The 57,671-nt window shown below is 68.4% G+C and carries 49 protein-coding genes (2 of these 49 running past the window's edge); 24 read left to right on the forward strand and 25 right to left on the reverse strand.

Annotated features, from left to right (window positions below):
- From ACFY3V_RS33080 to ACFY3V_RS33105, 6 genes are all read right to left on the reverse strand, one after another.
- Positions 1-65, reverse strand: the start of a protein-coding gene (locus ACFY3V_RS33080) for an SLATT domain-containing protein (RefSeq protein WP_389778971.1). Its footprint begins 463 nt before the window's first position; only the first 65 of its 528 coding nucleotides appear in the window; it begins with the start codon at positions 63-65; its stop codon lies beyond the left edge, outside the window.
- Positions 52-1,413 carry an RNA-directed DNA polymerase gene (locus tag ACFY3V_RS33085; protein WP_389778973.1) on the reverse strand — a complete coding sequence of 454 codons (1,362 nt, stop codon included), beginning with the start codon at positions 1,411-1,413 and terminating at the stop codon, positions 52-54. Before ACFY3V_RS33085 ends, ACFY3V_RS33080 begins: the two co-directional genes overlap by 14 nt.
- A gap of 619 nt (positions 1,414-2,032) precedes the next feature.
- Positions 2,033-2,209 (reverse strand): hypothetical protein, encoded by a 177-nt coding sequence (locus ACFY3V_RS33090; protein ID WP_389778975.1) that lies wholly within the window; start codon positions 2,207-2,209, stop codon positions 2,033-2,035.
- Between the two features lie 334 nt (positions 2,210-2,543).
- On the reverse strand, positions 2,544-2,756 hold the full coding sequence (locus tag ACFY3V_RS33095; RefSeq protein ID WP_389778977.1) for a hypothetical protein: 213 nt from the start codon (positions 2,754-2,756) through the stop codon (positions 2,544-2,546).
- The gene (locus ACFY3V_RS33100; protein WP_389778979.1) at positions 2,753-3,007 is read right to left on the reverse strand and encodes a hypothetical protein; all 255 of its coding nucleotides are present in this window, start codon (positions 3,005-3,007) and stop codon (positions 2,753-2,755) included. Before ACFY3V_RS33100 ends, ACFY3V_RS33095 begins: the two co-directional genes overlap by 4 nt.
- A complete protein-coding gene (locus ACFY3V_RS33105; RefSeq protein WP_389778981.1) occupies positions 3,004-3,375 on the reverse strand; it encodes a hypothetical protein in 372 nt (123 codons plus the stop codon). Before ACFY3V_RS33105 ends, ACFY3V_RS33100 begins: the two co-directional genes overlap by 4 nt.
- Before the next feature lie 92 nt (positions 3,376-3,467).
- On the opposite strand from ACFY3V_RS33105, the gene ACFY3V_RS33110 reads away from it, so the two are divergent.
- Together ACFY3V_RS33110 and ACFY3V_RS33115 are read left to right on the forward strand one after the other, a co-directional pair.
- The gene (locus ACFY3V_RS33110) at positions 3,468-4,238 is read left to right on the forward strand and encodes a GntR family transcriptional regulator (RefSeq protein ID WP_389778983.1); all 771 of its coding nucleotides are present in this window, start codon (positions 3,468-3,470) and stop codon (positions 4,236-4,238) included.
- 613 nt (positions 4,239-4,851) lie between these two features.
- Complete coding sequence (locus ACFY3V_RS33115; protein WP_389778985.1) at positions 4,852-5,049, forward strand: hypothetical protein; 198 nt, start codon at positions 4,852-4,854, stop codon at positions 5,047-5,049.
- A gap of 157 nt (positions 5,050-5,206) precedes the next feature.
- Here the strand turns inward: ACFY3V_RS33115 and ACFY3V_RS33120 are convergent, their stop codons facing one another.
- Positions 5,207-11,869 carry a LamG-like jellyroll fold domain-containing protein gene (locus ACFY3V_RS33120; protein ID WP_389778987.1) on the reverse strand — a complete coding sequence of 2,221 codons (6,663 nt, stop codon included), beginning with the start codon at positions 11,867-11,869 and terminating at the stop codon, positions 5,207-5,209.
- Positions 11,870-12,753: 884 nt separating this feature from the next.
- Here ACFY3V_RS33120 and ACFY3V_RS33125 point away from each other — a divergent pair.
- On the forward strand, positions 12,754-13,137 hold the full coding sequence (locus tag ACFY3V_RS33125) for a hypothetical protein (protein WP_389778989.1): 384 nt from the start codon (positions 12,754-12,756) through the stop codon (positions 13,135-13,137).
- Between the two features lie 417 nt (positions 13,138-13,554).
- Here the strand turns inward: ACFY3V_RS33125 and ACFY3V_RS33130 are convergent, their stop codons facing one another.
- The 4 genes from ACFY3V_RS33130 to aceE form a co-directional block, all read right to left on the reverse strand.
- Complete coding sequence (locus tag ACFY3V_RS33130; RefSeq protein ID WP_362903569.1) at positions 13,555-14,148, reverse strand: hypothetical protein; 594 nt, start codon at positions 14,146-14,148, stop codon at positions 13,555-13,557.
- A gap of 434 nt (positions 14,149-14,582) precedes the next feature.
- Positions 14,583-15,788, reverse strand: coding sequence for a barstar family protein (locus tag ACFY3V_RS33135; protein WP_389778992.1), 1,206 nt, complete (start codon positions 15,786-15,788; stop codon positions 14,583-14,585).
- 453 nt (positions 15,789-16,241) lie between these two features.
- Entirely contained in the window at positions 16,242-16,421 is a 180-nt protein-coding gene (locus tag ACFY3V_RS33140) for a hypothetical protein (RefSeq protein WP_362903580.1), read from the reverse strand.
- A gap of 413 nt (positions 16,422-16,834) precedes the next feature.
- A complete protein-coding gene (aceE, locus tag ACFY3V_RS33145) occupies positions 16,835-19,294 on the reverse strand; it encodes a pyruvate dehydrogenase (acetyl-transferring), homodimeric type (protein WP_389778994.1) in 2,460 nt (819 codons plus the stop codon).
- A gap of 60 nt (positions 19,295-19,354) precedes the next feature.
- Here aceE and ACFY3V_RS33150 point away from each other — a divergent pair, with 60 nt between their 5' ends.
- Both ACFY3V_RS33150 and ACFY3V_RS33155 read left to right on the forward strand, forming a co-directional pair.
- A complete protein-coding gene (locus ACFY3V_RS33150) occupies positions 19,355-19,966 on the forward strand; it encodes a GntR family transcriptional regulator (RefSeq protein WP_389778996.1) in 612 nt (203 codons plus the stop codon).
- Between the two features lie 508 nt (positions 19,967-20,474).
- Positions 20,475-20,954 carry a hypothetical protein gene (locus tag ACFY3V_RS33155; RefSeq protein ID WP_389778998.1) on the forward strand — a complete coding sequence of 160 codons (480 nt, stop codon included), beginning with the start codon at positions 20,475-20,477 and terminating at the stop codon, positions 20,952-20,954.
- Positions 20,955-21,418: 464 nt separating this feature from the next.
- Here the strand turns inward: ACFY3V_RS33155 and ACFY3V_RS33160 are convergent, their stop codons facing one another.
- On the reverse strand, positions 21,419-22,195 hold the full coding sequence (locus ACFY3V_RS33160; protein ID WP_389779000.1) for a MerR family transcriptional regulator: 777 nt from the start codon (positions 22,193-22,195) through the stop codon (positions 21,419-21,421).
- A gap of 311 nt (positions 22,196-22,506) precedes the next feature.
- Positions 22,507-24,801, reverse strand: a complete 2,295-nt coding sequence (locus ACFY3V_RS33165; protein ID WP_389779002.1) for an MMPL family transporter — start codon at positions 24,799-24,801, stop codon at positions 22,507-22,509.
- 52 nt (positions 24,802-24,853) lie between these two features.
- Between ACFY3V_RS33165 and ACFY3V_RS33170 the strand changes: the two genes are divergently transcribed.
- Positions 24,854-25,105, forward strand: a complete 252-nt coding sequence (locus ACFY3V_RS33170) for a hypothetical protein (protein ID WP_362903592.1) — start codon at positions 24,854-24,856, stop codon at positions 25,103-25,105.
- A gap of 214 nt (positions 25,106-25,319) precedes the next feature.
- On the opposite strand, the gene ACFY3V_RS33175 is transcribed toward ACFY3V_RS33170, so the two are convergent.
- Positions 25,320-26,309, reverse strand: a complete 990-nt coding sequence (locus tag ACFY3V_RS33175) for an NAD-dependent epimerase/dehydratase family protein (protein WP_389779004.1) — start codon at positions 26,307-26,309, stop codon at positions 25,320-25,322.
- A 442-nt stretch (positions 26,310-26,751) separates the two neighbouring features.
- On the opposite strand from ACFY3V_RS33175, the gene ACFY3V_RS33180 reads away from it, so the two are divergent.
- The 3 genes from ACFY3V_RS33180 to ACFY3V_RS33190 all read left to right on the forward strand — a co-directional run bounded on the left by ACFY3V_RS33180 (position 26,752) and on the right by ACFY3V_RS33190 (position 29,814).
- Complete coding sequence (locus ACFY3V_RS33180; protein ID WP_362903596.1) at positions 26,752-27,366, forward strand: TetR/AcrR family transcriptional regulator; 615 nt, start codon at positions 26,752-26,754, stop codon at positions 27,364-27,366.
- A 208-nt stretch (positions 27,367-27,574) separates the two neighbouring features.
- On the forward strand, positions 27,575-28,435 hold the full coding sequence (locus ACFY3V_RS33185; RefSeq protein ID WP_389779007.1) for an alpha-amylase family glycosyl hydrolase: 861 nt from the start codon (positions 27,575-27,577) through the stop codon (positions 28,433-28,435).
- Between the two features lie 38 nt (positions 28,436-28,473).
- Positions 28,474-29,814, forward strand: a complete 1,341-nt coding sequence (locus ACFY3V_RS33190; protein WP_389779009.1) for a flavin-containing monooxygenase — start codon at positions 28,474-28,476, stop codon at positions 29,812-29,814.
- 231 nt (positions 29,815-30,045) lie between these two features.
- On the opposite strand, the gene trpS is transcribed toward ACFY3V_RS33190, so the two are convergent.
- The 3 genes from trpS to ACFY3V_RS33205 all read right to left on the reverse strand — a co-directional run bounded on the left by trpS (position 30,046) and on the right by ACFY3V_RS33205 (position 32,512).
- Positions 30,046-31,026, reverse strand: a complete 981-nt coding sequence (trpS, locus tag ACFY3V_RS33195; RefSeq protein ID WP_389779011.1) for a tryptophan--tRNA ligase — start codon at positions 31,024-31,026, stop codon at positions 30,046-30,048.
- A gap of 356 nt (positions 31,027-31,382) precedes the next feature.
- On the reverse strand, positions 31,383-31,883 hold the full coding sequence (locus ACFY3V_RS33200) for a GtrA family protein (RefSeq protein ID WP_362903604.1): 501 nt from the start codon (positions 31,881-31,883) through the stop codon (positions 31,383-31,385).
- Positions 31,884-32,095: 212 nt separating this feature from the next.
- Positions 32,096-32,512 carry a DoxX family protein gene (locus ACFY3V_RS33205; protein ID WP_389779014.1) on the reverse strand — a complete coding sequence of 139 codons (417 nt, stop codon included), beginning with the start codon at positions 32,510-32,512 and terminating at the stop codon, positions 32,096-32,098.
- Between the two features lie 139 nt (positions 32,513-32,651).
- On the opposite strand from ACFY3V_RS33205, the gene ACFY3V_RS33210 reads away from it, so the two are divergent.
- Positions 32,652-33,227, forward strand: a complete 576-nt coding sequence (locus ACFY3V_RS33210; protein ID WP_389779016.1) for a TetR/AcrR family transcriptional regulator — start codon at positions 32,652-32,654, stop codon at positions 33,225-33,227.
- Between the two features lie 203 nt (positions 33,228-33,430).
- Here the strand turns inward: ACFY3V_RS33210 and ACFY3V_RS33215 are convergent, their stop codons facing one another.
- The gene (locus ACFY3V_RS33215) at positions 33,431-33,847 is read right to left on the reverse strand and encodes a glutaredoxin family protein (protein WP_389779018.1); all 417 of its coding nucleotides are present in this window, start codon (positions 33,845-33,847) and stop codon (positions 33,431-33,433) included.
- Between the two features lie 261 nt (positions 33,848-34,108).
- Entirely contained in the window at positions 34,109-34,741 is a 633-nt protein-coding gene (locus ACFY3V_RS33220) for a TetR/AcrR family transcriptional regulator (RefSeq protein ID WP_389779020.1), read from the reverse strand.
- A 62-nt stretch (positions 34,742-34,803) separates the two neighbouring features.
- On the opposite strand from ACFY3V_RS33220, the gene ACFY3V_RS33225 reads away from it, so the two are divergent.
- From ACFY3V_RS33225 to ACFY3V_RS33250, 6 genes are all read left to right on the forward strand, one after another.
- Positions 34,804-35,733: an NAD(P)H-binding protein gene (locus ACFY3V_RS33225; protein WP_389779022.1), complete on the forward strand. Its 930-nt coding sequence runs from the start codon at positions 34,804-34,806 to the stop codon at positions 35,731-35,733.
- 116 nt (positions 35,734-35,849) lie between these two features.
- A complete protein-coding gene (locus ACFY3V_RS33230) occupies positions 35,850-36,752 on the forward strand; it encodes an aminoglycoside phosphotransferase family protein (protein WP_389779024.1) in 903 nt (300 codons plus the stop codon).
- A 208-nt stretch (positions 36,753-36,960) separates the two neighbouring features.
- Positions 36,961-37,764, forward strand: coding sequence for a hypothetical protein (locus tag ACFY3V_RS33235; protein ID WP_389779026.1), 804 nt, complete (start codon positions 36,961-36,963; stop codon positions 37,762-37,764).
- A 165-nt stretch (positions 37,765-37,929) separates the two neighbouring features.
- Positions 37,930-38,220, forward strand: coding sequence for a hypothetical protein (locus ACFY3V_RS33240; protein WP_389779028.1), 291 nt, complete (start codon positions 37,930-37,932; stop codon positions 38,218-38,220).
- A 278-nt stretch (positions 38,221-38,498) separates the two neighbouring features.
- Positions 38,499-39,818 (forward strand): glutaminase, encoded by a 1,320-nt coding sequence (locus tag ACFY3V_RS33245; RefSeq protein WP_362903622.1) that lies wholly within the window; start codon positions 38,499-38,501, stop codon positions 39,816-39,818.
- 17 nt (positions 39,819-39,835) lie between these two features.
- Positions 39,836-40,021: a hypothetical protein gene (locus ACFY3V_RS33250; RefSeq protein WP_389779031.1), complete on the forward strand. Its 186-nt coding sequence runs from the start codon at positions 39,836-39,838 to the stop codon at positions 40,019-40,021.
- Here ACFY3V_RS33250 and ACFY3V_RS33255 read toward each other — a convergent pair.
- Positions 40,016-40,489 (reverse strand): NUDIX hydrolase, encoded by a 474-nt coding sequence (locus ACFY3V_RS33255; RefSeq protein WP_389779033.1) that lies wholly within the window; start codon positions 40,487-40,489, stop codon positions 40,016-40,018. The genes ACFY3V_RS33250 and ACFY3V_RS33255 overlap by 6 nt on opposite strands.
- 139 nt (positions 40,490-40,628) lie before the next feature.
- Here ACFY3V_RS33255 and ACFY3V_RS33260 point away from each other — a divergent pair, with 139 nt between their 5' ends.
- Positions 40,629-41,624, forward strand: coding sequence for a MerR family transcriptional regulator (locus ACFY3V_RS33260; RefSeq protein ID WP_362903626.1), 996 nt, complete (start codon positions 40,629-40,631; stop codon positions 41,622-41,624).
- 204 nt (positions 41,625-41,828) lie between these two features.
- On the opposite strand, the gene ACFY3V_RS33265 is transcribed toward ACFY3V_RS33260, so the two are convergent.
- A complete protein-coding gene (locus ACFY3V_RS33265) occupies positions 41,829-43,121 on the reverse strand; it encodes an alpha/beta hydrolase family protein (protein WP_389779035.1) in 1,293 nt (430 codons plus the stop codon).
- A gap of 161 nt (positions 43,122-43,282) precedes the next feature.
- Here ACFY3V_RS33265 and ACFY3V_RS33270 point away from each other — a divergent pair, with 161 nt between their 5' ends.
- Positions 43,283-44,494 (forward strand): sensor histidine kinase, encoded by a 1,212-nt coding sequence (locus ACFY3V_RS33270; RefSeq protein ID WP_389779037.1) that lies wholly within the window; start codon positions 43,283-43,285, stop codon positions 44,492-44,494.
- The gene (locus tag ACFY3V_RS33275; protein ID WP_389779040.1) at positions 44,491-45,189 is read left to right on the forward strand and encodes a response regulator; all 699 of its coding nucleotides are present in this window, start codon (positions 44,491-44,493) and stop codon (positions 45,187-45,189) included. The genes ACFY3V_RS33270 and ACFY3V_RS33275 overlap by 4 nt, the downstream gene beginning before the upstream one ends.
- Before the next feature lie 122 nt (positions 45,190-45,311).
- Here ACFY3V_RS33275 and ACFY3V_RS33280 read toward each other — a convergent pair whose 3' ends face one another.
- Together ACFY3V_RS33280 and ACFY3V_RS33285 are read right to left on the reverse strand one after the other, a co-directional pair.
- Positions 45,312-46,265, reverse strand: coding sequence for a zinc-binding dehydrogenase (locus tag ACFY3V_RS33280; RefSeq protein WP_389779042.1), 954 nt, complete (start codon positions 46,263-46,265; stop codon positions 45,312-45,314).
- A 211-nt stretch (positions 46,266-46,476) separates the two neighbouring features.
- Positions 46,477-47,049 (reverse strand): dihydrofolate reductase family protein, encoded by a 573-nt coding sequence (locus ACFY3V_RS33285; RefSeq protein WP_389779044.1) that lies wholly within the window; start codon positions 47,047-47,049, stop codon positions 46,477-46,479.
- Between the two features lie 72 nt (positions 47,050-47,121).
- Between ACFY3V_RS33285 and ACFY3V_RS33290 the strand changes: the two genes are divergently transcribed.
- A complete protein-coding gene (locus ACFY3V_RS33290) occupies positions 47,122-47,694 on the forward strand; it encodes a TetR/AcrR family transcriptional regulator (RefSeq protein ID WP_389779046.1) in 573 nt (190 codons plus the stop codon).
- Between the two features lie 230 nt (positions 47,695-47,924).
- Here the strand turns inward: ACFY3V_RS33290 and ACFY3V_RS33295 are convergent, their stop codons facing one another.
- Together ACFY3V_RS33295 and ACFY3V_RS33300 are read right to left on the reverse strand one after the other, a co-directional pair.
- Positions 47,925-48,833: a CU044_5270 family protein gene (locus tag ACFY3V_RS33295; protein ID WP_362903646.1), complete on the reverse strand. Its 909-nt coding sequence runs from the start codon at positions 48,831-48,833 to the stop codon at positions 47,925-47,927.
- Between the two features lie 14 nt (positions 48,834-48,847).
- Positions 48,848-49,435 (reverse strand): RNA polymerase sigma factor, encoded by a 588-nt coding sequence (locus ACFY3V_RS33300; RefSeq protein WP_389779049.1) that lies wholly within the window; start codon positions 49,433-49,435, stop codon positions 48,848-48,850.
- A gap of 291 nt (positions 49,436-49,726) precedes the next feature.
- Here ACFY3V_RS33300 and ACFY3V_RS33305 point away from each other — a divergent pair, with 291 nt between their 5' ends.
- The 4 genes from ACFY3V_RS33305 to ACFY3V_RS33320 all read left to right on the forward strand — a co-directional run.
- Complete coding sequence (locus ACFY3V_RS33305) at positions 49,727-51,058, forward strand: AAA family ATPase (RefSeq protein WP_389779051.1); 1,332 nt, start codon at positions 49,727-49,729, stop codon at positions 51,056-51,058.
- A complete protein-coding gene (locus ACFY3V_RS33310) occupies positions 51,055-52,263 on the forward strand; it encodes a tetratricopeptide repeat protein (RefSeq protein WP_389779053.1) in 1,209 nt (402 codons plus the stop codon). Before ACFY3V_RS33305 ends, ACFY3V_RS33310 begins: the two co-directional genes overlap by 4 nt.
- Before the next feature lie 164 nt (positions 52,264-52,427).
- Positions 52,428-53,567, forward strand: coding sequence for an NAD(P)/FAD-dependent oxidoreductase (locus tag ACFY3V_RS33315; RefSeq protein WP_389779055.1), 1,140 nt, complete (start codon positions 52,428-52,430; stop codon positions 53,565-53,567).
- Positions 53,568-53,781: 214 nt separating this feature from the next.
- Positions 53,782-57,671, forward strand: partial view of a hypothetical protein gene (locus tag ACFY3V_RS33320; RefSeq protein WP_389779057.1) — the 5' portion only. 25 nt of this gene lie beyond the right edge of the window; 3,890 of the gene's 3,915 nt are visible here — the first part of the coding sequence; the start codon lies at positions 53,782-53,784; its stop codon lies off the right edge, out of view.

The raw sequence follows: 57,671 nt of genomic DNA on the forward strand, positions 1-57,671 counted from the left end.
GCATCTTCGTATAGCCTGTCCAGTTCTACCAGGTAAGGACGAAGCCCATCCTCAGGTGAAATCATATTTTCTCCCAGTCGTTGGAACGGGAATCTTATGCGGCTGCTGCTTCAAATATTCGACAGTAAGCCTTAGCTCGGGATCGGATTCCGCTATAACAGACAGCCACTGATTAGAGCATTGCCCCGCTTCATAACAAGCGATCAGTAAGGCTCGGCGCACCCTATGGTTCTGCTCCTGCTGGAATTCCTGCTTAATTCGTGATGCGCCACCCCGAAGACCATAGAGCCCGAGGTAGCGAGCAGCAAACTCGCGCACGAAGCTTTCCTTGTTCCGATCTAGCAGTAGATCCCACGCTGCCTTAACGCCTGGTTTGGACTGTACGGCATTCTGAATCATATATATCAGTAGGTGTTGTTCGGCGTACGGATATAAAAAGAGCTTACTGTTAGTGAGCAGATCTACAACTGCATCACCAATCTCAGGGTTCTCTTTATGGAAGAGACTAAGGTATGCCAACGCCTCGCGAGCTAGGTGAGGCACCTCTCCCATATTTGCCAGAAACCATTTAACTGCGTAGTCGTCCTTAATGAGCTTGAACTTGCCGAGGCTAAACTTGAGATCTCTAACTCTCACTGGCTCTTGCGTGACGACTTTGTCAAAGAAGGCGCGTAGTTCGTCCGCTGCCTCGTCGTCGGCAACGCTTATGCCATAGCTGATGGCATCCTTCTCGCTATCTTCGAACTCATTAGGGACATCACGGCTTTTAATAATTTTTGTCTTGTTGCCCGCCAAGTTAAGGTGTCGATATCGCAGCAGCTTATTTGCCTCTACGATTATCTCGCGAAGTGCAATCCAGTCATTAGCGAAAATATACATGTCATCCGAGTATCGGAAATGGCGATACCCTCTTCGTGCAAGTTCCATATCAAGGGGGATGAGGTATAGATTCGCCAGGATTCCTGAAGAGTCAGGGCCTTGTGGTAGGCCCCATGCATGACTCAAGCCATTGAAAGCTCGCAAGAAAGTTTCGAGTACCTCGATTGACCATGCTGGAACATTAAGTCCACTTAGATCCTCTATTAATTGATCGACCTCAATGTGCTCATAAAAGGCAGCGACATCAGTGCGAGCCAACAGAAGAGAGGGTTTCTTTTGGTGTAGAGATTTAGCAACTCTTTGCATCGTGATCCACATCTTGCCGGGGCCGACTAGACGCTGCTGTTTTTTCCACCATCTGTAGCTATAGACCCCGCGCGGGATTGCAGATTCGATACTATTTGCTGCAGCAAAAACCGCTGCGTCATAAACAAGGCGATGCTCTGGGCGTAATCGAGCAAGAGGGCGAACAGATATTTCATCCTTAGGGAGATCTACAATCTCCACATGAGCGGGAGCGTAGTCGTTACTCATTACCTTGCGAGCCAAGTTCTCCCTATATGAAGACCAGCGAGCCCGCAGATCTGCATGAGCTATCGGGTCTGGTATATCAAGATCCCCGCTCGCGCTTCCCAGGTGCTTTAGGGCAAGATCGAGGTACTCTAGAATGGAGTCGCCCGCACTCTGGTCCACAAGGTCCGCCGAAGATAGAAGTTGATCCGTTCCTAAAGAAGGTCATTTTAGCGGACACTCTGAGGGTTCACTTCCAAAGTGACCGTTCCGATTTTTGACAGCGAAGCCTGACAGATGGTGCTCTCAAGGAGTGGGCTCGCCGTATCTCTGATCAAGGAAGGGCCTTCTGTGGCCTGGCATACGAAGGTGGCCAAGTTGAACGACCCAAGCCCAACCTCGGGAGCCGTATTTCGTTTCCGCAGGTGCGCGCCGTCTCTTTGTCGTCGCATGAGACGCATCAGAACGCTTGAGGTCGTGCCGATCGCTCACTTCGGAACTCGCCGTTGATCGCTGGGGCGATCGACTGCCGCGAACCGACTTCGTCGGTCCTTGCCATCGGATGACGGGGTGGGCCGCCTGCCAGGAGGCTGTTACGGCAGAGAAGTAAGGGTCCCTCAGCCGGATAGAGGCTTCTTCTGTATCAAGTGTCGTCGGCGTCCGGGAAGCGCTTCCGCAGCGCCTTCATGGCCTTCGCCGGATCTCGGCCGATCTCCTGCATCAACTCCTCGATGGCCGCATCGGCCCGTCTGGCTTTGCGGAGACGTAAGCGGATCTTCGTTCGGCGGAAGCACAAGCAGAGGCGGTCTAAGACGGACATGCGAGGAAGCATCTGGTCTCCGATGAGCGACAGAAGCCCTCGCCTCATAAGGGGAGGGCGAGGGCGGGACGGGTAACGCGCCCGTCGGTGTGCGGGTGGGCCCTCGCCTGATTGGGGAAGGAGGGCGAGGGCCCGGGGTCCGGCGGTGCGAGGGGGTGCGCTGCCTGCCGGACGAGGTGGGTGGTCCCGCCCCATGCCGTCCCACTCTTCGGGATGGCTCTCCCCTCCAGGTCGGAGCGGGACCACGGACCCCACGAGTGAGCGCCTGCGCACACTCGCCCGCGGGGGTCTGGCCCGGCTGCCGCCGCCTCAATAAGCACCGGCAGCCGGGGGATCATGGAAGCTTGCTGTCCCTTCGGCGAGTGCTCACGGAGGTCTTATGGCGGGGTGCGTGCCTCTTGCTTGGGCTGGCCGTGCAGGCGACTCGATCGAGCTTCGGATCCAGGCGCCAGTTCAGATAGACGATCCCGTCCAGCGCGGACTTCCGCTCAAGGTCGTAGCCGCAGTGGTCGCAGACCGCGTGAGGCGTACCGAAATCGGAGCTCATGCCGAGGTTCCCCGAAGGATCTCCTGCCTGGCGAGCTCGGTTGCCAGCTCTCGCGCGGTCTCGGCCTCCACGGTGCGCCGGAACGGGGAGTCGGGGACGGCTTGCTCCTCTGTCAGCTCTTGGTGGTGGGTGCCTCTCCAGTAGCCGGCGGGACTGTGCCAGAAGCTCCAGGCCGGAAAGGCTTCGGTGAGGATCTTCAGCCACTCGGCGTCGTCGATCGGCAGACTCGGGTCAGGCAGCACGAGGGTCATACGGGTGCCACCTGTCGGACGTACAGCTCAGCCCACGACATGTGGTCATCTCGGGTACTGCGAGATCCGTACCGGTCAGCGAGCGCGGACACCAACTGCCATACGTTCGAGTGTCTGGGGGTACCCGGCTTTGGCGTATTCGGGTCACGAACCTCGAAGCGGATGCAGTTCGGGGCGATGGTCGTGACGAGGCGGATGGCGCTGCCCTGTTCGGTGCGGGTGAGGGAGTCGGAGACCATGGCGCGCACCACCTGTTCGGCGTCATCGATGCGGTCAGGCTGGTGCTGCTTGGCGATGGTGCGAGCGTGCTGTACGGCTGCGTCGACGCTGCCGGGCAACGGCGCGTAATCCTGTGAGTAGGTCGACATGATCACCACCAGGAGAAGAGCGATCCGGCTATCCGGCTCGCTAGTCGGATGTCCAGCTTGCAAGCCGGATATCCGGATGTCAACCTGGTGAAGTGGATCAGCCCAGGTACCTTCAGCTCGTCGCGCTCATACGGCGGCAAATCGTCACCGGCGAACTACCTGCCGGAACCCGCCTGCCCGCACGCCAGGACCTGGCCGCCGAACACGGCGTAGCCGAAGGCGTCATCCGTGAGGCGATCCGCCAGCTCGCCCAGGAAGGGCATGTCATCTCCCGCCCCGGTGCGGGCACCTTCGTGAGGGAGCGGCCACCGGTCCGGAGGATTCCCCGCTCCTGGCACCGAGAGCGGAAGGCCGGCTCACCGTTCGCCGCGAGCATGCTTGAGCAGGCGATGGCCGGAAGCTGGGAGTACGAGTCCGCCACGGTGCGCGCGTCGCCGGAAGTGCGTGCCCGGCTCGCTCTCGACGAGCCCGAGGATGACCGCGATGACGTCATGCACACCCGGTACGTCTTCCGGGCCGCTGGTCAGGTCTGGATGCTGTCGGATTCCTACGAGCCGTTGCAGTTGACCAGAGGCACGATCGTGGCGATGCCGGAAGACGGACCGTTGGCCGGCCACGGGGTGACGCACCGGATGGCCGAGATCGGTGTGATCGTCGATGACTGGGTTGAGGACGTCAGCGCACGCGCCGCTCTTCCAGGAGAGGCCAAGCGCCTCGGCATCTCGCCGGGGTCCATCGTGCTGACGATCCAGCGGACCTATCTCGCCGATGGACGGCCGGTCGAGGTCGCCGACATCGTGGTCCCGGCCGAGACCTCGCAACTCGGTTACTCCGGCCCGGTGGGCGAACGCGTGAGCGGATGATCCGTCACGAGGGACGTGCCATCAAGCTGCTTCAGCGCGGGAGCTTCGTGGCGCACCGGGGGAGTCGACCCGCGAAGAACTGAGTGACCAACTGGGTGACAACGGCGACGGACGAGGCTGGACGATCACGGACGACGAAGGACCGTCCCCGCAGCTTAAGTAGCGCAAAGGCCAGGACTCAGGCCGGATGACTTGGCTTCGCATCGAAGGGGTCAGGGGTTCGAATCCCCTCATCTCCACAAGGGGCCGTTCTTGAAACGGCTGGACTGAGGTTGACGGGATCCCGTCTGATCATCGCGATCAGGCGGGATCTTGTTGTTTCAGGGGTTTCCGAATCGGGTTCGCCCTGGTTTGGAAGCTGCGGAGCAGGGGTCCAGGAAGGCCCGGGTGATGTCAGAGCGCTGGTGGCGGTCGGAGTTCGCGTTGCTGGGCATGGTGATGCCGGCTCCGGGCTGGGTGTCCGTCCTGCGGGGGGAAGCTCAAACGCTGTAAATGGCGAAGCACTGGCAGTCACTACCGCCTGCAAGATCCTTTTCGCCGCCCGCAGGTCAGGGAAGGCCGAACCACCCTGGTCATCACCCACCGCCTGTCCGTCATTCGCACCGCCGACCGCGTGGCCATGCGCCAGGGCGGCCGCACGATCGCCACCGGAACCCACGACGAGCTGTTGGTCGTCCACGCCGGCACCTTGCCGGAGAGGGACGTTGACGGCGGCGAGGTCGTGCTGCGGGGGTTGCCGAATCCGGCGCCGATGGGCTTGCTGCTTCCGGCGAAGTGGACCGGGGACGGTCGTCCGACCGCAACGACTTGAAGACGGGCAAGAAACCGTACAAACGTCCGAACTCAGTCAGTGACTCTGGGCAGCTCGGTGAGCGGGGGCGCCAGATGCGAGCAGGGTGGAACGAATCGGTCCTGCGGCGCCGGGCGAGGTTGCCCGGCGCCGCAGGTGGCTCGTCAGTGGCGATGGGTCATGTCACGGTGAACATGAGGACGCCCGTCAGGGCGGTGTAGCCGTTGTCGTGGAGGTACCAGGCCGCGTAAGTTCCCAGGCCGGGCAGTTTGGTGGTGGGAATGGCGACGGTGCCCTCAGCATTGGGGGCGTACGCCCATTCGAGGGCCTCGATCTCTGAGGGCTTCTTGTCGACCGGATACAGGCCGATCCAGTTTTTGGCGCTGACGGTGCCGGTCGGGGTGGAGTAGTGGACGGTGAGGTTCGTCCCCTTGGTGATGGACTTGGTGGTGGTGGTGAGGGTGCTTTGGGGTTTCGGTGCGGTGGGCGTGATGATGAGGGTGTCGGGGGGGAGGTTGTAGTAGGCCGCCAGGCGGCCCACGATGGTCTCGGCGTAGGGGGCCAGGCGGGCGAAGTGGGTGGCCAGAGCGGTTTTTGCTGCCGCGCTCAACGCGGTGAAGTCGCCGGTGGCGCCGGCCAGGTGAGGCTGCAGGCGACCGATGAGCTCATAATCGCTGGTGATGCCGAGGGCGCCCATGGCTTGGGCCAGCGAGGGGGTGGTGGTGGCGGTGTCCTGGACGCGGCTGATGAAGGTGACCCGGTGCATGATGCGCCAGCAGGGGGGTTTGCGATCAGATTGCTGGGCGCGCTTGAGGGCCAGCGCGTTGGGGTCCTTGCCGCGGTCCAGCCATTCGGGGTCGATGACCTTGCCGTAGAAGTCCTCGAAGTTGTCGGTGCTGGTGTCGAGGTAGAGGCTCATGAAGCGGTAGGCGTCGACGCGGCCGGGCACCAGGATCGGCTTGTTGTCGGCGTCGAACAGCGGCGTGTCGCCGTTGTGTTTTTGCAGCTGGGCGCCGGGGGTGCAGCTGACGTCCAGGCTGAAGGTGCGGGTGGAGTCCTTGGACTTGCTGCGGGTGATGCTGTAACCGGTGCCGGTGGCGGACTCCATGCCGAACTTGACGCCCAAGCCCGCTATTTCGCCGCCGAAGGTGAAGGAGCCGCCGATGGCGGCGTTGAAGGTGTAAGAGCCGGTCGTGGTCTCGGTGACCTGATCGGTGGTGCCGGTGGTCTCGGCGAAGAACCCGCCGGCGGCGGTCCACACGTAGGTGTTGACGATGTTGCGGCGCGAGGCCTCCCGGATGGCTGATCGCCCCTTTTCGGGGTTGCCGCCTTGAGTGATCTCGGCGCCGGTGCCGCCCATCATCCCGTTCAGCACCTTGGCCGCCTGGCCGTGGGTGGGGTCGGGGGCGTGGGTCTCGGTGGACACCGATTCGTAGAAGCCCTGCAGTTGCTGCTGCTCGCGCTGGATCCGCTTCTTGATCCGGTAGGCCTCCACCGGCCGGAAGTAGCTGAACTCACCGCGCACGCCGTCGCTGGCCGCGTTGGGGAAGTCCGGGTCGGCGAAGGGCTTCAGCTCCTTACTCGTCGCGTCCTTGGCGTAGCCGACGACGCCGTCCAGGGTGCCCTGCTTGGTGTAGCGGGGGTTGATCGGGAAGGGAATCAGGTTCCAGTCACGGGGGATGTCGGGGCTGGGCAGCATCCGGTAGGCCACCAGGGCGCCGCTGTGGGCCAGGCGCAGCGCGAACAGGTCGGCGGTCTCGGACTGCACCACGGCGAATCCGGTGTTGGCCGGCACCCAGCGCCGCCCGGCGGTGGGGTTGACCTGTTTGGCCGGGTCGGGGTCCTCCCAGCCGCCGCTGAGGGTGACCTTGCTGGTGCGGGTGGTGTTGGTGCCTTGGGAGACCTTGGTCTCGTTGTTCCAGGTGTTGGCGTACTTGAGCTCGACGTTGAGCCCCCACTCCACGGTCGTGGATGCGGCGGGTTTGGCGGTGCCGGCGCCGAGCGGAGCGGCCACGACCCAGGTGTCGTCGTTGTACATCGTGTCGAACTTGGCCTTCACCGACGTGTCGATGCTGTGGTGCTTGTTCGAGGACAAGGCGTTGACGACGGTGTCGGCCTGGACGAAGGCGATCGAGGAGGCTCCGGCGTAGTCGCCGGCGGTGCCGGCGATGAGGTTTTCTGACGGGATCGGTGGAGCGCCTTCGATGTAGCCGATCAGTTGCGGGTCGAACTGGGCCTGGCCCACCCAGGTGGTGGTCAGCTCGCCGACCTTGTACCCGGTGATCAGTGCCCAGGACTTGTCGGTCTGCAGGTAGGTATAGGCCCGTTTCAGTACCCCGATGAGCGAGTCGTCGGTGAGGCGCTGGATGTCGCCGTACTCGGTGGCGGCCGGGGTGGCTGCGATCGAGGTGTGGAAGGCGGTGCGGATACCGGTCAACGCGGAGCGGATCTGAGCGGTGTCGGTGGAGATCGGCGCGGTGGACAGCACGATCTTGGGAGCCGGACTCGACTGGGTCAGGTGATGACCGCTCAAGCCGGCGTCCTTCACCGCCGCCCCGGTCACGGTGTCATCGGCGTCGAAGGGGTAGTAGGCCAGCAGGTCCTGGCGGTCGCCGCGGACGCGGCCGAACATGTTGTCCAGGATCTGTTCCTGGGTACGCGCGGTGCGCCAGGCCCGGATCTCGTCCAGGTCGCCGGTGAACCCATCAGCCACCACCGAGCGCACGGAGGTGGGCCGCACCACGCTCGACGTCGTCGAGGCCGTCTTCTCCGAGGGGACGGTGCTGCCGTTGCGGTAGAAGGTGAACCGGTTTCCGTCGGGGTCGGGGGTGCGGACACGACTCACCGCGTGCAGCGTGGCCGGGTAGGTGCCGCACAGGTCCTCGGTCTGAGACCCCTTGCTCTCGGGGAAGGTCCACCAGGCGGCCAGGCCGGAGGCCTTGGCGGTGATCGGCGCGCCGATCTGGGTGTTGTTCCTGGCGACGTTCCAGATCCGCACCTCCGACAGCGCGCCCTTCAGGCCGGAGGCCGTCTTGCCCTCCATCATCCGGCCCAGCTCGATCGGCGAGTCGTTGCCCACGGGCTTGGTGCCGCCGTACCACTGCGAGTCGCCGACCTTCTTGCCGTTGATGAAGAAGCAGATCTCCACCTCGGTCGTCGTACCCGTCGGGTTCTTTCGGGTGACGGCGACTTTGTTGAAAGTGCCCGCCGTCAGGGCCGTCGTCGACTTGTAGATCTTCGCCGCCTCCGAGCCGGAGCCGGGCTCGAAGGTGAAGGCGAGGCGACCGTCGGTGTCCACATACAGGCAGTAGGGAACCGCGGTGTGGTTGCCGGCGCCGAACGTGCCCTTGCCGACCAGTCCCTGCTTGGCGCCGATGGAGTCGAGTTTGATGAACGCCTCGATGGTCAGGTCGTCCACGAGGTCCAGGCCGCCCGCGCCACCGGCGTTCAGATGGCCGGTGCCGTCCATCTGGATCGCCCAGTCCTGCTCGAACGACACCGCCAGATGCGCCCATTCGGCCAGGGGGAACACCTCGGAGCTGCGGAAGGCCTGCGTGTTGATGTTCGCGTTGATGACGTAGCCGGACTCGCCGTTGGTCCGGGTGCCGTGCTCCACACCCAGCGCGTACCAGGTGTCGCCGACATCGGTGTGCAAGATGGTGTCCAAGCCGTCGACGAACGTCGGCTTGGCCCAGGCCTCAAGCGTCAGGTTCCCGGCCGCGGCCAGGGCGGAGATGTTCGCCGTACTCGTCAGTTCCAGATGGTGCTTTTGGGCGTTGTCGAAGGAGAACGCCCGTCCCGGCGCGTCACCGTGCCAGCGCGGCCCCAGCGGTTCGCTGAGATTGGACGCAGTGCCGGCGGGCACCGACGCGGTGAGAGACCCGGCGTAGGCGCTGACCAGCAGCGAGCCGTGAGCCAGCGACATGCCGGCCACGTTGCACGAAGCCAGCGTGTAGTCATAGGCCGCGATGCGGACCCTGGCGCCCGTACCGGCGGTGGAGGGGGCGGTGGACAGAGTGATCTGCGCCGACCCCGACTGCCCGCCTGCGACGGTGTAGCTGTCCTCGCCCACCATGATGGCCGAGCCCGCCACCAGGGTGGTTGTCAGCGGTTCGGTCAGCGTCACGGTCTTGTCCTGGACCGACAGGACCGTTCCCAGGGTCGATCCTCGTGCCGAGCCGTTCAGCACCGCGGCCAGCAGATCGGCCCGATCGGGGACCGAGGGGAACGTCTCAACCGTCGTCCCCCGGCTCACCTCCACCTTGCAGGTCCCGGTCCCGGTCCCGGTCATCTTCACGTCGAAGTCGGCCAGCTTCATCGCCACGTCGCGGCCCGACAGGCGCAACGTGCCGCCCGTCACGGTGATCTCCTTGACGGCCGGGGAGATGGTGGTTGCGTAGTAGACGGCGAAGAACTGGCCATCCCCGCCACGGAAGTACAGCGCCACCTCACCGGTGGAGACATCCAGCAGCGCGGGGGCGTGAGTTGTCCAGGCGACCGACAACAAGGCGCCCAGCACGGTCAGGCCCGAGCGGTCGATGCACACCTTCGGCATCGACAAGACCGCCTCGGCCGCGCCGAGCAGCCCTCCGCTCAGCGTGGCCTGGGTGTTGAGCGCCGTTTCCAAGGCCGCTTTGTCCGCCCCGAGCCGTGTTTTGGCCTCGAGTTGTTTCACGTACTCGGGTAGCAGGATTGCCGCCTCGGCCTCTACTCTCGCCTTCACTTCCCGACCCCGATTACCGGCAGGACCGGCGACTTTGCTTTGGGCGTTCATGCTGTAAATGCCGCCGTGGAGCTCGTCGTCAAGCTGCCCCAACCGCGCCAGGGTGGCTGGGATACGCGCTACCAGCGCCTGGTCGTTGTAGAGCTGGCCGCGGGCCGCGGTGACGGCTTCCTGGGCGGCCCGCAGCTTGTCGCTGTCCTTGGTGGGGTCGGCCGTACCGATCCAGGTCAGATCGATCACTGCCGGCGCCGTGGCCAGCTTCCCCTCCGTCGACAGGGCGAAGTCCAGGGTCGCCAGGTAGGAGCGGCCGGTCGGCTCACCCGTCGGTGGCGGCCCGGAGGTGGCGAAGGCCAGCAAGACCCGCGCTTGGCCCTTCTGCGGCGACGGCGTGTGGTCATATCCCGTCACCGCCGGGTGCTGCTGGTAGTACAAGGTCGCGGTCAGGCCGCAGACCACCTTGCGCCCGGTGATCGAGAACGACTGGTGGCTCACCCCGGGGCCGTCGAACAACGGTGCGTCCGAATCGGTCCACACCGGGCCGGTGGCGAAGGTGCCCTCGAATTTGTTGACACCGCGGTCATACACCGTGGTGCCGGTGCCCTCGTCGAAGGGGAAGTAGGCATACAGTCCGGCCTCGGTGCCGGTCGGCCGTTGCCCGCGCGCCGAGAAATTCGCGCGGGCAATCGTCCAGATCCGTACCTCGTCGATGTGGCCGTTGAAGGGATCGGCCGCCGCCGGGCCGGAGACGACCCGTTTGCCGACCAGGAGCTGGGAGGTGACCTCGACCTTCACGGTCGTGGCCAGGGTCCCTGCGGCCACGCCGTTGAGGAACAGTTGCAGCTGTGATCCGTCGAAGACCGCCGCCACGTGCGAGTAGGTGCCCATCGCCACCGCCGAGGTGGAGGTGAGGGTCTGCGAGCCGTGGCCGAACAGCAGCTTGCCGTCGGCCTTCAGGCTCAGATAGGCCGGGGTGGCCGTGCCGGTGGTGTCGGTGCGGCCCACGATGAGGCCGGTGGTGGTGGCGGTGGCGGGCTTGATCCAGGCCTCCATCGTGTACGGCCCGGCGGTCACCGCCGTGGCGATCTTCCCCGCGATGACCGGGGCGCTGGCCGTGTTGTCGAATCGCAGCGCGGTGCCTCCCCGGTTCTGCGGTGGGCGCACCGGCACCAGCAGTTTCCCGGTGTGCGAATCGATGCCCGGCGCCCGCTCCAGCACTGAGCTGGCGAATTTGGGGTCGGGGCTGGTGTAGAGCTGGGTGCCGGCGACGTTGAACAACCCCTCGGGGCTTTGTTCCAGGTTGTAGCTGTGCAGGAGGCCGGCGTCGTCGGCGGTGAAGACCTGCCAGCGCGAGAACCCCGAGATCGCGGTCGGCAGCGACAGCACCGAGAACATCCCGCCGCTGAGCTTGCCCGCGAACGACAGCTTCAGGGTCGGCTCGTAAAACAGCCGCCCCTCCATGTCGCGGGTGCCGAGGGTGTCTCCACCGGAGGCGGGAGCGATCCGGCTGCGACTGCGCTGGTAGCGCGCCTCCACGACCGGTTTGAGTTCGGCGCCGACCAGCACGAACCGGTCGCACAGCAACGCGGAGTCCGCGGCGGCGATCTTGGCCCCGCCGACCAGGGTGTAGTCCTTGCGCGTCGCATCCCCCGACCACGAGCCTGCGCTCGTCTTGTACACCGACCCCGCATCGCCCGAGGCGACCGACTGGCGAAACACCAGGATGTGCCGGCCGTCTGAGAGCACCTGGAGGGGGAAGGTAGAGGTCAGCCGAGCCGTCGTCGACAGGAACGGATCGTCTTCTCCCGGCAGTAACTTCTCCGAGAACGACGCCTCCACCGAGCCGCGCCTCTTCACCGTCGGCATGACCGCCGTCAGCGGCGCCTCCGCGCTCACCTCGACCATCTCGGTAGGGAAGGGCAGCAGCCCCGGATCGTTGTTCCAGTAGGCCGCATCCAGCGCTCCCCGCGCCCGATCGGCCTGGTCCAGGCTCAGCACACTGTAGTAGACATGCCGGTCGGCCCCCACCGCGAAGGCGACGACCATGCCGTCGTGGCGGACCATCGTCGTGGAGGTGTACTGACGGTCCTTGTAGACCTTCACCAGGTTTTTGTCGTGCACGAAGAAAACTCCTGACCATTGACGCCCGAGGAACACGTGAAGACATCCGCGCACCACAAAACAAAACACGATGCGACCGGATTGAATGCGTGCGCGAAACACGCACGCGAAAGAATTGGATGTGTGCGCCCGTCAAAGACGTGCGCGCAGCGACGACTCGGAAGTCACACGCCGGCGCCGTGAGCCGACGTGTGCCACCCGTGCCCGGCGGCGCTGTAGAGCTTCTGCCCCATCACCTGGGCAGACAGGTGCCACTCCCCAGTTCGACTCCCTCTGTGCGTAGGACCGAGGCGCGTCTTAGGCGACAGCGATGCACATCCCACCGATACCGCCTGCCCAACACGAACCATCAACTAAGACATCACATTGCGTGGCAAATAACAACAGACGGTTTCGGTATTTTGTGCCGATTTTCAGTGCGGCTGCGATTTCCGCATCATTGACTCGCGATCCTTGTTGTTCCGACTGTCATCAGAAATATGGCTTGACCTTTTTCCGTATCGGGCGCGGCCGATACCATACAAGGGGGACAGCTGTTTTTATGAGCGTTTTCTGATGGTTTCACGGCGCCTCGGTCAGTCCGCAATAAGGGATCACCCGCCGGCCGTAATCCGCGCCTGGCCGATACCCATTTCACCGACGAGCAGTGCGTCCGTGCTCGGCGCAACCATCGAGGCCACCGCGGACCGGCATCGGCGGACGCCCTGGATCACGGTCAAGATCCGTTGTTACACCGCCACGCGCCAGTGACTCAAAGCCTTCAAGGGAAGCCACAGAGCAAGATCACGGCCATCGGTTCCTCGCCTCAACTTCCCGCGTGGGGAGGTTCGCCGACGGTACACCGGGCCGCGCGTGCGGACCCCTCGGCGCGCTGTTGCCTCGTAGTGGCCGCGTTCACGGCCTGCTCGCTGGCGGCGATCGCGGCCGCGGCCGTGTCCTGGGCGATGGCGGCGTGTCGGTCGGTGAGCGCCGCCCGCCAGAAGGCGGCCGGCCAACTCGCCGTCGAACGAGCCCGGACCGAGCAGGCCGACGCCAAGGCGCCCCAGGTGCGCGAGGAACTGGCCGCTCAGATGGAGGCCACGCGTACCGAGTTGGCCACCGCTCGCGCGCGGGCCGACGCCGTACGCGAGGCGCTGACCCACGGGCGGACCCGGCGAGCCGCGGCCGAGGCCGCGCTGCGCGTAGTCCCGCAATGGGCAAGCTGTAGTTCTCGCACAGTTCTGTGCCCCGAACGACCGGCCAGAAAGGGGGTGCGCGGGGGCGCGTAGAGGGGGCGCCGCGCGCCCCCCTTGATTTCCCGTTCTTCCAGGTCGGCAGAGGTGCCCGGAGGAGTCGGCAGGGGACCGCTCATATCCACCCGATTCTCGGCGAGGACTACGGCAACTCCTACCCGCCCCGACACATTCGGGAAACGATCACTTTCCATACGGGAAGCGATCTTCCAAGGCCCCTGATCCGACCAGGTCACGCACACTCGTGGACACCCCACAAGATCGAAAGGTCCGGTTCCAGTCATGGAGTCGGACCTTTTCGCTGTTCAGGTGATGTGCAGGTCGTTGGTGGCCGCGATCGCGCGGTGCGGTGTCCGCTGAGGACTCCGAGGCTGGAGTCAGCGAAAAGTCAGCGGACGTTCTCGGAGCGGGTGAGCCGCCCCACCGTGACGAGGAAATCGGCCTGTGACTGGGTCAGGCACCAGGGTTGTCGAGGATGACGACGGGGACGTCCACCACATCCGGCCAGTCGCTCTCGAAGCCCAGGCCGGTGGCCGCCTCGATGAAGGCGAACGCCGCGCTGCGCTTGCCGGAGTAGTCCTCCGGGTCGAGGCCGTCGAGCATGGTACGGAAGCCGGCCAGGATAGTTGGATCGCCTTCCTCAACGGCGTACTGGGCGGAGAGAAAGTTGCGCATCCGCGCTCTGATCTCGCCGCTGGCCGCGTGGAGGATCGTGTAACCCCCGTTGAAGTGCCAGGTCACCATCCACACGCGTGACTCCGCGCTGAGTGCGGTGAGGACGCGGTCGGACAGGCCGAAGCCGTAGGCGAGTTCGAGGAAACCCCAGGTTCCCTCTCCCCTGGAGACGAGGAGGACGGGGCGGTTCTCATCCCCGGCCTCTTCTCGGGGATACTCCATGACGCGCTGCTCGGGGGCGAGGCCGCCGTTCAGTCGTCGCAGGAGGTCGTCCACAGTGATCTCTTCGTTGAGGGGTTGCACGACGGTCCAGGAGAGTCCGTCCTCCAGCCACTGATGCTGCTCGAAGAAGCTGCGGTAGTAATCGATCACATGATCATTGTGAGGGAAGCCAGAGACGGAACGCGCCCATGTGGTGCTTCTTTTCGCCGTCATAGCCCTTTATGGGGCGAGAGGCCGAAAGACCCGACTCCAGCTCGTGGAATCGGGCTTCACCGTGTTCGGGCTATGTGGCTGATTCGTCAACGGACGATTGTTGATCCATGGAGAGGACCTTTGGGAGGAGGCCAGGGAGAAGTCAGCGAATACCGCGCGAGCCCTGTTGTTGCGGTCGCGTGAGGCGTGCGTGTAGCGGTTGAGCGTGGTCGAGATCTGCTCGTCGACAACAGGTGTGAGTCTGGGCTCTTAACTCGGCTTCAACCTTTGATCTTCGTTCTGCCCTGTTGGCACTGATGGCGACTCATCGCGCATGGCGGACGGTGGTGAGGGCATGTCGGCTCGAACGACAAGAGGCGGCCAGTGTTGAGTCAGCGGAGCTCGACCTCGATGTCGTGCTCGGAAAAGATCTCCAGGAGGTCGTTCAATTCGACGCTCGGCCCCCAGTCGAGCAGGCGGTGGTCCGGCCGGTCATAACCAGGGATGAGAAACCGGCGGGCCACGTCGGAATGGTGCCAGACCAGCTGGAACGGGCCGGCGGCGCCCCATCCGTGGTCGAGACAGTCGTCGAGGGTGCTGAGGTTCCAGCCGAAGTAGCCGCCGGGACCGTTGATCGCCTCGCCGATGGCGCAGTAGAAGGCGTCGATGTCGGTGACGAAACGGCCGTCGAGGTGATAGGTCGTTCCAGCCGGTTTGTCAGGCAGGTCCTGAAGACGGTGACTGGCTGCCAAGCCGGGCCATTCGTGCCGCATCAGCCGGTCGTAGCGTGCCCACAGGTTGGGCTCGGCAGGGCCGCCGTCGTACCACATCTGGAAGATTTCGCGGGCGCCCCTCGGCAGTGGTTCTTCCATCCCGTCGTCGAGGGCGATGTCCAGCAGGCCGTCGCCTGACCTCGACGGGCAGACCGAGACGACGGTGGCCGACAGCACCCCGGCCCCTCCGGCGATGCGTCCGTCGCGTTGGATGGCCACGACGGACGCTGTGATCCTGCGTCCCTCGACAATCCCCGGCAGCGGTGCTTTGGGACGGAAGCCGATCAGCGTCACCGGCCGAACGGGCGTAGTGGGGCGCTTGCGGAAGACTCCGGCGACATCCAGGCACTCGCCGAGCTCCTCGTTATCAAGCGCAGCCAGGCGGAAGCCCGTCACATCAGGCTTCTCTTCTGGCAATCCCCATTCCGGAAGCAGTCGTATGTATCCGCGTAAGTCGAGGTCCACCAGGCCCGCCCGCGTTGCCGACGGGCGTTGGTTGACCACGGTGATGTCGATGAGCTCTTCATCGCACGTACACCCATGCTCATGCTGTCGGCACGTGGCGGGCCGTTGCTGCGGTCGGTGGACGGGAACGAGGGCGATGCTGGGCAGCCACGCCCGCTCGGTCCCTGTATGCCGCAGCGCCTTCAGCAGCGGACCCGCCGGATCGCAGCCGAGCAGACTGAAGATCTCGGGTGGGGGGACGGGCTCAAGGTCCACGAAGAGCCCGTCGATGTCGTGGCAGACGCCCGGCATGACGTCTACCTCACTGGTGTAATCGTCCAGCAACAGCCACCGCGCGCCCGACAAAGCGGAAGTTGTCATCGCGACAGATCTTAATGCTGGAGAACCGATGGGCACAGCTGGGCGGCGCTATGGCGGAGTCAGCGAAAAGTCAGCGAACCCGTCGATACAGGAGCGCAGCAGAGATCAACGGACGTCGCTGTCGCGGCACCTGACGGCACCGGATGGCATCCGGCGACCAGGAGCGGTACGCCCCACCGGGGTTCGCATCGAAGGGGGCAGGGGTTCGAATCCCCTCATCTCCACCAGGTCAGAGGCCACTTCCGAGAGATCGGGAGTGGCCTTCTGCGTTGCTGGGTGACCAACTGAGTGACTATGGGTTGGGGAGGCGCCGTCCAGGCAGCGAACGGAGTCAGGTTTTTGGCTCAGCTGTGTGGCGGCCGCCTCGTCAGGTGTAGGAACTCAAGTCCCACCTCCGCACGATGCCGTCATCGGTGACGGCGATCGGTTGATCGTTCACCTGGCCGACCGCGGCTACGGGGGCGATGGGGTCGATGGGGTCGGTTCCAGGTTCGCCAGTTCGCCGAGGAGTTCATGCGTGGTCAGGTCCCACACCCGCACGATCTTGTCATAGCCGCCGGTGAGGGCGATCGGTTGGCCGTCGACCTGCCCGACCGCTACCGCATGAACGGCCTCTATGCGGCCGGTCGTCAACGCGCCGCTGGGTACGCGCGTGGTCGAATTGAGGTTCCCCCCGCATCCATCGGGCTCGATGCCGTGGGCCGACGAAGGATGCCTGCGGCGGCGATCGCCCCAGCCTGCACGGGAGCCTGGCCACCGCCGGCGATCGTCACGGCCTTGTCAGTTCCTCGAACAGGTGTCCAGGAAACGTTTCAACCGAAACACTTCCTGGACCACATGCTCCTGGTGGTCATTTGCGATGGCGACCGTTTCGGCCGAGACGCGTTTGGACGAGTGCTCATGCAACGTGTCTTACATGCCCGACGAGATCATCTGCTGCTGACCTGCGGGAACGGGGCAACAACTCCGGATGATGCCGGTGTCGTCCGCGCGAGGGTGGACGACACCCGGACAGCTCGGCCGCAGCGGTGGCGAAGCCGGGCCGGTCATCTCCGGCCGGTCTCCTTGACGGACTTGAGTACGGCGTCGGCGATCGAACGTGGGTCAACGCCGAAGTGCTCGCGTACGGACTCCCGGGTGCCGGAGAGGCCGAACCCGTCGGTGCCGAGGGAGGTCCACGGCCGGTCGATCCACGGGCTGATCTGATCCGGCACGGCGCGCATCCAGTCGCTGACCGCGATCACCGGGCCCTCGGTCCCGACCAGGGCCTGCCGGAGGTAGGGCACTCCGGTGGAGGTCATCGCGTCGCGGCGCAGTTCGCTCCACGAGGTGACCGACCAGACGTCGACTCCCACGCCGTGCTCCTCCTGGAGCAGCCGCTGCGCGGCCAGTGCCCAGTGGATCGCGGTGCCGCTGGCGAGCAGGTGGGCCTGGCCGCCGCCGGAGGAGTAGCGGTAGATGCCCTTGAGGATGCCCTCGCGCACGCCCTCGGGCATCGCGGGCTGGGGAAGCGGCTCGTTGTAGAGGGTGAGGTAGTAGAAGACGTCCTCGTCGTCGGGCCCGTACATGCGCCGGAGCCCTTCGCGCACGATCTCCGCGACCTCGTAGCCGAAGGCGGGGTCGTAGGCCAGACACGCGGGGTTGGCGGAGGCGAGCAGCTGGGAGTGCCCGTCGGCATGCTGCAGCCCTTCGCCGGTCATCGTGGTCCGTCCCGCGGTGGCGCCGATCAGGAATCCGCGGCCGAGCTGGTCGGCCAGCGCCCACATCTGGTCGCCGGTCCGCTGCCAGCCGAACATCGAGTAGAAGATGTAGAACGGGATCATGGCCTCGCCGTGGGTGGCGTAGCTGGAGGCGGCGGCCGTGAACGACGCCATCGATCCCGCCTCGGTGATGCCCTCGATCAGGAGCTGGCCGTCGACCGCCTCCTGGTAGGACAGCAGCAGATCCCGGTCGACCGACTCGTAACGCTGGCCCAGCGGAGAGTAGATCCTGGCGGTGGGGAACAGCGACTCCATGCCGAAGGTCCTGGCCTCGTCGGGCACGATGGGCACCCAGCGGCGCCCGGTCTCCGGCTCCTTCATGAGGTCCTTGACCAGTCGGACGAAGGCCATCGTGGTGGCCACCGGCTGCTTGGACCCCTTCTCCAGGGACTGGAACGGCCGCTCGGCCGGCGCCGGCAGCGGCTGGTGGGAGACGGTTCGGCTGGGGATGGGTCCGCCCAGGGCACGGCGGCGCTCGGCCACGTAGCGGACCTCGGGCGAGTCGGGCCCGGGGTGCAGGTACGGCGGCAGGTCCGCGTCGAGTGCCTCGTCCGGCACCGGCAGTCCGAGCCGGTCGCGTAGCGCCCGGAACTCGTCCTGGGTGAGTTTCTTCATCTGGTGGTTGGCGTTGCGCGCCTCCACGCCGGCCCCGAGGGTCCACCCCTTGACGGTCTGTACGAGGATCACCGTCGGCGCGCCGTGGTGGTCGAGGGCCCGGCGGTAGGCGGCGTGCACCTTGCGCGGCTCGTGGCCGGCCCGTGAGCCGCCGACGATGCGCCGCAGGTCCTCATCGGAGTACGGCACGTCCAGCCCGTGGAACAGATGTTGCCTGATGTAGGCCCCGGTCGAGGTGGCGAAGGTCTGGAACTGCCCGTCCGGCATCTCGCCCAGCCGGGACACCAGCTCGTCCGAACCGAGCAGCCCGTCCCATTCGGCACCCCACAGTGCCTTGACGACGTGCCAGCCCGCGCCCCTGAAGACGCCTTCGAGCTCCTGCACGATGCGGGTGTTGCCGCGCACCGGCCCGTCGAGCCGCTGCAGATTGCAATTGATCACGAAGGTCAGGTTGTCCAGCCCTTCGCGGGCGGCCAGGGTGATGGCCGCCGTGGACTCCGGCTCGTCCATCTCGCCGTCGCCGAGGAAGGCCCATACGTGGCTGAGCGAGGTGTCCTTGATGCCGCGGTTGTGCAGGTAGCGGTTGAACCTGGCCTGGTAGATCGCGTTGAGCGGCCCGAGGCCCATGGACACCGTGGGGAACTGCCAGAACCCGCGCATGCTCCGCGGGTGCGGGTACGACGGCAGCCCGCCCTCGGGCTCGCGCCGGAACAGGTCGAGCTGGCCCTCGGTCAGCCGTCCCTCCAGGAACGCGCGGGCGTAGATGCCCGGGGACGCGTGGCCCTGGAAGTAGACCTGGTCATGACCACCGTGGAAGAAATGGTTGAACCCGACCTCGTACAGCCAGGCGGCCGAGGCATAGGTGGCCAGATGGCCACCGAGGCCGAGCCGGCTGCCCCTGGTGATCATCGCCGCCGCGTTCCACCGGTCGTAGGCCGCGATCCGCTCCTCCAGTTCGAGGTCACCGGGGTAGCCGGGCTCCTCCGACGTCGGCACGGTGTTGATGTAGCGGCTGCTCGTGGCCAGCCGCTTCAGCAGGTACTCGGCCCGTTCGGGGCCTGCCGCCCGGCGGACCGCCTCCAGCGATTCCAGCCATTCCGCAGTCTCCTGCGGGTCAATGTCCTTCTCCATGCCACCATTAAACACCCTATGATCGATCATCGGGTGTTTACATCTGCCATCATGGGACCCATGAAACCTGTCATGCGGCTCCCGCTCCGTGATCAGATCCGGCAGGCCGTACTCGACGGCCTGATCAGCGGCCGATGGGGGCCCGGTGACCGCGTGGTGGAGCGGCGCATGGCGGCGGAGCTGGGCGTCAGCCAGGCTCCGGTGCGCGAGGCGCTGCGCGAGCTGGAAGCGCTCCGGCTCGTCGAGTCGTCGCCGCACAAGGGCGCACGGATCCGCCGGCTCACCGCGACCGACCTGCGCGAGATCTACGAGGTGCGGGCGGGCCTGGAGGAGACGGCCGTGCGGCTGCGTTATCCGCCCGTCGAGGCGCTGCGGGTCCACCTCGCCGGCCTGCAGCAGGCCGCGGCCGCCTCCTCCTTGGTCGACCAGGTACGCCACGGCGTCGCGTTCCACCGCGAGATCGTCAAAGCCTCGGGCAATGACGTGCTCCTGGCGGTGTGGGAGTCACTCGGCATCGAGGTGTGGACGCACCTGTCGATACGGCTGTTCCGGATGCGGCCTTGCGAGAACGCCGCCGACCACGAGCCGCTCATGGCGGCGTTCGAACGCGGGGACCCCGACGCGGGGGCTCTGCTTCGCGACCACATTCTCGGCTACGCACCGCTCAACTGACCACATCTGGTCTCCGCTCCTCGATCTCGATGACGTCGTCCAGTGCACGTATCGACGGCACGCTTGACCGGGCACCAAGGCCGGCGTGGGCGTGACAAGCAGCTGGAAACGGAGGACGGCAGCTTAAGCAGGGCCTACTCCGCCCGAGAGTCCTGCGCCGGGCTCGCCGGAGCGGGGCCCCTGGCGAGCCGATAGTCGATCAGTTCCTCGGTGGACTGTAAGCACTGGGAAACGATCATTGCGTGTTCGGGAAGCGATCATCGAGCCCTCGGATTCGCGCAGCTCAGCCGTACTCGTGAACGCCCCACAAGATCGAAAGGCTCGGCTCCTGATCATGGAGCCGGGCTTTTTCGCTGCGCCATTTCGTTCTCACCAGCCCGTCTGTCAGGAGCTTCGTTGCGCCATTGGGCGAACACCGCACCCGCGATCATGATGTGACCGGACAGACCGCCGCCTGGGATTAAAAGGCCCATCGTGCGACATTGCTGAGGGCACTATGGTCTCGATCATGAAAAGGGTGCTCGGCTGGTTGTTGATGGCGGTCGCGGTTTTCCTGGTGATGGCCGGTCTCGCCGCTGCTCCCCTGATCTTCGGGATCGGGGAGCACCGGAGAGCCTGCGGCAGGTACTACGACAGCATCGAAGCCGCCTTGGCGCCGTTCGACATCCTGGACGCCGCCCCTGCTGGTGTCACCTCGGACGGAGAGCGTGACCGTGATTGCACCGACACCGACGACCACCATGCCACCATCAGCCGTTTCTATCGCACTTCAGGGCAGCACGGCTCGCGAGAGAACATCGAGTCCTTCTATCGGGACCTCGCTCTGCGTAACGGCTGGAAGCTCTCCTCCGGTGGGGACCCCGCTGCTGAGCCGAGGTGCGTGGTCAAGGAGGAGCCCATGGGTGCAGAGGTCAGTCTCGAAGTCTGGTTCGACCCGGAGTCGAAGGACACCTCGTACATAGTGAGTGCGTCCACCTGGCCCTGTTGAGGCGATCACGATCAGGTCATCGACCCGAGCGCGGGGGACTCGACCTCTTCCCCGTTTCTCCGCTGTAGAAAGTGGAGCTCAATGGGAGCGAGCAGAGCGGCCATTTGCGTATCAGCGATCGTCACAGACGCACGACAGCCCACAAAATGGGGGTTTGACTTCCGCTGGACCCTCATGAATCAGAGTCAGCGAAAAGTCTGCGAGCCCGCTGTGAGCTTCCCCTTGGCCCGGACACCGGCCTTGGGGGAGAGCCCCGCGACACGCACCGTTTCGGCCGGTTTTGCCCCCGTGCAGATGCTCCTGGACCGGCGATGCCGATCGGGCTGTGCCGACACCGGGATGCGACCCCGCCGTCTTCGGATCGTCCTGGGCGAGGCGGCGTGCTGCCGTCGCCCCGCCCGCCGTGAATCAGGGATCAGGACGTGGCCGAAGACCGTCCGCCCAGGTGCCGGGCCAGGAAGCGCTCAAGCGTGCGGTACAGCTCGATGTTGCTGTCCGAGTTGACGAACGTCGGGCCGGGCCAGCCGCTGCTGTACCCGGCGCAGAACACGGTGCTGCACGGGCCTGAGAGTCAGTTCGTTCAGTTCGTCTATCAGCGCCAAGGCCTGCGCGTCGAGCGGGGACAGAACGGCCAGTCGCGCCATCACCGGCTTGAGGTGTGCGACCAGCTCGTCGATCAACGATGCGACCTCGTCGTCCGGGGTGTCAGGGGCGAGGGCGTAGAAGCGCGCCGTCAGCGGCGCGGATGTGGCCATGACGTCATTCGCCGTGCCGAACAGGGCGGCGGCTCCTGCCGGGCCGTCGTTGCCGAGCAGGTGTCCGAGCAGGATGAGCTGTTCGTGCTCGTAGCGGGCCATGTCCGCCGGTATCCCGGCCGCCGGGGCAGAACGCCATGCCGAAAGCTCCGGCGGCAGGTCGGGTGGGGCGCCGCTGCGGCGCAGCGCGGCGATGCCGACCCGGCGGGCAGTGAGCCGTTCGATGTCGGCGGCGGCTTGGCGATCGAGCTCGTCGAGCAGCTCTTCTGCGGCCGCCGGATCGTCCAGCACCGCGGGCAGTGCGGACAGCGGTACGCCGAGAGCGGTCATTCTCGTGATGCGCAGGAGCCGGACGAGGTGGCCGACGTCGTAGTTCCGGTATCCCCCGGCCGAGCGTGGTGGCTCGGGCAGCAGCCCGATCTGGTGGTAGTGGCGCAACGTGCGGACGGTGACGCCGGCCAGTTCGGCGAGCTCACTGCTGAGCATTCGGACGGCTCCTTTGATTCCAGGCGCGTGAGACGATCACAGCCGGCAGCACGAGGCTCCGGCGACGCCGACCCCGGCCAGGACCGTGGAGCCGTACTCCGCCGTTGCGACGCGAGATGGGAGACGACGAACAGGTCCTGTTCGAGGGGCATACGACCAGGAGAGACTCTGACGTTACGTCGGAGTCAAGGGTGGTCACGACCGACGTCCTGTAGGCGTCCTGCCAGGTGGGGGGTGAGGTAGCGCCGGTCCTGGCGGAGCCTGTCGTTTCGCGCCACGAGTTCGGCCGCGTCCGCCTTGAGCTTCTTCCGTCAGGTCCGCGCTTGGTCGGAGACCTCGGTGACCGTGGTCTCGCCCGAAGGCGCGGGCGTCTGGGCAACGTCTGCCAGGCGACGGTCGAGCCCTTCCCCTTCGACATCGAATGACGGCAGTCGCGACTCGAGCCACTTCGGCATTCGCCATGCGTTCTCGCCGAGGAGTTTCATCACCGCGGGCACGAAGGTCATACGCACGACGAACGCGTCGACGAACACGCCCACGGCGAGTGCCAGCGCGATCGGCTTGATCGTCGCATCCGCGCCGGGGATGAACGTCGCGAAGACGGCGAACATGATCAGTGCTGCCGCGGTGACGATCGGTGCCGAGCGGAGGAATCCGTGCGTGATCGCTGCCTGCGCACCCGTGCCGTGGGCGTGCTCCTCTTTCATCGCCGAGACGAGGAAGACCTCGTAGTCCATGGCCAGCCCGAACAGGACGCCCAGCGCGATGATCGGCATGAAGGTGATCACCGGTCCCGTCTGCTCGACTCCGAGAGGTTCCGCGAACCAGCCCCAGGAGTACACCAGCGATACCGCGCCGAACGCGGACCCGATGGTGAAGAGGAAGCCCACGGTCGCTTTGACGGGCACCCAGATCGAACGGAACACCATGGTCATGAGGATGAGGGACAGGATGACGATGAACGCGATGTACGGCAGGAGCGCATCGGCGAGCAGGGCGGACACGTCGATCCCGGCAGCCGTGTACCCGGTGACGGAGAGGTCGACACCGTGCCCGGACTCGATCTCGACGGCGAGGGCGCGGAGAGATCGGACGAGGAGTTTCGTGTCCTCGGATTCCGGTGCGCTCGCCGGGATGACCGTGATCAGGCCGGCCGTGCCGTCGGCGTTGGGCACGGCCAAGGGCACGTCGGTGACGCCCTCCAGCTCGCCGACCTTCTTCGCGATGTCGGCCATGACCTCGATCGGATCCGTGTTCGCCGCGATCGGGCCGGTGAGAAGGAGGGGGCCGTTGAATCCGGGCCCGAAGTGCTCGGTGATCAGGTCGTAGGTCTCGCGCACGGGAGAGGTCACGGGCTCGCTGCCGGCATCCGGAAGCCCCAGCTTCAGATCCAGCGCCGGGATGCTGATGAGGCCGACCGATGCGATGACGAGAGCGACGGTCGTGCGGGGCCGTGCGGTGGCGAGTCGCACCCATCCCCCGAAGAACCTCCCGGAGACGCTCGCGTGCGGCATGACTCCCGGGTCCGGCCGGTGCGCTCGCCGCCGCGAGGCGGCGCGTCGCTCGATGCGGAGGCGACGGCGAGCGAGTCCGCGGGCAAGCAGGGGCGACGCGAAACCCATGAGCGCCGGCGCGAGCGTCAGAGCCGCCACCACGGCGATTCCGACGGCCGCCGCCGCCGCGAAACCCATCGCCGTCAGGAACGGGATGTCCACGATGACGAGGCCGACCAGCGCGATGACGACGGTGAGGCCCGCGAACACGACGGCCGATCCCGCGGTCGCGACGGCGCGGGCGATCGACTCCGCGGCCCCCATGCCATCTCGCAGGTGTCGCATGTGCCGGAAGAGAACGAACAACGCGTAGTCGATCCCTACGGCGAGGCCAAGCATCATCGCAAGCACCGGCGCCGTCGACGACACATCCACCAGTGCCGTGGCGACCTCGATGGCGGTCAAGCTCACGCCGACGCCGATGGCCGCAGCGAGCAGCGGAAGACCGGCAGCGACGAACGACCCGAAGGTCGCGAGGAGGACGAGGAAGGCCAACGCAAGGCCGAAAATCTCGCCCGCCGAATCGTGCGGGAGCTCTACCGCGCCCAGGGCTTCGCCGCCAACGGCGACTCGCGAGCCGTCGTTCAGCGCGCGCTCCGTCCGCTCGCCGACATCGACGATGCTCGCCAACGTGGCATCGGCGATATCAGCGCTCGCCTGAGAGAACTGCACCGGGACGAGAACAGCGCGACCGTCGCCCGACAGATGTCCCGCGGCGAACGGGTCGGAGACAGACGCCACGCCCTGAACGCTCTCGATCGCAGCGACCGCGTCCGCGATCTGCCGCTGGACAAGCGCATCGTCCGCACGTTGCCCGGGCGGTACGACAACGATCATCTGCGCCGATGAACCGCTCGCCTCCGGGAACGACACGGCCAGGTCGTCCATCGCCCGCTGTGCTTCCGTGCCGGGGATCTTGTAGCCCTCGACTAACGGACGCGCGAATCCGGACGATCCGACGATGAGTGCGGCCAGCGCGAGCACCCACAGTCCCACGACCGTTCTGCGGGCATGAAAGGACCATCGGCCGAGGCGATAGAGCAGTGCGGACATGAGGTTCTCCTCCTATGGTGTGTTGTGGAAGTGGGTTCACAGCCACTCGTCGATGGCAGCGATGTGGATGGTGGTGCTCCTCCTCGGCGCAACCGGCCGGGGTTGGCAACTCGCCTTGCCGGAGGCGCTGCCGGTCACCCTCCGCGACAGCGCACGGGGTCGGCGCCGGCTCGAGATCCGCGCGCGCACCGAGGCGGACACGCGGCGACTCATCGTGCAGGGACTGAGCCGGTTGGGACGGCATCCCACCGTCGAGTTGGAGCTGATCGTGCTTCTGCTGCTGGTCTCGTCGACCGGATCCTGACCGACATGCTGCTTCGGAAGGCGCCGCCGGAGACTTTCTCCCGCCGAGCGGGCCGCGACATCGCGACGCTCCTGCCGCACAGCTCGGAGTCGGGGTCGTAGCCCGGTCGGCTCAGCGCACCCCGCGGATGAAAGCGAGCACCCCCGTCCCCAGGACGGTGGCGATTATCCCCAACACGAGGAGTTCCACATGGCCGCCTCGATCGGCGCCATCATCAGCGCACGACCGGCATGTGCTCGTCGTACCATGCGGCGGCGTCGCGGATCGCCGCGTCGAGGTCACCGGGGTGGTAGTCGAGCTCGGTGCGCGCGGCGCTCCAGTCCGACGCTTGCGGAGAGGACAGGTACGCGGCCATCCCGGGATCCATGTCCGGTGCCCGCTTCGTGAAACCAGCGGCGAACTGCGCGACCGTGCCGTAGGTGAACAGCACCGCGCGAGGCACCCTGATGGGGCCGCGAGGCGCGCCGACGAGCTCGGCGATGCGGCTGAACATGTCGAGGTACGTGCGGTTCTCGCCGGTGAGGTTGTATCCGACGCCGGTACGGCCCCGCTCCGCAGCCGCGACCATGCCGTCGGCGACGGCTCGCACGTCGCAGAATGACGAAGTACCGGCCGGCGCGAACGTGAGCTTACCTGCCTGGAGGTCGCGGACGACTCGGCCGAGCTGAAGCGTGTGGTCGTATGGCCCGATCATGAAGCCCGGGTAGACGACCACCACGTTGAGTCCCCTCGGGATACGGGCCAGGGCTTGTCGCTCTCCCTCCGCCTTGGTGTCGGCATAGTCGTATCCGATCCCGAAGAACGACCGGTCGCCGGGGCGCTCCGCAAGGGGGGAGCCGTCGCGGTTGTACCCGTGGACGTCGAGGGTGCTCGTATGGACGAAGCGTTTCACTCCGGCGGCCACGCTCGCGTCGGCCAGCATTGCCGTGGCGTCGATGTTGACCCTGCGCCTGCGCGCGGCAAGACGACTCCAGGTCGAGGTGTCGCCGGCCACGTGGAAGACCCAGTCCTGCTCCGCCACCAGTGCGGGAAGCGCAGCAGGGTTGAGCAGATCGGCCGACTCCACACGGATGGGCAGGTCCTCCAAGTAGCGCGTCGTCGATCCCGGCGCCCCCGTCGCCACCACCTCGTGCCCGCTCGCGACGAGACTTCGTACGAGGTTGCTGCCCAAGAAACCCGTGGCACCCGTTACCAGACAACGCATTCTTCCTCTTTCCGTGCTCATAGCTGTGAGTCGAGCTCCGCCGCGATGGCGCGGTGGGCCTCCGCAGTCGGGTGACAGGGCATCGGACCCCACTGCCCCGGGAACCCGGGGAGCGTGTACCTCGGCACCCACGGACCCTCCGAGCAGACGTCGTGGATCTACGAGAGGGCTGGAGCATGGAGCAGTTCGACGTCCTCGCTCGCCGCGACTGTCGCGGTGAGGTCTCGCAAGCGCGCTGGTGCCTGTTTCGGTCTCATGTATCCGACTCCCGGGTCGGTGGACTTCGGAGGTCCCATGAAGGTCCAGTGCCAAGTGGGAGAACCGTAGCACAAAATATCCAGTTGGATATTTTTGGATGTGCTCGCGGAATACGATGGACCGAGTGTGGCGACGGAGGGCTGGGCATGCCCCACCTGGGAAAACCGGAAGGAATGAGGAGAACGTGACGAAGCAGTCCGATCGGGGCCCGTACGCGAAGAGCGCGCGCCGGAAGCAGGAGATCGTCGACAAGGCGCTCGATGTCTTTCACGAGCTGGGTTCGGATCGAACATCGCTGCGGTCGATCGCGGACTCGCTGGGGGTGACCCACCCCGTGCTCCGCCATCACTTTGGTTCACGCGAGGAGCTGTTTCTCGAAGTTCTGCGGCAGGCCGATGCCCGGGCGCGCGAGCAACTGGCCAACGAGAGCAGCGAGAACCCCGCCGTGTTCGCCGCCGCCATGGCCGAGTTCAGCTTGCGTCAGCCCGGGATGATGGCGCTCTACAACGCGATGATCGCCCGGGCGCTCGAGCGGGAGAACACCTACTCGCGTGCGTACTTCATCGATCGCTATAACGGTCTGCGCGGTGACGTCACCGCACTCCTCATCGCCGGACGCGCCGCCGGCGTCGTTCGCGACGACATCCCCCTTGAGACGATTGCCGCCGTCATCGTCGCCGCGAGCGACGGCTTGTCCACGCAGTGGCTGCTCGACCGGAGCGTGGACATGTCGGCCGGCATGAGCGTCCTCGGCCGGCTTCTCGCCCCTCCAGGCAAGGCCGACACCGCCGGAGAGTGACCGGAAACCCCACATCCCTTCGAGGGGGGATGCGGGGTTTCTTCGTGCTTTCGCATGTGGTCGGCGAGACTTGGCTTGAAATTGTCCACTCGGATATTTTCGTGTTACCGTCTCTACCAGCTGCCGCCCCCTGCGGCGCTCTGGCCGACTGGAGCAGCGCATGTCGTCCCATCCCACACCCGCGGCAGATCAGGCGAGACCGTCCCGCATGTCCGACCCGCCCTTGTTCGCCGTCGCCGAGGCGTGGGTGAAGCCTCACCGGCGCGTTCGCTACGCCAGTGCCACCGGCCTCGGCCAGGCATTCAACTTCGACCTGCTCACGGCGCCGTGGGGTGCACCCGCGGTCAGGGCGATCGTCCAGCACAATCTTGATCTGGCCGCCCGATCCGGCAGCTCGAGCACATGGGTTTTCTCGAACCACGACGTCGTGCGACACGCGAGCCGCCTCGCCCTCCCCGATGGTGCCGATCCCCGACTCATCCCCACCTCGACCCCGGACACCGTCGCTCTCGGTCTGCGGCGCGCCAACGCCGCGACACTGCTCTCTCTCGCCCTGCCCGGCAGTGCCTATCTCTATCAAGGCGAGGAGCTCGGCCTGCCCGAGGTGACGGACATCCCGCCAGGCCAATGGCAGGACCCGATGGCGCGCCTTGAGGACGGCGTCGCCATCACCCGAGACGGCTGCCGAGTCCCGCTTCCGTGGATTACCCAAGGACCGTCGTTCGGCTTCGGCGAGCAGACCTCACATCTGCCGCAGCCCGAGTGGTTCGGTGCGCTCTCCGTCCAGGCGCAGACCGCCGCCCCCGATTCGACCTTGTCGCTGTATCGCACCGCGCTGCGCCTCAGGCGGGATCTGCAGTGTGACGAGTCGATCGAGTGGATCGACCTCGGCGAGGACATCATCGCGTTTCGGCGCGCCAACGGATGGACGTCGATCACGAACTTCAGCCACGATCCGATTCACCTTCCCGAGGGGAGCGTACTGATCAGCACCCAACCGGTGACCACTGACAGACGTATCCCCGGCAACGCCACGGCATGGCTCCGAGCGGGCACGACCGCCGCGTAACCGCCCCCAAAGCGCTCCCGCGACAACCGAGGAAGAGCATGACGACCCCCACGCCGATTCCCACGACAGACCTACCTGTGGTCATCATCGGCGCGGGCCCCGCGGGGCTCGCCGCCGCCCGCGCTCTCCTGGCACGCGAGATCCCCTATGTCCAGCTCGAACGTCACACCGACGTCGGCGGGATCTGGGATCTCGACAATCCGGGGACTCCGATGTACAAATCCGCGCATTTCATCTCATCGCGAGACAAATCCGGCTTCTTTGATCATCCGATGCCGCAGACGTTCGGCGACTACCCGAACCGTGCCGAGATCCTCGACTACACGCGATCCTTCGCCGACGCGTACCGGCTTCGCGACCGGATCCGATTCAACACCTGCGTCACAACCGTGACGCAGAACGACGCCACCGGCGAGTGGACGGTCACGACCGACAGCGACCGCATCCAGGCGGCAGCCATCATCTGTTGCACGGGCGTGACATGGGACCCGAAGGTGCCTGAGGTCTCCGGCGCCTTCATCGGGGAGACGCGCCACTCCGTGACCTACACGGATCCCCGGGAGTTCGAGGGCAGGCGCGTCCTCGTCGTCGGCCTCGGGAACTCGGGCGCCGATATCGCATGTGATGCGGCGGCACACGCCGACAAGGCGTTCATCAGCACCCGCCGCGGGTATCACTTCATCCCCAAACACATCATGGGCAAACCGTCGGACACATCCGAACACCTGCCGATCTGGGTTGAACGCCTGCTCTACAGGACCGTCTCGCCGATCATGATCGGCGACGTCCGCCGGTGGGGACTGCCGCGCCCGGATCATAAGCTCTTCGAGTCACACCCGCTCATCAACACGCAGCTCCTCCACTACCTGCAGCACGGCGACATCACCGCGAAACCCGGCATCTCCCGATTCGACGGCAAGGACGTCCTCTTCACCGATGGCAGCCGCGAGGAGGTCGACCTCGTCCTGTTCGCCACCGGCTACAACATGTCGATCCCCTACCTCCCACCGGATTACATGGAATGGGCGGGAGGTAGACCCAAGATGTTCCTCAACGCGTTCGCTCGTCGGCCGGGGCTGTTCGGAATCAGCTATATCGAGGTGAACTCAAGCGCGTACACGCTGTTCGACCGGATCGCCCACCTCATCGCCGAGCATCTGGCCGACACCCGATCGAACCCCGATCGCATCAGATCGTTCCGACACATCGTGGAGTCGGAAAGCCCCGACCTCTCGGGTGGCATCAGATTCGTAGGCAGCGACCGGCACGCCACCTACGTCGAGGTCCGTGCCTACAAACGCGAGCTCCGCAGAATCGCACGCAGAATGGGGTGGCAAGACCTCACCCCCGGACGCTTCAACGCGTTCCTACACCCATGACCCGAACTTCGGCCTTCCGACGACGGTGGTGCTGGACAGCGCCCATGTTGTCTTGCGCCCAGCCCTTGCCCCGTACCGCGACCTCCGCCGGGGCCATGGCAGGAGACCGGTCGCCGGGTGCGACGCCGCGGCGGCCGGCTGGACGGCCCGGCCGGCGACGGCGCATCACGACGGCCTCCCGCCCGGGGCGTCGTCGGCTACGCGGACGGCCGGATCCCCGCACTCACCGGCTCATCCGGGGAGCAGACCGATCGCCGCCTTGGCCTGGCGTACCTTCGCGCCGGCCGGTCCGCGGGCACGGTCGGCACCGGCCCGCAGCACCGCCTGGACATGCCGCGGATCCTCGGCCAGTCGCAGGTAGCGGTCCCGGAGAGGGGTGAGGGTGGCCACCACCGCGTCGGCGACCGCTTCCTTCAGCTCGCCGTACCGGTCGAACCGCCCGGCCAGCCGCTGAGGCTCGTCGCCGGTGCAGGCGGCCAGGATGGCGAGCAGGTTGGATACTCCCGGTTTGTGTTCCGGGTCGTAGCTCACCACGGTGTCGGTGTCGGTGACCGCACGCATCACCTTGCGCCGCAGGACGTTCGGCTCGTCGAGCAGCCGAAGCACCCCCGCCGCCGAGGGGGCCGACTTGCTCATCTTGTCGCCGGGTGACGTCAGGTCCATGATGCGGGCGGCGACCGGCGGGTTGACCGCCCGGGGGACGGTGAAGGTGGGGCCGTAGCGGGTGTTGAACCGCTGGGCGACGTCGCGGGCCAGCTCCACGTGCTGGCTCTGGTCCTCGCCGACCGGCACCTCGTCGGTGTCGTACAGCAGGATGTCGGCGGCCATCAGGATCGGATAGGTCAGCAGTGACATCCGGACCTGGTTCTGACGGCCGGACTTCTCCTTGAACTGGATCATGCGCTGGGCCTCGCCGTACCCGGTGGTGCATTCCAGCAGGTAGTGCAGTTCGGCGTGCTCGGGGACGTGCGACTGGACCAGGAACAAAGACGCGTCGGGGTCGGCGCCCGCGGCCAGCAGGATGGTCGCGAACTCCAGCGTCCGCCGCCGCACCTCGGCCGGATCATGCTCCAGAGTCAGGGAGTGCAGGTCGGAGATGAACACCACCGTGTCCGTGACGGCCTGCTTGGCGACTATCGGGGCGATCGCGCCGATGTAGTTGCCCAGATGCAGGTCGCCGGACGGGGTGAAGCCGGTGAGTCGTCGTGGCATCGGTTTGGCTCCCTCGGAATCGGGAGGCCGCCCTGGCCGGGCCACCGAGGTGCGAACACACGAAACGGCCGCCCGAACCGGGCGGCCGCGTTGTCAGGTACGCGGATGAACGGTGCCGCCCGTCAGGGGCGCCACCAGCCAAGGAACAAGAAAATCGTCCGCATGCCGAGACCGTACCATCCGGCGGGCGGAGATCGCAGTCAAGCCGACGATGATCCTTGTGCGGACCCGCCACACGGGCCGAGTCCGGGAAACGAATCATGGCCGGCGCGGGAGGCGATCTTTCAAGCCTCGCTTCGACCGCGGGTCGTCCCTGCTCGTGAACACCCCCGCGACGGCTTCTGGATTCGCCGTCGTCAAGCCGCCTCTTCCGTGGAATCGGGGGTGGGAGTCAGTCGCACGTCGCCGGACCGGGCCTCCTCGTCGGGGAAGACCCACTTCCGGAACGCCCAGAAACGGAAGACCATGGCGATCAGCGTGCCGATGACCTGCGCGCTCACGAAGTCGGCGATCTCCTGGGTCACCAGGCTCACGTCCGGGGTCTCCAGCAGGAACACGTATCGGGAGATCCACAGCGGCACGGAGCTGAGCACCAGACCGACGCCACTGACCAGGAAGAACAGCGCCGCCTCGTGACGGCGCTCGCGACCGCCCCTGGTCCGGAACGACCATTCACGGTTCAGCACGTAGGACACGATCGTCGCCACGAGCACCGCGATGACCTTCGCGGTCACCGGCTTCGGCTCCAGAACGGTCAGCTTCAGCCCATAGAACACCGCGTTGTCCGCCAGGAACGCTGTTCCGCCCACCACCGCGAACTTCAGCAGTTCACGGTGCTTCAGCGCGAGTGCGTGCAACGGTCCCGGTAATCTGGCGAGTACTGCTTTCGCTGTTCGGAGCACCCCCGATCTTCTCACCGGTCGGACACCCCGGTGACAAGATTTACGGACACGGCCTATCCGGCTTCGCCGTCACCGATCGCGCTCAATCCTTGGCGTTCGCTCACGCTTTTCTTGGCGAAGCACGACACATTCCGACGCCGAGGGTTCCGGATGGACACCGGCCGCCGTCACCCGCGCGGGGCGATCGGGGCCAGGCGATGGCGGCCCCAGGCGACGAAGAGCGCGAGTGCGAGGAGCGCGACGTTGAACGCCACGTCCGTCTCCCCGCGCGAGAGGTGGAAGACGATCGCGGACACCTGGAGCGCGACGCAGCCGAGCGCCGCCAGCGGGGTCAGCCCCGGCTTGACGCGGGTGAGCGCGGGCAGCAGCACGCCGATCCCGCCCAGGATGTCGAACGCGGAGGTCGCGTAGAGCAGCGCCGGAGGCGTCTCCCCGACCCAGGGGAAGATCTCGGCGAGCTGCGCTCTCGGTGTGACCAGCTTCCAGACGCCGCCACCGGCGAAGGCGAGCGCCAGGAGGCCCTGGGCGGCCCAGAGGCCGAGGTCGAGCTTTTTCGAACGGTTCCGCGGGGTGGTGGTTCTCATGACGCCTCTTCCGATGTCGACGGCAGGCGGTGCGCTGTGGTGCGCGCCGCCGGTCACTTAATATGCCGCATTGGAAAGTACTGTACAAGGTGTTCAGAAGTTATCTCTTGGTGTGGGAAGCCGGATAGGATCGTTCGACATGGAGCAGGGGGAAGCGGAGGGGATCGATCCCAGAGTCCTGCGGACGCGCCGCGACGTCGTCGAGGCCGCGACGCGGCTCTTCCTCGAGGAAGGGTGGAACGCGGTGACCCATGCCGAGGTCGCACGCCGATCCGGCTACTCCAAGGTGACCGTCTACGCCCACTGGCCGACCCGCCTGGACCTGGTGCGGGCCTCGGTCGGCCGGATCTGCGACGCGGTCGATCACCCGGAGCCGACCGGCGACCTGCGGGCCGACCTGATCGCCGGGCTGACCGACTTCGCCGAGGACCTCGCGGACGGGCACCTCGACCGCGTCCTGGGAGGTGTTTTCGAGCGCTCCGGGAGCGATCCGGTCGTGGACGAGCTGCGTCAGCAGCTCTACGAGGCGGGCACCCGGTCGCTGGAAGCGGTCCTGCGCGCCCACCTGCCGCCCGAGGACGTCGAGTCGTCCCTCGCCCTGCTGGTGGGCGGTGTGCTCGTCCGGGGCGTCTTCCAGGCCCGGCCGCCGTCCAGGGCCTTCGTCGAAGACCTCGTCGATCGGGTCATCGCGCCGGGTCGCCGGAAGGTGATCTGACGGGAGCGATTCAGTACGACTCGGTCGACCTCGCCGTCACCGGCTGATTTCGGCGAGTGCGAGTGCGAGTGCGCGGCTCGCGCCGTTTTTCGACGACCGGCTGACGCGACTCCTCGGCGACGTCCCGGTATCTCGCGGCCGGCTGGGAAGTCCGAAGGCGCCGCCAGGTCAGGCGGCATGTCGAAACGGACGGCCGCGACCTCTCAGGAGGGCGGTTGCGCGCGCACCCATTGAGGATCGGGGTTGACGTGCGGCTTGCCGGCCACCACCACGGTCGGCACCGTCTCGTCGCCGCCGGTGGCCGCCCGGACCGCCGCGGCGCCTTCCGGATCGCGCCAGATGTCGACCCAGTGCATCCGGTAGGCGTGGCGGCCGAGCCGGATGCGCAGCCGCAGGCAGAAGCGGCAGCCGGGGCGCCAGTAGACGATCGGGCGGCCGTCGGCCTCGCTGCGGCGTAGCGCTTCCGCCGCGCCGATGGACTTCGGGAACATCAGCGGGGACAGCAGGACGGCCCCCAGCAGGAACAGCAGGAGCGGTGCGACGGCGGCGCCCGGGGACCCCTGGGCGGTCTGCCGGGCCGCTGCGGCGAGTCCGAGTGCCAGGAAGAAAATCGGTAGCATCCATCGGCGCAGCATGTGATGACGCTAGCGCACCGGACGGAGGCGTCGGCGGTCGAGGGCGGTGGCGGCGGGCCGGCCGGGGGCGTCAGTGATCGGCAGTGGTAGCGGCGGGTCGGCAGCGAGAAGAAGATCGCGATAAGTAGGCAGCAGTGGCCAGGGCCATCACTGTGGCGTGCTCGGCGATCCTCGCCGCATTGGACCTGCCTGCCCCGGTGGTGTCAACGCTCGGCGGCGCCGGCCGGAGTGCGCGGGCGCGGCGGGTCAGGAGGTGCCCGTCGTGCGGCACAGCCGGGCGAAGGCGGCGAAGGCGGCGAAGGCATGGTCGGCGTCGGCGATCGCCTCGGGGCGCACGTCGTGTGCGGTCCGCCCGTCGGCGATCTTCTGCCAGTTGGTCCTGGCCAGTACGCGTTGAACCGCGATCACCTGGGCGGCCTGCAGCCGGCCCCGGACGCCCGGGTCGAGGACGGCGGCCAACGCGTCCTCGTCGTCGAGCATGTACTGCAGGAGCCGTCCCGCCAGGCTTGGCGTGGTGAACACCAGCCGATGGAACGCGACCACCTCGGGGTGGTCGTTGAGGCCGGTGACCGGCTCGAAGCGATCGAGGCCGGCCAGGAAGTGCCGGTGCAGCGCCGCCATCGGCGCGACACCCGGGGGTCGGTCGCGGACCACGCGTGCGGCCTCACCGTTGTGGTCGGCGAAGCGGTGCAGGATCAGGTCTTCCTTGGTGGCGAAGTAGCGGAACAGCGTCGGTTTCGACACCTCGGCCGTCGCGGCGATGTCGGACACCGACACCTGGTCGAACCCGTGCGCCAGGAACAGCGCGATCGCCGCCTCGGCGATCGCGTCCCGGGTTCGTACCTTCTTGCGGGCCCGCAGCCCGACCGGCTCGCTCACTCCGTCAGGGTAACATTTGTTACTAAGTTGCGTTTTTAACTCGGTAACGAAAAGATGCGCCCATGGAACAGACAGACACCCGGCCGCACCCCGACGACGGCGAGGCCGCCATGACACCCGCGGGAGGGCCTCCGGTGCTCGTCACCGGGGCGACGGGACGCATCGGCCGCGCCGTGGTCGACCTGCTGACCGACGCGGGCGTGCCGGTCCGTGCCCTGGTGCGCCGCTCCGAGTCGGCGGCGACGCTGCCCGCCGGTGTCGAGATCGTCACCGGCGATCTCACGGTGCCCGAATCGCTCGACGCCGCGCTGCACGCCGTCGACACGATCTTCCTGGTCTGGACCGCCCCGCCGCAGACCGCGGCGGCCGTCGTCGACCGGCTGGCCGCCCACGCGCAGCGGGTCGTCTACCTGTCCGCGCCGCACCGGACCCCGCACCCGTTCTTCCGGCAACCGAACCCGATGGCGGCGCTGCACGCCGAGATCGAGGAACTCGTCGCGACCACCGGACTCGACGCGACGATCGTCCGGCCGGGGATGTTCGCGTCGAACACCCTGTTCTGGTGGTCCGCCGCGATCCGTGGCGACGGCGTGGTCCGGTGGCCGTACGGCGCGGCCGAGACGGCCCCGGTCGACGATCGGGACGTGGCCGCGGTCGTCGCGCGGATCCTGCGCGAGGGCGGACACGCCGGCGGCGACTACGTCCTGACCGGCCCCGAGTCACTCACCCAGGCCGAACAGGTACGCGTCATCGGAGACGTGCTGGGCCGCCGGCTGACGTTCGAGGAACTGCCGCCCGACGAGTTCCGGCGCGAGACCCCGGAAGCCTCACGTCCGGCCGTGGACATGCTCCTCGCGGCGTGGAACGCCACGATGGGACACCCGGCGTACGTCACCTCGACGGTGTCCGACCTCCTCGGAAGGCCGGCGCGGACCTTCCAGCGGTGGGTCACCGACCACACCGCATCGTTCACCGGGAACCCCACCCGATGAATCGGCCGATCTCCTGCCGACGACCCCACCCACGCCTTACCGACCCCGAAGCCGATCCCACCGCATGATTCGACGAGAGCGGGAGCCGTTCCGCCTGCCCCGGTACCGTGCTTCGCATGACCGACACCGAGATCGAGATCACCGCAGACCTGGTCCGCGACCTGCTGCGGGAGCAGCATCCGGACCTTGCGGGGCTGACCATCCGTGAGGTGGCGGGCGGCTGGGGCAACCAGATGTGGCGCCTCGGGGACGAGTTGGCCGTGCGCATGCAGCGCATGGACCCTACCCCGGAGCTTCAGTTCAAGGAGCGGCGGTGGCTACCCGTGCTGGCCCCGCGCCTGCCGCTCCCGGTGCCGACCCCGGTGCGGTTCGGTGAGCCGTCCGAGCGTTTCCCCAAGCAGTGGACGGTGATGACGTGGGTTCCCGGCGAGCCGCTGGACCACGGCTCGATCAGCCGCAGCGCCGACGCGGCCGACACGCTGGCGGGCTTCCTCAGGGCGCTCCATGTGGAGGCGCCCGCCGAGGCCCCGGCCAGTTCGGACTTCGGCGCTCACCCCAAGAGGTGCACGGGTGGTTTCGAGCAGTTCTTGCAGGCCATTGAGCCCGACGCCATCGGCGATGTCCGCGCCGTCCGGGCGGTCTGGGCCGACGCTGTCGCGGCCCCCGAGTGGGAGAGCCCGCCGGTGTGGGTGCACGGCGACCTCCATCCCGCGAACGTCGTCGTCTCGGACGGAACGCTCTCGGGCATCATCGACTTCGGTGCCTTGTTCGCCGGTGATCCCGCGTGGGACCTCGGCGCCGCGTGGGTGCTGCTCCCCGCGGGCGCGGCCGCACGGTTCTTCGACGCGTACGCGCACGCGGACGAGGCGACGATTCGGCGCGCCCGCGGACTGGCCGCCATGAAGAGCCTCTTCCTGATGCTCATGGGGCAGAACGGAGACCGGGGCCTTCCTGGCGGCAAGCCGACATGGGGACCCGCAGGCCGGGCGGCGCTCGATCGTGTGCTGAAAGACGATTGACCCTCACCTCAGGCCCACAGGAACTCGGCGATCGGCTCGGCCTGGCCGAAGATGGCGTGACCGGCTTCGGGGAGCAGGTGCACGGTCGAGTGTGGGACGCACTCACGGATTCTCGTGATCGTACGCTCTCCGCCCGATGCCACTTCTCATGATCGACTGTAGGGTGAGGCGTTCGCTCCCATCCCCCCGAATCCCCAGGAAGCGTCCCGTGTCACGTCGTCTTCGTTCGGCCCCGCCCGCCCTGCTCGTCGCCGGTCTGTACGGTGCCGCGCTGACGGTCGCCGTCGTCGTCGCCCTGGCATCCGACGGCCTCGGTCCGTTGTGGTGGCTGACGATGTTCGTGCCCCTACCCGAGGGCGTCGCGGCGACGGGGCAGAACCTGCTCTTCCTTCTCCTGGCCGGGATGTCCTGGGCGTGGGGGATCTGGCAGATCCTGCGCGTGCCGTCGGCGGGACCGCCGCCCCAGCAGGAGCGGAACACCCTGCGGGTGCGCGTGGCGCTCTACGTCGCGGTGGCCACGATGTGGCTGCTCCAGGTCACCGCGTCGTGGATCTGGGCGGATACGACGGTGATCCACTCTGCGGTGATGTGGGTGGTCGTGCTGCTGTTCGCGCGGGTGCTGGGCCGCGACCGTGAGTACACGCGGGGCGCGGGGGTGCTGGGGTACGGCGGTTTCACCGTGATCGGCGTGCTGGACCTCGTCGGCCAACCCGTCTCGGATTGGGCGGAGATGGTGTGCGGCCTGGCCGGCCTGGCCTGGACGGTGCTGATCCTGCGAGCCCAGGCGGGCGACGACCGCTGGGGGAGGACGACCGTCGCGTACGGCATCGCCGCCCTGGTGGTGCCCATCTTGCTGTTACTGGCGGCACTGCCGTTCCAGGACGAGGGAATCGCTGTCGAGCCACTCGGTGTGGTCTCGAGCGTCCTGGTCATGATCTGGCTGGCCCGCTCCGCCCACGACCTCGCCGCCCCGCGCCGCCAAGCGGTCGCCCAGACCACGTCGGAGGCATGAGCCGCCGAACAGTCGCCGTGATCGCCGGCCTCGCGCCGATGTCGACGTGAGCCCTGCCGGTGAGGTCGCGATGGCTGTGGGCGAAGGCTGTGGGCGAAGGCGGTGGGGAGGCCGTGCTTGCCGAATCCGCTGCTGTCGCAGGCGCGGCCCTGAGTCAGGGCTGTCGTGTCCCAGGCGTCGAACCGGCGGGTGTCGTCCAACACCGACAGCGCCGCCGATCCGTGCTCGGCGAGTGCGAGATCCCGCGGGGCCGCGTACACCTTCCTGCCGCTCTCCGGCGAGGCCAGGGCGGCAGCGCCGGACAGGCCGGGGATCGTGTCGATGACCTTGCCGTCGGTGGACGCGACCACGATCCGGTCGCCGGCGGCGGCGAAGACCTTCCTGCTGCGCGCCACCACGTCTCCGCCCTTCCCGGCGACACCGAGGTCGGTGACGGTCGCGGCGGTGGGCACCTGAGTGACGAGCGCCGTAGTGTCGTTCACATGGCTGGAGACGTTCCAACCCCGCTCAGCCGGGCTTCGTCGCGAACGGCGGTGTGTTCCGCGACCGGCACTCGCCGGCATCGCACCGGTGGTCACGCGCGCCGCGCGGAGCGGGTCATGAGAGCCGATCGATCACGCGTCGACGTTGTGATCCGGTGAGGCGTCCACGGATGCCGGAAGGTACCCGCAGGATGATGACTGCGGCGCTGATGTAACGGCGCGGAGGTCGCACATCCGTATGGAGGAGGAAGAATGCGGTCGGTCATTCCCGACTATCTGGCCGAGGTACTCGAAGATGTGAGGTCGGACACCTCCGGAGAGCCGGCGGGGTACATTCCCGAGCTCGCGGCAGCGGAGCCCGAGCGCCTCGGCGCGGTCTTCGCCATGGTCGACGGCGCGGTCTACGGTGCCGGTGACATCGATGTCGAGTTCACGATCCAGTCGATCTCCAAGCCGTTCACGTATGCGCTGGCCCTGTCTGATCGTGGATTCGACCCCGTGCTCGCCAAAGTCGGTGTCGAGCCGTCGGGAGAGGCGTTCAACGAGATCTCCCTCGAAAGTGATACCGGGCGCCCGCTCAATCCCATGATCAACGCCGGCGCGATCACGACCCACTCGATGGCCGGCTCGGAGGACCTGAGTCCGGCAGAGCGTGTGGAGCGCGTGGTCGACGGCCTTTCGGCCTTCGCCGGTCGTCGGCTGAAGGTGGACGAGGTGGTGTGCGCGTCAGAGATGGAGAGCGCGCACCGCAACCTCGCCATCGCGTACATGCTCCGCAGCCACGACATCCTCACCGAGGACCCGAGAGCCGTCGTCGACGGCTACATCCGCCAGTGCTCCGTGCTCGTCACCGCCCGAGACCTGGCCATCATGGCCGCGACGCTGGCCAACCGGGGGGTGAACCCTCTCACCGGTGAGCAGGTGGTACGCGGGCCGGTGGTGCGCCAGGTGCTGAGCGTCATGGCCACCTGCGGAATGTACGACGCGGCCGGTGACTGGGCGACCCAGGTGGGCATTCCGGCGAAGAGCGGCGTGGCCGGGGGCCTGATCGGCGCGCTCCCCGGCCAGATCGGCATCGCCACGTTCTCACCGCGACTGGATCCCCACGGCAACAGCGTCCGAGGAGTGTCGCTGTTCGAACGATTCTCCTCCGACATGGGGCTGCACGTGATGGAGGTCCCGGCCGCCGCGCGTGCGGTGGTGCGATCCAACCAGGTCGTCGGCAGCGGACCGGACGCGATCCGGGTCTTCCAGCTGCAGGGCGGGATCCGCTTCGCCGGAGCCGAGAGGGTGGTTCGAGAGGTCCTGGACACCGCGCCCGCGGAGGCGAGGGTGGCCTTGGACCTCACGATGGTCCACTCGATCGACGACGTGTCACGGCGCATGCTGCTGGAGGTCGTGCGTCGGCTCACGCTGGACGGACGCGAGGTCTACCTCGTCGACCCGGAATCGATCATCCCCGACCCCGATCCCGGTGACGGCGGCCGAGTCACGGTGATAGGCGACGTCGAGGAAGCCGTGAGCCCACCGCGCACGGTGGTCCAGGGCGGCGGTCGTTCAGGGGAGGCATGACAGGAGCGGTGAGCCCGGTGGCCGTGCTGACCGCGACGGTGCTGCCGGCCGGTCGCCCGCACAACGAAGGCGGTGGGGAAGCCGAACGCGGCCAGAGGTTTCACGGTGGTGACGGCGTTGGCGTCGACGCGGAGGACCCCGTTCGGGAGAAGAGGACCCCGTTCGGGAGAAGGAGCGCGGCCGCTGTCGCGGTCGTTCTATGACGCCGCGCGTCGGAGGCCGCGCAGAACCCACGGCGGGCAGTTCGCGTCGGCTTCGGCCTCGGCGACGGTGAGCCAGACGAGTCCGGCCACTTCCTGCGGTGAGGCGGCGATGGGCCGAGCGTGCGCCGGCAGCTCAGCGCGGAAGACCACGTTGATCACCGGGTCGCCGTCGTCGGTCGTGAAGAACGCGCTCTCCACGTAGGTGAGCACGACGTCCGTCGCGTCGACGCCGATCTCCTCGGCCACCTCCCGGCGTGCGGTCTCCTCCAGGACGTCGGCTCCGGCGCCGTCGAGTTCGACCTTGCCGCCGACACCGGCCAGCGCACCGGGAGCGTGGGCCTCCCGCGTCCCGCGTCGGATGAGCAGCCAGCGGCCGTCGCGCTCCAGGAAGACCTCGACGTTCACGACGAACGCCGGTCGCCCTCTTCGCGTCGTGCAGGCCGACGTGTCAGGTGTGTGAACGCCCATGCTTGGTAACCCTACGTGGCAGGAACCTCAACGTGATCGTCCACGCGTCCGGCGCGGGGATTCCACAGGTCGAGTGCGGCCGCATGACGGTGGCGAGGGGACTTGAGTCTCAAGCCGCTTGAGACACCATAGTGGCGGCATGGACGACAACGAGCTGTATCCGATCGGGGACGTGGCACGCCGGACCGGTCTGAGTGTCAGCGCCATCCGCTACTACTCCGACGCCGGGGTCATCGCGCCCACAGATGTGACCGAGGCGGGCTACCGCCTGTACGACGTCCGGGCGATCGCCCGGCTGGAGCTCATCCGCACCCTGCGTGACCTGGACGCCGGCCTGGACGACATCCGCGGGCTGCTCGACGGCGAGACGTCGCTGCACGATCTCCTCGCGACGCACCTGGAGCTCGTCGAGCGTCAGGAGCGAGCCCTCCGGGCCAGGCGGGCCGTGCTGAGAACCCTGGTCAAGCAGGGCGGAACGGCCGCGCAGGTGACCTTGATGCACAAACTCGTCTCGATGCCCGACGAGGAGCGCGAGCGGCTCGTCGACGACTTCTGGAACGAGGTCGGCGAGGATCTCGACGTACCCCCCGGCTTCGTCGAGCGGTTGCGGACGATGCGACCGAGCCTGCCGGAGGACCCCACCGCCGCCCAGCTCGAAGCCTGGATCGAGCTGGCCGACCTGCTGCGGGGCGAGGAGTTCCGTGACGCGGTCCGCTCCTATCTCCGGGACACCTACGGCACGTTCCCCGGACGGCGCATGGCCGCCGCACCGGTGTGGGACTTCATCCACGAGGAGGGGGCGAAGGTCGGGGAGGAGATCGTGGAGGCGTATCGTTCCGGGCTGCCGGCGGACTCTCCCCGAGCGCGGGAGCTGGTCGTTCGCCTGGCGAACGCGTCCGCCGAGGCCGTCGGCGGGCAGACCGCGGCCGAGTCGCGGGAGCGAATGGCCACGGCCTTCCTCCTCGTCGAGGAGATCCGGCGCGAGGATTCCCACGAGGAGGCCCGCTACGACGCGACCCACGGCAGGTACCTGTCCCTGGTGGCCGTGATCAACGGGACGCCGCCCGCCGGTGACGAGGAGGGTCCCGAGCTCTTCGCGTGGATCGCGGCGGCTCTTCGTGCCTCGGCCCGGTGAGACGGCGAACCGGGCGCGCCGGAAAGAGGAGACGGGCGAGGCCGGCAGCCGACGCGGTCGTGCCGATCACGGCTGGAGAACGGCCGGCGTTCGGGCCCTCTTCGCAGGGGCAGGGCTCGGGCGCATGCGGGAGAGGTGACTTCCCCGCGCCGTCGTCCGGGATGCCTGACCGGGGAACCGGCCGCGTGGACGGGACCCGTGGATTCAGGGGATGAGGGAGACCTCGGGGAAGCGAGTGTCGGGGCCCTCGAACAGGCGGGTCGGCTTGCCTCGCAGGTGCAGGTCGAAGAAGGCCCCGACGTAGGCGCGCTGGGCCGCCACCGAACGACCGGGGTCGATCGTGCCCACGTAGTCCGCGAGCGGCACCTTGGGGAGTGTGGTCGCGATCTGCGGCAGCAGCGGCTGCAGGTCGGTGAACGAGCCGTGGGCCGCGCCCTTGAAGCGCAGCTCCCGCTTCCATCCGGTCGAGGCCCGCCAGAACGACTTCCAGCTCGGCTCGCTGTCACGCGTGTGGGTCTCGGCCGCCAGTTGCAGGAACGGCTTGGCCGCACCCCGGGCGGCCACCGGGCCGACATAGGCGCCGTCGAGGTTGACGCCCGCGTCCACGCGGGCGTCCTCGCGAGTCAGTTGCGCGGCGACCGACCCGCCCAGCGACTGTCCCAGTACCCCGACCCGCGAGGCGTCGGGTGCGCCGAGCATCCCCGTGGGTAGCCTGCCGCCGATGGGGCGGCCGTGGGCCAGGGCGGTCACCCGGTCCAGAACGTAGCGCATGTCCGCCAGGCGTGCCGTCGCGTGTTCGGCCAGCAGCTTGGCGATGACCTTCGGCGTCAGCTTCGCGGGCAGCGGCAGGGCGCGTACCAGGCGTCGGCCGGGAAACTCCACCTGGTCGGCCTCGTAGGTGTGGTCGACGGTGACGACCAGGTAGCCGCGCGAGGCCAGGTCCTCGACCAGGGTGGTGCCCAGCGTGCGCGGCCCGCCGTCCCCCGAACCGAACAGCACCACCGGCAGCCTGCCCGCGCGCGGTTCGACCGGCGCGCCCACGCGGGCATGCGTGCGCGTGGCGGCCCAGGCGACGGCGCCCTTGGCGATGCCCAGGGGCGGTGCCGAGTGCCGATCCCAGTCGGCGGCGGCCAGTGGCGGCATGTGCGGCGCGAGCGGTCCGCCGCCCGTCGCCGGATACCACAGACTGATCATCAGTTCTCGGTACGGCTTGGCCGCCACCAGTGGGTCGGGCCGCGAGCGGTCGACCAGTCGCATGGCGACGGTCCCGACCGTATAGGGGCCGCCGGGCGCGGGCAGGCTCCCCCCGATCGGTCTCCCGGCGTCGGCGCCGGCCGCGGGCGGGCAGGTCGCCAGCACCAGTACGGCCAGCCCCGCGACCTTGCCTGCGGTGCGTGCGGCTTTCGAGACGGCGGACGCCGGGCTGCTGGAGACGGCGGACGAGCCAGTGGCCTTGGCATCAACGGCCAAATCCATATTTTTCGTGACAATGGACATGTGAAGGCTCCTCAACCGGAAAAGGGGTGTCCGACGAGGCTGGCAGTCCGGCACGCCCGCGGGCCAGCGGCGGAGGTCGTGCGCGCGCATGCGACTTTCGGATGACGGTCATCCCCGGGGAGGAGCGGGAGCGAACCCGCAGGAGACCTAGGGTGAAGTGCATGGAACCAGCCGGCCATCCGGCGGCCCGCCTCATCGCGCCGAGCCGATGGTCGACCATGCCCCTCGACGCGCTGCTCGCCGCCGCGCTGTTCCTGGCCACGCTCGGACCCGGCCAGGTGTTGTCCGGTCCTTCGTGGCTGCTCGCGTTACAGACGGCGCTGGTGGCGCCATTGGCCTGGAGACGGCGCGCTCCGATGACGGTCCTGGGCGCGATCGGTCTCGCCGCCGCCGTCCAGTGGGCGTTGGACGTGCAGCTTCCCGCCGACGCCGCCCTCCTGGTGGCCCTCTACACGGTCGCCGCGCGTCGCCCGTGGCGCCACACCCTGTCGGCGGCGCTCGCGCTGCAGGTCGGGGTGCTGCTGGCCGCCGCCCGCTGGGCGCCGCCCGGCCGGTTCCCCTTCACGGCGGCCGCGCTGAGCGCGATGGCGGGCGTCGCCCTCATGAGCGGCCTGTGGGTGCGGGGGCGGGGGGCGTACGTGACCTTCCTGGAACGCGACCGCGAGCAGCGGGCACGGCTGGCCGTCGCCGAGGAGCGCGCGCGGATGACCCGCGACATGCACGACATCGTCACTCACAATCTGTCGGTCATGGTCGCGCTCGCCGACAGCGCCGCCCACGTCCGCCACAGCGCGCCGGACCGGGCCGCGGCGGCGATGGAACAGATCGCCGCGACGGGACGTCAGGCCCTGCGGGACATGCGTCACTCCCTGGGCTCCGGCCGAGGCCACGCCACCTGGGACGAGGACCGCCTCGAGGAGACACTTCAGCCCGCGCCCGGGATCGCCGAGATCGGCCCGCTGGCCGAGCGGATGCGCGCGGCCGGGCTCGCGACGTGTGTCCGGGTAACCGGTGACACCAAGGCGGTTCCCGCCGCCGCCCAGCTCACGATCTACCGGCTGGTTCAGGAGGCGCTGACGAACACGCTGCGGCACGCGCCCGGGGCCGGCGCCGATGTGCGGGTCGACGTGTCGCCGCGCCGCGCCGAGGTGGAGGTCACCGATGTTCGTGCCCCGGTCGTGCTCGGCGCTCCTGGGGCCCCGGGTGCCGGGGCCCGGGTGCCGGGGCCCCGCCCCGGGCTCCGGGACGACGGGCGCGGGATCGCGGGCATGCGGGAACGGGTGGCCGCCTACGGCGGGACCCTGGACGCCGGACCGGTGGCGGGCGGCGGATGGCGGGTGCTGGCCGTGCTGAACCTGGGAGCGCCACGATGATCCGGCTGCTGATCGCCGACGACGAGTCGCTGCTGCGGATGGCCTTCCGCATGGTCTTCGAGGCGGAGCCGGACATGGAGGTGGCCGGAGAAGCGGATGACGGCGAGCAGGCGGCCCGGTTGGCGCGGCACCTGCGTCCGGACGTGGTTCTGATGGACGTACGCATGCCCGGCCTGGACGGCATCGAGGCCACCCGCAGGATCGTGCGAGACAGCCCACGTTCGCGCGTGCTCATCCTGACCACTTTCGATCTGGACGAGTACGCCTTCGCCGGACTGAAGGCCGGAGCGTCCGGGTTCCTGCCGAAGAACACCCGGCCGCAGGAACTGCTGAGCGCGATCCGCAACGTCGCGGAGGGAGAGGCGGCGCTGTCGCCACGCGTCACCCGCCGCGTGCTGGAGAGGTTCGCGCCACAGATGACACAGGGGCCCGCCGAGCGGGACGAGCGGCTGACGCAGTTGACCGCGCGCGAGTACGAGGTGCTGGTGCAGGTGGCGCGCGGGCTGTCCAACGCCGAGGTCGCCGCGGCGTTGCATCTGGCCGAGGCGACGGTCAAGACGCATCTGAGCCGCGTGCTGGTCAAGCTCGGGCTGCGTGATCGCGCCCAGGTGGTGGTCTTCGCCTACGAGAGCGGCCTCATCCGCCCCGCCACCCCCGATCTCCGACCGATGCCGGGGACCGTCCGATCACCTTGATCGGACGACCGCCGGTGCACCGGCGGGCGCTTCGCCGCCTGCCGGGACGACATCCGACTGAGCGGCACAACGGTTCCGGCCGATCGCGGTGCGTGGTTCGGCGGGGAGGTCCTGGGGTGCTGTCAGATCAGGAGCAGGGTCTTCCCCAGGGCGGTGCGTGACTCGATCGCGGCGTGTGCGTCCGCGGCGCGTTCCAGGGGGAAGGTCTGCCCGATGACCGGCCGGATCCGGCCCGCCACCGCTTCCGACATCACCCGCGTCGTCCACTTCTCCATCCGCGGCCCGAAGCCGAAGAGCTGCTCGATCCCGATCACCTCGACCCCGCGCCGTCGCGCCCGCGTGAGGTCGATCGCGGTGACCTGGCCGCTGGAGGCGCCGTGGACGGAGAAGCGGCCGCCGTCCGCCGTCACCTCGAACGCGGCCCGGCCGATCTCCCCGCCGACCCCGTCGAACACCACGTCGGGGCCCGCGCCACCGGTCGCCTCGCGTACCCGGTCCGTCCAGCCGGGATCGGAGTACTCGACCGTGACCTCCGCGCCCAGATCACGAGCCAGCTCCAGCTTCCGCGCGCCGCGCGCGGCCGCGACGACCCCGGCGCCGGCCGCGCGGGCGAGTTGCACCAGCAGGCTGCCGACACCGCCACCCGCGGCCTCGACCAGCACCCACTCACCGGGGCGGATCCGGGCTCCCTCGACCAGGCCCAGCGCGGTGCCGCCGTCGGTGTACAGGGCGACGGCCTCGGGCAGTCCCAGCTCTTCCGGCACCGGGATCAGGTCGCCCACCGCGGCCACCGCACGCTCGGCGAAGCCGCCGCTCTCCCCGGTGCCGGCGAGGACGCGCCGTCCCGACCAGGCCGGATCCACGTCCTTTCCGAGAGAGGCCACCCGGCCGGCGACCGTACCGCCCGGCACGTACGGCAGCTCGGGCCTGGCGTGCCATTTGTCGACGCCGCGCCGGATCTGCGTCTCGACGAAGGTGATGCCCGCGACGGACACGTCGACCATCACCTGGCCGGGCCCGGCGACCGGCTCCGGCGCCTCGCCCGCGACCAGCACCTCGGGGCCTCCGAAACTCATCACCCTCACCACTCGCACGTCAGTCGCTCTCCCGTACTCGGTTGTCCGACACCGGCGCGAAGCAGTCTCCAACCTCAACCTCGATCGAGGTCAAGCGACCGCGAGCCATGTTCCCCGGCCACACTCTTGCGGGCTCCGGATGGGTGCTCATTCGCCGGGCGCGTGCTGCCTGAGGAAGTCTCGCGCCGAGGTGCCCGGCTTTCTCAGGGTGCTAAGCCCTGGTGAGCCAGGTGACCTGGGTGCCGTTGTCGAAGGACTCGCGCCGGGTGGGGGTGAACAGGGTGGGGCGGAACCGTCCGGAGAACATGGAGATGCCCGCGCCCGCCACCACGGGGTAGCCCTTGAGGATGATCTCGTCGATCTCCGGGAGCAGGGAGGCGGCGAGCCTGCCGCCGCCGCAGAGGTAGATGTCCATGCCGGTGTCCTCGGCCTTCAGCCGCCGGACGAGCTCGACCGGGTCGCCGGTCTCCACCCGCACCGTGGGGTCGTCGATCGTCAGGGTGCTGGAGACGACGTACTGGCGCAGGTGGGCGTACGGGCTGGTGGTGGGGACGTCCAGGGCCGGCTCGTAGGTGCCGCGGCCCATCACCACCGTGTCGAAGACCTTGTTGGGCGCGTCCTCAAGGCCGACAAGCCCGCGGACATGGGTGGGGAGCGTCTCGGGGTAGCGGTCGTTGATCCAGGCGGCCATCTGGTCCGACACGGGGTAGAAGTCGAACTCGGCGTTGGGGCCCGCGATGTAGCCGTCGAGCGAGACGGCGACGTAGTAGACGAGCTTTCGCATATTAATTAACTCCCAATGTAGTACTCTGCTTGTAGTGGTTGGAACGTAGTACTACAGATGGAGTGGTGTCAAGTGCGGAGGAATCCCGAGCGACGGCAGGCGTTGATCGACGCGGCCATCGAGGTGCTGGCCAAGGAGGGGGCGCGGGGGCTGACCTTCCGGGCCGTCGACGCGGAGGCGGCCGTGCCCCTGGGCACGGCCTCCAACTACTTCGCCAACCGCGACGACCTGTTCACCCAGGTCGGCGGGCGCATCTACGAGCGGTTGCTGCCCGACGAGGCCACGATGGCCCGCAGCCGGGAAGGTGTGCAGGACGCGACCCGCTACGCCGAGCTCATGCACGAACTGGTGGATCGGGTCTCCGCCTTCAACTCCGGCTACCTGGCCCTGCTCGAACTGCGGCTGGAGTCCACCCGGCGCCCTGAGCTGCGCGCGGTGCTGACCAAACGCATCCGCGAGGACATCGACGCCAACGTCGGCCACCACGCCGCCTCGGGCCTGCCCGGCGACTCGACCTCGGCGGTGCTCCTCTACCTCGCGCTGAACTGGCTCATCGTGGAACGGCTGACACTGCCCGACATCTTCACCGAGCAGGAGATCCACGAGCTGGTGGACGCCGCCGTGCAAAGATCGCTGAACGCCTGACCTGTGAGGCCTCCCGAGGGTTCCGGGAAACGAATCGCCCCTTACGGAGGAAGCGATCTTCGGACGCTCCTGATCCGACAGGTCATCCGCCCTCATGAACATCCGACAAGAGCATCGCCCGTGTGACACCTGACGGCAGCACCTCCTCTGGCCGGAGGTCGTCGCGACCGTCGGAGAGCACGAGCGTCGGCCGCCCGGGGGAGACGTACCCTCGGGCGACCGATCTTGGATCAGGGCGTCTCGCCCGGTTTGTCGACGATGCCGGAGTCCAGGACGGACATGGCCATGCTGTGATCGCCACGCACGCTCTTGACACCCAGGTAGCGGTAGGTCTGGGGATCGAGGATCGTGTACCCCTTGCCTGCTTCGCCGAGATCCAGGACGACCGCTAGCCCCGGGCGGCCTTCGGCGGTGGCGACGTTCTCCTCGATCTTGACGCTGGAGATCTTCGCCATCGCCCTGAACATCGTCGCGGTGGTGTCCGGCGGAATGATCGGTCCGAACTTCAGGTACCACTGGATCGCACCGTAGGCGCGGCGGTCCTGTTCGCTGCCCGGCGGGCATGCGGGCTCGCAGATCGACAGGGTCGTGAGTTCTCGGTTGAGTTCGCGGAAGTGCCGCAGCATCGCGTCCGGGTCGTCAGGCAGGGCCTCTATCTCGCTCAGGGTCTTCGCGGGGTTCGTCGGGCCCTTCTCCGCCTTGGTCACCTTCAGCTTGCCGTTGCTCCCCCGTAGAGCCGCCATGACGCCGTCCATCCGGCTCCAGTGCTCGTACACGGGGAGGGCGTCGACCGGCTGCGACTCCTTCATGTAGAACCACTGGTCCGGCCGGACCGTGGTCGCCTCCGTCTTCTCGGCCACCAACGCGGCGTTCTCCAGCGCCACGGCGGCGCTGATCGGCTGCGTGACGGGCGGCTTACCCGCTTCGGTGGTGCCCGCCAACTGGGCAGCCACCACCGCCAGGGCCGCCAGGCCGGAGACGCCGGCCAGCGCGCCCCACCAGCGCCGGCGAGCGACCCGCCTGGGCCGGGCATCGGGGGTATGGCGGATCTCGGCGAGGAGCCGGTTCCGTGCCGCGCTCAGGTCGGTCGGCAGCGGGACCTCGTCCCGTCGTCGGCTCAGCAAGGTCATCTCGTCCATGGCGGAACTCCTTGTCACAGTGTCGGATCGATGTCGCCGAGCTTGCGGCGTAGTTTCCGGCGAGCCCGGTTGACACGCGAGCGCACCGTCCCCAACGGCACGCCGAGCGATTGGGCGGCATGCTCGTAGCTGAGCTCGCCCCAGGTCACCAGAAGCAGTGCGTCCCGGTGTCCGGCTGGCAGGCCGGCGAGGGCCCGCAGGAGCCTGTCCCGCAGCCGGTGGGCCGCCACCCGTTCATCGACCTGGTCGGTGAACGGCTCGTCCGCCGGGTCAGCGCCCCTGTGGCTCAGCGCCTTGTACAGGGTGATCTCGCGACGGCGGTGTCGTCCGATGACGTTGGTCGCGATGCCGTACAGCCACGGCAGCGCGCTCTCGCGGGTGAGGTCGTAGGTGGCGCGCCGCTGAAACGCCGCGATGAAGGTCTCCGCCACGATGTCGTCGGCCACGTCCTCTCCCAGTCGCAGGAGGGCGTAACGCTTGACGACCGGCGCATGCCGTTCGAAGAGGATGGCGAAGTGCTCAGGGTCGTGCAGGGACTGAGAGATCACCGTGGCGTCGTCGATCACCGGTGTGGTTACCGCGTGCCCGCTCTGATGTCGCATGTACATGCCTTTCGGATCTCAGCTGACATCGGTAATTACCGCGGGCGCGGGCCCGGGTTCCCTGAATTTCCCCGCGACCACGCACCGCCGCCTCGGCGTCGACCGCGCGTCCCCGCTCGCTGCGGCTCTCCCGATCCTCAGGCGCCGATCGACATTCGTTGACCGGAAGCGATGCGCCCGGTAGGGGGTTCGCGTCGAAGAGGCAGGGAGCGGATGCGCGGCGCCGTCGTGCGTGAGCGCGTGGAATCATCGACGGGTGTTTCCAGTTTTGGGGTGAAAGGCGGGCCTCTTGTGACCGATCGGGGAACGTTGGACGCGCTTCGGCAGGCGGTGCGGGTGTCGCCGGACAATCTTCCGTTGCGGCGCCACCTGGCCGAACAGCTGCTGAGCGCGGGGTTGCTCATGGACGCCGAGGCCGAGTTCCGCGCCGCGCTCGCCCTGGTTCCCGGTGACGCCGAGTCGGCGACCGGGCTCGCCGAGGTGTTCCTCAGGCAGGGCAAGAGCGGCGCGGCCCTGGCGGCGGTCGAACGCGTCGCGGCCGGGCAGGGGCCGCCCCGGGCCGGGGTCGTCGTGGCCAGGGCGCTGGCCGCGGAGGGGGATGTGGCGGCCGCACGACTGCGCTACCGGGAGGCCGTGGCACGGGACGGCTCGCTCGCCGATCCCGTGTTCGAGGCCGAGCTCACGAACTCCCTGCCGAGGCCCATCCTCGACGAGGCGACGGCGAACGTGGCGTCGCCCCTGAACCCGGGCGCCGACAGGCTGCGTACGAGTTTCGCGGACGTGGCCGGGATGGAGCAGGTCAAGCAGTCCCTGCGGATGAAACTGCTGCTGCCGGTCCAGCAGCCGGAGATGTTCGCCGCCTACGGCAGGCGCGCCGGCGGCGGGGTGCTGCTGTACGGGCCGCCCGGCTGCGGTAAGACCCACCTGGCGCGGGCCGCCGCCGGAGAACTGGGCGCCGACTTCATCAGCGTCGGACTGTCGGACATCCTCGACATGTACGTCGGGTCCAGCGAACGCAACCTGCACGCGACGTTCGAAAGGGCCCGTCGCAACAGCCCGTGCGTGCTGTTCTTCGACGAGGTCGACGCGCTGGCGGCGCGCCGCTCGGACATGGGGCAGGCGCACAACCGGCAGATCGTCAACCAGTTCCTCGCGGAGATGGACGGTGTGGAGGGTGGTGCCAACGAGGGGGTTCTGATCCTCGCGGCGACGAACGCCCCCTGGTACGTGGACGCGGCGTTCCGCCGTCCCGGCCGGTTCGACCAGCTGGTGTTCGTGCCGCCGCCGGACGCGGCGGCGCGGGCGGCCGTTCTGTCACTGCTGTGCAGGAAGACGCCACTGGCCGAGGTGGACTTCCGGATGATCGCCGAGGCCACCGAGGGGTTCACCGGTGCCGACCTCAAGGGGGTGGTGGACCGGGCCGTGGAGGCCAAGCTCCAGGACGCGATACGCGTTGGCCGCCTCCTGCCGCTGTCAACCGCCGACCTGCTGGGCGCGGCCCGTTCGGTCCGCCCGACGGCGGTCGCCGAATGGATGGCCACGGCCCGAAACTACGTCACGTACTCCAACGAGAGCGGGGCCTGGGACGACCTGCTGCCCTGGATCGGCGGCAGGCGGCGATGACCTCCTCGGTCGACGCCCGGGTCCAGGCTCTGGCGGAGCGGGCGCGGATGCTGGTGATGCTGCGCCGCGGCCCCGACGCCGAGCGGGAGGCCCGTGCCGCGCTGGCCGAGGATCCGCAGAATCCGGCCGCGCACCTCATGCTCGCCCTCGCGCTTTTTCTCCAGAAAGACATGGACGAGGCGCTCGTGGAGGCGAACCGCGGGACCGGGCTGATCCCCGATCACTGGTTCGGGCACTGGGTGGCCGGGTTGATCCTGGGCAGAACCGGCCGGGAGCGCGAGGCGTTGGGTGCCTTCCAGAACGCGCTGGCGCGCGGCCCGGACGAGCCGTTGATCTACGAACTGCTGGCCCGCACCCACTTCAACCTTCGCGAGTTCCCGGCCGCCGCCGGAGCCGCGGGCCGTGGACTGCGGCTGGCACCGGAGGACGGCGGGCTCGCCCAGATCATGGGGCTCGCCCTGGCCGAGCTCGGCGACGCGGACGGCGCACGCGAGCACGCCTCGCGGGCGATCCGGCTGGCCCCCGAGAACGCGGACGCGCACCGTGCGTACGGGCTGGTCATGATGACGACCGGCGACCACAGGGCCGCCGCCGACGCGTTCCGCGAGACACTCCGGCTCGCGCCCGAGTACGAGGAGGGCCGGAGCCTGCTCCTGGAGGCCCTCAAACAGCGCAATCCGCTGCGTCGTCTCGACGGCTGGCTCGCGTCTCTGCGTCTCCTCACCCGCCGGCGGATCCTGCTGTGGCTCGCGCTGTGCCTGTTCGTCCCCTGGTTCGTCTACATGGTGCTGCTCACGGTGGCGACCTGGGTGAACTGGGTGAGCCAGGCCGTGACCACGCTGGTTCTGCACCGGAACCTTCGCGACCGGCAGCTGTTCGACACCGCCGAGGTGTGGGCCGCCCGGATCTCCGCGGGCCTCTTCTGCTGCGGGATCGTGCTGCTGGTCTCGGCCGCCGTGGCGCGGTCGCCCGGCACCGTGATGGCGGGTGTCGCCGTGCTCGGACTGATCACGCCCGTCCAGGAGACGGCACGGCTCAGCGGGGTGCGCCGCCACGTTTTCGGAGGTGTCACGGGCGCGCTGGCCGCGACGCAGGCGGCCCTGATCCCGATGTCGTACGTCGGCCGGTCGTTGGTCCCGGTGCTGCTCGTCTTCTACACCTGCCTGGCGTCCACCTGGGCCGCCAACCTCCTGCATCCGCGCTGAACAGGCTGGACCGGGGCACTTCGGCGGGTGTGCGCGGTGCCGACCGGGGCGGGGGGCACGGCTCTCTCGGTAGGGGAGCCGAGTGTGGCGACGGTGTGGAGGTATAGGGCAGGTAGCGTGCAAACCGTCGTACGGGCGAGGCGTCGCCCTTACCGTCACGAGATATGCAGACAGTGGACGTACTGGTCGTGGGTGCGGGCCTGGCCGGTCTGAGCACCGCCCGCCTGCTCGCGCGCCGGGACCTGAACGTGATGGTGGTCGACCGTCGAGGATCGTTGTCGGCCGGCATCCGCACGACGGGGATCTTCGTGCGCCGTACCCTCGACGACTTCGACATCCCGGATCACCTGCTCGGGCCGGGGATCCGGGACGTGCTGCTGTATCCGCCGTCGCGACGGGCACCGATCAGGTTCATCAGTGACCGGGACGAGTATCGCGTGGCCGACATGGCGGCCGTCTACGAGCACGCGCGCGGCGCGGCGGAGTCGGCCGGGGCACGGGTCCTCCTGGGCGTACGGTACGTCCACGCGTCGAGGGGGTTCGTGCGGTTGGAGGGCGCGGAACCGGTGAGGGCGCGGTTCGTCGTCGGTGCGGACGGTGCCCGCTCCCGGGTGGCCCGTGACCTCGGCCTTGACGTCAACCGGCGCCTTCTCGTCGGCGCCGAGATCGTCCACCCGATCGCGTCGGGCACGACCACCCCGACGTTCCACTGCGTGCTGGACCCCCGGGTCGCTCCGGGGTATCTGGGGTGGGCGATCGACGACGGCCGGCACGCGCATGTCGGTGTCGCGGGCTATCCGGACGCGATGCGCGCCGGTATCCGCCACCTGCTGGACGCCTTCGTCGCGGACGCGCCCGGCCACGCGGCGCCGGTCGGGCCGATCGAGCGTCGAGGTGGTCCGATCCCGGTCGGCGGTGTACTGCGGCGGCTGGCATGTCCCGCCGGGCTGCTCGTCGGGGACGCGGCGGGTGCGGTGTCACCGCTCACGGCCGGTGGGCTGGACCCCTGCCTGCGCATGTCCGAGTTGGCCGCGGCGGTCACCGCCGGATACCTGCGTACCGGCGACCAACGCGTGCTGAGCCGATACGACGGGGGCGCGTTGCGAAACCGGTTTCGGGGCCGGTTGTCGCTGCGCCGCGTCTTCGCCGGTATCCGGTCCCCCGCCACGGCGGAGGCGGCGGTGACCGTGCTACGCGGTCGCGCCGGTCGCGCCCTGGCGGCGCGGATCCTGTTCGGCGACGGCTCGTTTCCCGACATCGACCAACGGCTCGCGGACCCGGTGGCCGACCACCCCCGCCGGTGACGGAATGGGCCCGGCCGCCGCCCCGTGACGAGAAGAGGGGCCCGGTGTCGATTCGCCATGGCCGCTTTCCTTCGGCTCGAACAGCTCATCGGTCCGGGGCGTCCGATCGCGTCCAAGGCGATTGCGTGAACATCGAGCGGTGCTTACATTGAGGGCGCGTTTCCGTGTGACATGTCGTCGGGGCATCCGGGTGAGACCGAGAAAGGACGCCACCGTGCCCGTGCCACGTTCGCCGGAAGGGGAGACGGAAGGGGAGACACCGAATCCGGAACGGATCAGGGTACGCGATGATTTCGCTCGCGAGCTGACACTGCTGCGGCTGCGGGCCGGGCTGACGGTTCGCCAGGTCGCGGCCGGATCCGACACCTTCCGCAACCACAGCACGATCGGTGACTGGTTCGCCGGACGGGGACTGCCCTCCACCTCGTCGCGCGAACTGCTGATACGGGTCCTGGCGGTCTGCGGGGTCGATGATCCGGGGCTGGTCGCGCGGTGGCTGTCGGCCTGGCAGCGGGTGAGGCGCACACCCGGCCGCCGGCCGCGGGACCCGGAGCCGTACCGGGGCCTGGCCGGTTTCGAGGCCGAGCACGCGGAGTGGTTCTTCGGGCGTGAGGCGCTCACCCGCGAACTGGTCGATCGCCTGGCCGCCCGGGACGGGGACATCGAGGGCGCCGTGGGCGTACAGGTCGTCGTCGGGGTCTCCGGATCGGGCAAGTCGTCGCTGCTGCGCGCCGGACTGGTCCACGCGGTGCGTCACGACGGGCTTCTCGGTCCTGACTGGTCGGTGGCGCTGTTCACCCCGGGCGCGCGCCCGTGTGACGAGCTCGCCGGTCGGTTGGCCGCCGCGGCCGGCCTGCCCACGGATGACGTGGCCGCCCGGTTGCGCGCCGATCCCGCGCGTGCCGGCGAGTACGCCACAGCAGGGGAGCGGTCCCGCCTACTACTCGTCGTGGACCAGTTCGAGGAGCTGTTCACCGCGTGCGCCGACGACGCGGAGCGGCGCGCGTTCGTGACCGCGCTGTGCGCGGTGGCCGGACAGAGTGCGGCGCGCGTCGTCATCGGGCTGCGCGCGGACTTCTACGCCCCGGCGCTGCGTTACCCCGAACTGGTCGCGGCGGTGCGGGCCGACCAGCTCACCGTGGGGCCGATGAGCGCGACCGAGCTGCGCCGCGCGATCGTCGAGCCCGCACGCAGGGCGGGGGTCGAGGTCGAGGAAGGCCTGGTCGAGCTGTTGATCGGGGAGGTCGTCCCGCGAGGCGGAGACGACGGAGACGCCCCCGAGCACGCGGCAGGCGCGCTTCCGCTGCTGTCTCACGCGCTGTACGCCACCTGGCAGCACAGCCGGGACCGGCGGTTGACGATCGCCGACTACCGTGCCGTCGGAGGAATCGACCGCGCGGTGGCGACCAGCGCCGACGCGGTCTACGACGCCCTCGACGAGGCTGGGCGCCATCGAGCCCGGCGACTGTTCCTCAGCCTGGTGCACGTCTCCCCCGGGGCGGTGGACACCCGGCGCCGGGTGTCCACCGCCGACCTGCTCGCCGAGTGCGGCGACCCGGCCGGGGAGTCGACCGACGTCATCGGGCGCTTCGTCGAGCAGCGGCTGCTCACCCGCGACGCCAAGACGGTCGGTATCAGCCATGAGGCGCTGCTCACCGCGTGGCCGCTGCTGCGCGGCTGGCTGGAGGTCGACCGGGCCGGCCTGCTCACCGGACGCCGACTCAACGAGGCGGCCGTGGCCTGGGATCGCGAGCACCGCGACGCGGGCGCGCTGTACCGAGGCGTCCGGCTCGCGGTGGCACGGGAGTGGGCGCGGACCGTCGGTCCGCACGCCGCCCCCGGCCCGGTGGCCCGCGAGTTCCTGGAGGCCTCCGCCGCGCGTGAGGTCGCCGAGCAGCGAGCCGCCCAGCGTCGTGCCCGCCGCCTGCGGCGGCTCGTCGCGGTCCTGACCGTGCTGTTGCTGCTCACGACCGCCGCCGTCGTCGTCGCGGTCCGCAGCGAGCAGACCCTGCGGACGCAGCGCGACACCGCCCTGGCCGGGAAGGTCGCCAACGAGGCCACCGCGCTGCGCCCGGCCGACCCGGCGCTCTCGGCGCAGCTGAGTCTGGCCGCGTACCGTCTGGCGCCCATCCCGGAGTCGCGCGGTGCGTTGCTGAGCACCTACGCCGCCCCGTACGCCACCCGGCTGACCGCGCACACCAGCGCGGTCTACGCCGCCCGGTTCAGCCCGGACGGGAGCCTCCTGGCCACCGCCGGCATCGACCGGACGATCCGGCTGTGGTGGACCGGCGACGTGCGGCGCCCCGCACCCCTGGCCACGCTCACCGGCCACGGCGCCGGCGTCACCTCGGCGGTGTTCGGCCCGGACGGGAGCCTCCTGGCGACCGCCGGCGATGACCGTACCGCCCGGTTGTGGGACGTCTCCGACCCTCGGCGTCCGGCGACGCTGGCGACGCTCACCGGCCACACCGAGGGGGTGATCGGTGCGGCGTTCAGCGGGGACGGGCGGGTCCTCGCCACGGCGAGCTACGACCGTACCGTCCGGCTGTGGGACGTCTCCGACCCCCGCAGACCCGTACCGGCCGCCGTCCTGCGAGGTTTTCAGAAAGGCGCGTCCGACGTGGCGTTCAGCCCGAACGGCCGGATCCTCGCCGCCACGGGCTTCGACACCCCGGTCCGGTTGTGGGAGGTCACCGACCCCGCCCGCCCACGGCGCCTGCCCGACCTGCGCGGACACACCGACCGGGTGCTCTCCGCGGTGTTCGGTCCCGACGGCCGGGTGCTGGCCACCGGCGGTTTCGACAACACCATCCGACTGTGGGACCTGCGCGACCCGGGAGCGGCACGCCCGCTGTCCACGCTGACCGGGCACGGCGGCGGCGTTGTCGCGCTGGCTTTCGACCGCGAAGGGCACACCCTCGTCAGCGGCGGCTACGACCTGAGCGTGCGGATCTGGGACGTCCGCGACCCGCGGCGGGCCAGCGCGCCGGTGACGCTGGCAGGTCACGCGGGCGTCGTCTACACGGTGGCCGTCGACCCGCGCGGCGGCACCGTCGTCAGCGGCGGGGCGGACACCAGCGTACGGCTGTGGAACCTGCGGCAGCCGATCCTGACCGGACACTACGGCCAGGTCAACGCGGTGGCGTTCACACCCGACCGGCGCCTTCTGGCCACCGGCAGCCACCTCACCGCCTACCTGTGGGACGTCGCGGACCCGCACCGCCCCCGGCTTTCTGCGACCCTGACCGGCCACGCCGACGGGGTGACCGGGGTGGCGTTCCAGCCGGGGGCGTCCGTGCTGGCCACCGTCGGTCTCGACGACACCCTGCGCCTGTGGGACGTGACCCGGCCCGGCCGACCGGCGTTGCTGTCCGCCCTGAACCTGAAGGCCGGCGATCTGTACGGCCTGGCGTTCAGCCCGGACGGCGCGACCCTCGCCACCGTCGGTGAGGACTCGGACGTCGGGGTGTGGGACGTCACCGACGTCCGTCGGCCACGGCGCGCCGCCACCCTGCGCGGGCACACCGACGTGGTCAACGCGGCTGCGTTCGGCCCCGACGGGCAGGTCCTCGCCACCGTCGGCGACGACCGCACCACCCGCCTGTGGGACATGCGTGACCCGCGACGGCCGACCCCGCTCGCGACGATCGGAGCCCATTCCAACAGCGTCAACGCGGTCGCGTTCGGCCCGGATGGGAGGACCCTCGCCACCGCCGGCGACGACCACACCATCCGCCTGTGGGACCTGCGCGACCCACGCCGCCCCGCCGCCCTGGCCACGCTGAACGGTCACACCAGCCGTGTCAACGCGGTCGCGTTCGGTCCTGACGGGCGGACCCTCGCCACCGCGAGCACCGACCACACCGTGCGGCTGTGGGACACCACACGACCTCGGCAGGCCGCCTGGACCGCGACGCTGACCGCCCACACCGACGGCGTGTCGGCCGTCGCGTTCGGCTCTGACGGACACACCCTCGCCACCGGCGGCAACGACACCACAGCCCGCCTCTGGGACACCGACACCGGCAGGGTCTCCCGGTGGGTCTGCTCGCTCGCCGGCGCGCCCATCGCCGAGGCGGAGTGGAGGCGGTACCTACCGGACCT

This window comes from Streptosporangium sp. NPDC000095 (assembly GCF_042899335.1).
Lineage (GTDB): Bacteria > Actinomycetota > Actinomycetes > Streptosporangiales > Streptosporangiaceae > Streptosporangium.

Excerpts from the sequence above, each read along its gene's own strand:
- ACFY3V_RS33085 (WP_389778973.1), bottom strand. The coding sequence starts at position 1,413 with ATGAGTAACGACTACGCTCCCGCTCATGTGGAGATTGTAGATCTCCCT.
- ACFY3V_RS33090 (WP_389778975.1), bottom strand. The coding sequence starts at position 2,209 with ATGTCCGTCTTAGACCGCCTCTGCTTGTGCTTCCGCCGAACGAAGATC.
- ACFY3V_RS33095 (WP_389778977.1), bottom strand. The coding sequence starts at position 2,756 with ATGAGCTCCGATTTCGGTACGCCTCACGCGGTCTGCGACCACTGCGGC.
- ACFY3V_RS33100 (WP_389778979.1), bottom strand. The coding sequence starts at position 3,007 with ATGACCCTCGTGCTGCCTGACCCGAGTCTGCCGATCGACGACGCCGAG.
- ACFY3V_RS33105 (WP_389778981.1), bottom strand. The coding sequence starts at position 3,375 with ATGTCGACCTACTCACAGGATTACGCGCCGTTGCCCGGCAGCGTCGAC.
- ACFY3V_RS33135 (WP_389778992.1), bottom strand. The coding sequence starts at position 15,788 with ATGACAACTTCCGCTTTGTCGGGCGCGCGGTGGCTGTTGCTGGACGAT.
- aceE (WP_389778994.1), bottom strand. The coding sequence starts at position 19,294 with ATGGAGAAGGACATTGACCCGCAGGAGACTGCGGAATGGCTGGAATCG.
- ACFY3V_RS33150 (WP_389778996.1), top strand. The coding sequence starts at position 19,355 with ATGAAACCTGTCATGCGGCTCCCGCTCCGTGATCAGATCCGGCAGGCC.
- ACFY3V_RS33155 (WP_389778998.1), top strand. The coding sequence starts at position 20,475 with ATGAAAAGGGTGCTCGGCTGGTTGTTGATGGCGGTCGCGGTTTTCCTG.
- ACFY3V_RS33160 (WP_389779000.1), bottom strand. The coding sequence starts at position 22,195 with ATGCTCAGCAGTGAGCTCGCCGAACTGGCCGGCGTCACCGTCCGCACG.
- ACFY3V_RS33165 (WP_389779002.1), bottom strand. The coding sequence starts at position 24,801 with ATGTCCGCACTGCTCTATCGCCTCGGCCGATGGTCCTTTCATGCCCGC.
- ACFY3V_RS33170 (WP_362903592.1), top strand. The coding sequence starts at position 24,854 with ATGGCAGCGATGTGGATGGTGGTGCTCCTCCTCGGCGCAACCGGCCGG.
- ACFY3V_RS33175 (WP_389779004.1), bottom strand. The coding sequence starts at position 26,309 with ATGCGTTGTCTGGTAACGGGTGCCACGGGTTTCTTGGGCAGCAACCTC.
- ACFY3V_RS33185 (WP_389779007.1), top strand. The coding sequence starts at position 27,575 with ATGTCCGACCCGCCCTTGTTCGCCGTCGCCGAGGCGTGGGTGAAGCCT.
- ACFY3V_RS33190 (WP_389779009.1), top strand. The coding sequence starts at position 28,474 with ATGACGACCCCCACGCCGATTCCCACGACAGACCTACCTGTGGTCATC.
- trpS (WP_389779011.1), bottom strand. The coding sequence starts at position 31,026 with ATGCCACGACGACTCACCGGCTTCACCCCGTCCGGCGACCTGCATCTG.
- ACFY3V_RS33205 (WP_389779014.1), bottom strand. The coding sequence starts at position 32,512 with ATGAGAACCACCACCCCGCGGAACCGTTCGAAAAAGCTCGACCTCGGC.
- ACFY3V_RS33210 (WP_389779016.1), top strand. The coding sequence starts at position 32,652 with ATGGAGCAGGGGGAAGCGGAGGGGATCGATCCCAGAGTCCTGCGGACG.
- ACFY3V_RS33215 (WP_389779018.1), bottom strand. The coding sequence starts at position 33,847 with ATGCTACCGATTTTCTTCCTGGCACTCGGACTCGCCGCAGCGGCCCGG.
- ACFY3V_RS33225 (WP_389779022.1), top strand. The coding sequence starts at position 34,804 with ATGGAACAGACAGACACCCGGCCGCACCCCGACGACGGCGAGGCCGCC.
- ACFY3V_RS33230 (WP_389779024.1), top strand. The coding sequence starts at position 35,850 with ATGACCGACACCGAGATCGAGATCACCGCAGACCTGGTCCGCGACCTG.
- ACFY3V_RS33245 (WP_362903622.1), top strand. The coding sequence starts at position 38,499 with ATGCGGTCGGTCATTCCCGACTATCTGGCCGAGGTACTCGAAGATGTG.
- ACFY3V_RS33255 (WP_389779033.1), bottom strand. The coding sequence starts at position 40,489 with ATGGGCGTTCACACACCTGACACGTCGGCCTGCACGACGCGAAGAGGG.
- ACFY3V_RS33260 (WP_362903626.1), top strand. The coding sequence starts at position 40,629 with ATGGACGACAACGAGCTGTATCCGATCGGGGACGTGGCACGCCGGACC.
- ACFY3V_RS33265 (WP_389779035.1), bottom strand. The coding sequence starts at position 43,121 with ATGTCCATTGTCACGAAAAATATGGATTTGGCCGTTGATGCCAAGGCC.
- ACFY3V_RS33270 (WP_389779037.1), top strand. The coding sequence starts at position 43,283 with ATGGAACCAGCCGGCCATCCGGCGGCCCGCCTCATCGCGCCGAGCCGA.
- ACFY3V_RS33275 (WP_389779040.1), top strand. The coding sequence starts at position 44,491 with ATGATCCGGCTGCTGATCGCCGACGACGAGTCGCTGCTGCGGATGGCC.
- ACFY3V_RS33280 (WP_389779042.1), bottom strand. The coding sequence starts at position 46,265 with ATGAGTTTCGGAGGCCCCGAGGTGCTGGTCGCGGGCGAGGCGCCGGAG.
- ACFY3V_RS33285 (WP_389779044.1), bottom strand. The coding sequence starts at position 47,049 with ATGCGAAAGCTCGTCTACTACGTCGCCGTCTCGCTCGACGGCTACATC.
- ACFY3V_RS33295 (WP_362903646.1), bottom strand. The coding sequence starts at position 48,833 with ATGGACGAGATGACCTTGCTGAGCCGACGACGGGACGAGGTCCCGCTG.
- ACFY3V_RS33300 (WP_389779049.1), bottom strand. The coding sequence starts at position 49,435 with ATGCGACATCAGAGCGGGCACGCGGTAACCACACCGGTGATCGACGAC.
- ACFY3V_RS33310 (WP_389779053.1), top strand. The coding sequence starts at position 51,055 with ATGACCTCCTCGGTCGACGCCCGGGTCCAGGCTCTGGCGGAGCGGGCG.
- ACFY3V_RS33315 (WP_389779055.1), top strand. The coding sequence starts at position 52,428 with ATGCAGACAGTGGACGTACTGGTCGTGGGTGCGGGCCTGGCCGGTCTG.